Here is a 55531-nt window from a genome sequence, read left to right as displayed (position 1 = left end):
TCGCGGAGGTGAGCCCGACCTTGACCAGGCCCAGTTCGGTCTTGTGGGCGAGCCTGGCGCCCGACGCCTTCATGACGACCGGGTAGCCGACCAGTGCCGCGGCCCGGACGGATGCCGCGGCGCTGGTCACCAACTGTTCGCGCGGCACGCGGATCCCGTACGCCCGCAGCAGCTGCTTCGCCGCGTGCTCGCTCAGCTGCTGGCCCGGACGCATCAGTGCCTGCGCCTTGCGGAACGAGGGCGAGGGCGTGCGCGGCGCCTCGTCGAAGGGGGAGCGGTAGGAAGCGGCGAACCGGTGGTGGTCCAGGTAGGCCTTCACGGCGGTGATGCAGTTGCCGAAGGTGCGGAAGGTGGCGACGCGGGACGAGCCGAGCAGCGTCGTGCGGTACGCCTCCTCCGTGCCGACGGGCGAGCCCCACACCACGCACACCAGTTTGTCCGTGGCCTCCGCCGCGTCCACCAGGTCCTGCGCGAGCTTGTCGCTCATCGGCGGGAAGGGGCCGGTGATCGGACAGATCAGCACCCCGACGTCGGGGTCGGCGAGTATCGCGTCGATGATCTTCCGGCCGCGCCAGTCGCCGACCGGATGCCCGCCGTTGTCGACCGGGTTCGCCACGTTCAGATAGCCGGGGATCCACTCGTGCAGCTCGCGCTGCTTCGCCTCGGACAGGGTGGGCAGGCTCAGCCCCGCGCCGGTCGCCAGGTCCGAGAAGTGCGCGCCCGTGCCGCCCGAGATCGAATACACGACGACCCCCTCGGCCTGCGGCTTCCGGGCCCGCGCGAGCAGCGCCGCGGTGTCCTGGAGTTCGTCGAGCCCGTCCACCCGGATCACGCCGAACTGCCGCATCGCCGCGTCCACCACCTGGTCGGCGCCGGTCAGCTTGCCGGTGTGTGACGCGGCCATCCTGGCCCCCGTCTCGGTACGCCCCACCTTGACCGCCACGACCGGGACCCCGGCCCGCGCGGCCCGGTCCGCGGCGAGCAGGAAGGAGCGACCGTCCTTGAGCCCCTCCACGTAACAGGCGATGGCCCCGACCTCGGGGCGCTGAGAGAAGTACGAGATGAAGTCGGCGGTCTCCAGATCCGCCTCGTTGCCCGTGGGCGCCCAGTGCGAGAGCCGCACGCCCAGCTCCTGAAGGGTGTAGACGGGGCGGCCCTGGTGACCGGACTGGGTGATCAGCGCGATGGCCGGCCCGTCCAGATCGTCCCGGAACTCCTCGAAGGCGTTGAGGTTGGTGTTCGGCCCGAGCAGCCGCAGCCCGGACCGTTCCACCGCGGCGGCCAGCCGGGCCTGGGCGGCGGCGCCCTCCTCGCCGGTCTCGGCGAACCCGGAGGCGAAGGCGACGGCGAACCGCACCTTGGCCTGGGCGAGTTCCTCGATCACCGGGAGCGGGTCGCCGACGAGCAGCACGGCCAGATCGACCTGCTCCGGCAGCTCCGCGACGGAAGGAGAACAGGCCAGCCCGAACACGGACTCCCGGGTGGGGTGCACGGGATACAGCCGCGCCCCGACCCGCTCGGCCCAGCGGATCAGCTGCCGGGTGATGCCGGTGTTGGGCCGTCCCTCGGTGTCGGACGCGCCGACGACGGCCACGGAGCCGGGCCGGAAGAACCGGTCCAGATCCGGTACGGCCGCGTACAACGGCCGGCCGCTGACGTCCAGCACGCCTTCCGTTGCGGCGGCGACCGTCATGCTGTGGACGGCGGCATGCGGCTCTTCGCCGCAGGCCACCACCCTGGCGCGGAAGTCGGTGGTGAGGGTGCCGTGAGTCGATCCAAGCATCGTTCCGCCCACTCCTGCTCGGGGTCCGTCGGGTTGATCGTGCCGGGCCAGCCAAAAGCTGACGCTCTGTCAGGTTACTGAACTGACGGCTCGTCAGGAATGGTTGTGCAGGCAAAGCCTGAGCGAGGGGGAGGCATCGGCCGGATCCGTACAACCTCCGGGTGATCTTGAAGGTCCAATGGTCGGGCCGGACACACCGGCCGTCGTTCGCCATCCATGGCCCACCCCTGGGAGAAACATGAGACCCGTCTCCGTCCGGCGTACCGTGCGCCTCGGCGTCTGTGTCGCCGCAGCCGCCGGACTGCTGACCGCCGGACTCGCGGCTCCCGCGTTCGCCGAGGAGCAGACCGATCAGCTCTGGATACAGGCCCCCAACGAGCAGAAGCTGACGCCCGGCGGCAGCTCGTCGGAGGGCAGCCCGCTGGACATCGGGCTCTACCACGACAACGACAACTTCGCCGTCACCGACGGCCGGCTCTCGGTCGACATCTCCGGTGTCGCCGGGGTGGCCGATGTGACCTGGCCCGACAACTGCGCCCCGACCGGGACCACGGCCGTGTGCACCGTCCCCGAGGTCCCCGTCATCGGCGAGGCCTACAGCCCGCAGGTCCACCTCACGGTCCGCGCCGCCGACGGTGCCGAGCCCGGGGCCCAGGGGCGGATCACCTACGCCGCCGTGGCCACCGGCGGCCCCGACGGCACGCTGGAAGCCCCGCTCGACTCGTTCGACACCACGGTCTCGGTCGGTTCGGCCCCCGACCTGTCCCTCGGGGAGATCGCCCCGGTGAAGAACCTCCAGCCGGGCACCGTCCGGACCGTGCCGTTCGCGGTGACCAACAAGGGCAGCGAGCGGTCCGAGGGCCTCACCGTCACCTTCACCGCTTCGTACGGGCTCGACTTCCTCACCGAGTACACCGAGTGCGCCTACAGCACGACCGGCGGCGACTACGCCCCGATGTCCCAGGCCACCTGCTCCTTCGACCAGGTCATCGAGCCGGGCGACTCCTTCACCCTGCCGACGCCGCTGCGGGTCGCCCTCGCCGCGCACGCGTACACCGAGCGGCTGGACATCAGCGTCGAGCCCGGCAACGGAGCCGCCGACCTCTCGGACGAGGACAACTACACCATCGCCGCCTTCGGCGCGGTGAACACGGCGGACTTCGCGGCACAGGGTGCTCAGGTCACGGGCGGCGTCGGCGAGACCGTCACCGCCGAACTCGGCTTCCGCAACAACGGCCCCGCCTGGATCGGCAACCTCGGTTCCGGCGACCCGGTCGCGGCCGTCGACTTCACCGTCCCCGAGGGCGCCACCGTCACCAACGCCCCCGTCGACTGCGAGCCGCGCACCCTGAGCGGCGGCTACTACCCGCAGCGGACCGGCGCCCCGCGCTACAGCTGCGAGATGCCGTACTGGGCGCTGCCGGACACGACGCGTTCCCTCCCGTTCCAGCTGCGCATCGACCGCGTCGTCCCCGGTGCGACCGGCCGCGTCATGCTCACCACCGGCGGCTCCAGCCCCGCGACCTTCCCCTTCGACCCGCAGCCGGCCAACAACACGACCCAGCTCACGGTGAACGCCACGCCCGCGATCTGACTGACGCCCCCGATCTGACTGAGGAACACGAGCGCGGGGCGGCTGCTGATCCCGGCCGGTGCGAGGACGCGTAGCTCACGGACTCAGCCCCATGCTGCGAACGTGACAGTGGATGGGGGAAGTGTCACGTTCTTCGCATCGCGGGGGTGGACGGTGCCCGGAGTTGTGGGCTGGTACCGGCGCGGAGGCCTTGGACAGGTTCAAGCATGAGATCTCGAACGGGTAGCCCCGTGAGTGGTCCGCGCCCCGGATCACCAGTCGATGTGCGCGTTGATCCACCGGCCCGGGCCGTCTTCGTCGTCCGGATCGGTGGGGGTGCATCTCCCCGACTACCAGGAATCTCCGGGCGCCCAGGTCTCCGAACGGGTGGTGACGGGCAGCGCGACGAGTTCGGCGACGGCCTCGGCGGTCAACGGGCGGTGCGCGAGAGCGTGTACGGGTATCGGCACGGCGATCACTCCGGAAGCCGCGGTCCGTGCGGCCTCAGCCCCGGCGTGCCACCCTCTTCGCGATCTTCCGCGCGTCCAGGGCCAGTTCGCGCAGCATGCCGCTGATCGGGTTGGTGAAGCCGGTGAAGTACAGACCGGGAGCCTGCTTGGGGGTGCGGGCGCCGTGGACCACCGGCCGGCCCCGGGCGTCCAGTACGCCGAGATGGCCGACCAGGCCCTCCAGGGCACGCCGGTAGCCGGTCGCCGCGATCACCGCGTCCGGGGTGATCCGCTCGCCGTCGGCCAGTACCACCGCGTCCCCGTCGAACGACTCGACGGCCGCCACCGGTACCACCCGGCCGCGCTTCACCGCGTCGATCAGTCCCACGTCCTGCACCGGGATCGCGCCGTCCTTGACCCGTGAGTACAGACCGGTGTCCGGGCGGGGGAGGCCCTGCGCGGAGAGGTCGGGCACGGCGGCCCTGGCCATCAGGCGCCCGGCCCGGTCGACCAGACGGACCGGCAGCCTGCGTACCAGGATGCCGGTCAACTGCGCGGGCCAGCCCGCCGTCGAGCGGCGCACGATGTGCGGCACGGTGCGCACGGCGATCCGGACCCGCGACGCCCCGCCCTCGACCAGGTCGACGGCGATCTCCGCGCCCGTGTTGCCGATGCCGACGACCAGGACGTCCTTGCCCGCGTACGGGGCGGGGTTGCGGTAGTCGCAGGCGTGGACCAGATCGCCGGTGAAGGTGTCGAGGCCGGGCCAGTCGGGGACGCGCGGGGTGTGGTTGAAGCCGGTGGCGACGACGACCGCCCGGCCGGTCAGCACCCGGCCGCCGGTCGCGGTCAGCTGCCAGTCCCTGCCGTCCGGGGCGCGGTCGATCCGGGACACCTCGACGCCCGTCACCACCTCCAGCTCATGGTGCTCGGCGTACTTGTCCAGATAGCGCACCACGTCGTCCCGGGACACCCAGCGCCCGAACCGACGCGGCATCGCGAGCCCCGGCAGCGCGGACCGGCTCCGGGTCGTGTGGAGGTGCAGCCGGTCGTAGTGGCGGCGCCAGGACGCGCCCACGTTCCCGGACTTCTCCAGCACGACCGCCCGTACGCCCTGCTCGCGCAGGGCCGCCGCGGCTGCGAGACCGCCCGGACCGCCGCCGACCACGTAGACGGGACGGCCCTCGGTGAGGTCGGTGGGGGCCGATATGGGGATACCGGCGGTAAGTGCGCTGTCGGACATGGTTCGGAGCGTAATCGCGCACCCGGTTGATGGGTCTCGGTCAAGACCGGAATCGATTGCGAATTGATCACGGGTGCACGCCTTCTGTTCGAGCTTCACCCGTCTCTTGTCCACTCCTTGCGCACCTCTTGCGCGAGTTGCCTGCCATCGGGTGAACTGACGTACCGTCAGATTCAGCGAACGGAGGCCCCATGCAGACGATCTGGCTCGGCGGAGCCGAGTGGCTCGCCGTTCTCCGGATAGGCCTCGGCCTGTGGTGGCTGGAGAGCTGGCGGCACAAGGACAAGAAGGGCTGGTTCGAGCGCGGAACGGGCATCGCCTGGGCCGCGGATGTCGCGGGCAAGCACCGCTGGCCGGTCGTACGCACCGGATTCCAGAAGATCGTCGCCCCGCGCCCCAAGGTCATGGCATACGTCGTCGTGTACGCCGAACTCGCCCTGGGACTCGGCCTGGTCGTCGGATTCCTCACCCCGGTCGCGCTGGTCGCGGGGCTCCTGCTCAACCTGCTCTATCTGGTGCTGATGATCCACGACTGGGCCGAGCAGGGACAGAACGCGATGATGGCGCTCATCTCGCTCGTCGCGCTGTTCGCTATGGCCTGGCAGACCTGGTCCCTCGACAACGCGATCGGACTCTTCCTGTGACCGCGGCCGCCGTACGTTTCGACCTTCCCGAGCCCGACGCCTTCACCCGCCCGTACTGGGACGCCGCCGCCCGGGGGCGGTTGCTGCTGCGCCGCTGTCACGACTGCGGGCGCGCGCACCACTACCCGCGCGAGTTCTGCCCGCACTGCTGGAGCGAGGACTGCGCCTGGGAGCGGGCGAGCGGGGACGCCACGCTCTACACCTGGTCCGTCGTCCACCGCAACGACCTGCCGCCGTTCGGCGCCCGCGTCCCGTACGTCGCCGCCGTGGTCGACCTGGCGGAGGGGCCGCGGATGATGACGGAGGTCGTGGGGTGCGAGGAGTCCGCGCTCGCCATCGGCATGGCGCTGCGGGTGACCTTCCGGCAGGAGGAGGGGGAGGAGGCCGTCCCGGTCTTCCACCCCGGGGACCGCTGAGCGCGCTTCGCCGGACGGGCCCGCCCTACTTCTTCCGCTGCGCGGGGCCGAGAGCGGGCGGGCTCTGGTCGTCCCCAGGGAGGCCGGTGTCGCCGCTCTCCCACTCGGGGTCGTAGGCGCAGGGCACGGAGGTACCGCCGGTGAAGTACTCCCGGTCCGGGTACCAGATGAAGGACATCCGCTCGGAGCCGTCGTCCCGCTGGACGTACAGATCCCAGGACTTGCTCTTCCCGCCCTCGCGGTAGGACGTGACCTCCCAGCCGTCGTCCTTGAGCTGCCGGTGCAGTCGGCGGTGGCCGGAGACGGCCTGGTTCGCGGGCACGTGGTCCAGCGCCCAGCTGTGGCTCATCCGGTAGGCGCCGTCGACGGTCTTGTCCTCCAGCCCGAGCAGACCCCCGTCGTAGCAGTAGCCCGAGCTCAGCGTGTTCTCCGTGCTGACGCCGATCTTCTCGACCCCCGGCCGCACGGTGCGCGTGAACCCCATGAGGTCGTACGCCTCCTGGGAGCGCTGGAAGGCGCGGTCCGCCATCTTCTCGGGCGCGGTCCGGGGAAAGTCCGTCGACCCCGAAAGGCCCCCTGAGAGCAGGACGACCAGAACGACAACGGGGACGACGAGGAGCGCGACGCAGCCGCATCCGAGGGCCCCGAGAACGGAAGAGGGGGACCTGGACCCGGCCGGGGCGGGGTCGGGGGTGGCGTCGGTGGGTGCGGTCTCGTCGGGCATACGGGGGACGGTATGCCCTCGGCGGAGGGCGCCGGATGGGCGCGGTCACCCGCAAGGAGTAGGTATGCGTACTCAGTTGATCCGCACCGGGGTGCCGGTGCGGATCGGCGCGACTCAGGGCTCGATGCTGCGCAGCTTGCGCCGTTCGCGGAAGTTCGGGTGGCGTACGACCACACCGCCCATGCCGCAGGAGCCCGTCAGCCGGAGGAGCGGGGCGCCGGGGGTCCGCGCGTCGCTGGTCTTGTCCTTCAGACCGCCGATCCCCAGGTCCAGACTGTCGGTGTGTACGGTCCAGCCCTCCGGGATCACGATCTTCACCCCGGCCATCTCGCCGCGCACTTCCAGCGAGATCTCGCGCAGCCGGCACTCGGCGCGGGTGAAGTCGATCCGGACGCCGCCGATGCCGCCCTGGGCGCGTATCACCGGGGGAACCTTCCAGACACCCGAGCGCGTCGCGCCGTGCATGCCGCCCTTGAGGACCAGCGGTTCACCGGTGGCCACCTCGATGGGGACCAGGTCCTCGGTGAGGGGCGCGAGTTCGGCGTAGGTCTTGGCGGAGAGCGCCGCCCCGAGCCGGGTGTCCAGCTCGTCCATGTCGATGCGGCCCTCGGCCGCCGCCTCGCGCAACTGCTCGACCACCGCCTCGCGATCGGCATCCGAAGCGCGCATACGGGCGGCGGAACGGGCGGGCTCAGCAGTCATGGAAGCGATGATACGGGCGGGTGTCGCGCAGGGCCTCCCCGTCCCTTCCCCGCTCTTTTCCCTCGCTTTCCCACGGTCTTTTCTCTGTCCGCGTCACAGCCCCGGTGCCCCCCACACCGGGAACCACCGGGCCAGGTCCTTCTCCACCCGCAGGTCGTCGCCGAGCACCGCTCTGACCTGCAACTCCAGCTGGTTGTCCCGCCTCTCCACACCGCCGGGCAGGGGTGCGAACGGGTAGAACGTGCCGCGCTTGTAGAGGTAGACCAGGGCCAGCGGACGGTCCCGCGCATCGCGGAAGCCGATCAGGGAGCAGAGCAGGTGCGGGCCGAACCCGCCGTCCTGGAGCAGGGTGTTGACCGCGTGCAGGTCGTTGACCAGGGCGGCGGTGTCATCGGCCGGGCGGCGGGAGAGCAGCCAGGTGTAGCCGTACGCGTCCTGGCTGAACTCCACCGGGATTCCGCCGCGGCCGGTGTCGGCGTCGAGCAGTTCTCGTACGTCCTGCTGGACGCGGGCGAAGGTGCCGCCCTCGACCTCCGCGAAGCAGACCGAGCCGAGACCGGTCGGTGTGAAGCCCGCGCCCGCCTGGAGGGTGAGGGCGGCGGAGGGTACGGCGAAGAGCTGGTCGAGGTCGGGGCGGACCGGCTTGCTGCGGCCGAGGATGGTGTCGAGAAGACCCATGGGGCGTTCCTCCGGGCGTCGCTTCGGGTGCCGTATCGGCTTCGCATCGGGCGTTGCTCACGGACGGGCGAGGTCGGCGGAGATGCGGGCCAGCTGGTCGAGGCGCTGTTCGAGGGTCGGGTGGGAGGAGAGCAGCCGGCTCAGGCTCTCCTTGGAGGAGAACGCGGGGACGAAGTAGAAGGCGTTGTACGGCTCCGCCTTCCGCAGGTCCTCGGTCGGGATACGGGCCATCTGGCCGGTCACCTTGGTGAGGGCGGAGGCGAGTGCGGAGGGGCGGCCGGTGAGCAGGGCGGCGGTGCGGTCGGCGGAGAGCTCGCGGTAGCGGGAGAGCAGCCGGGTCAGCAGGAAGCTCAGGGCGTACACGACCGCGCTGACCAGCGGGATCAGCATGATCGCGATGCCGACTGGGTCATTGCTGCGACTGTTGCGGGAGAGCCCGCCCCACAGGGCGACGCGGGTGATGACGCCGGCGAGCACGCCGAGGAACGAGGCGATCGTCATGACGGCGACATCGCGGTGCGCCACGTGCGACATCTCGTGCGCGAGCACACCCTCCAGCTCCGGGGGATCGAGTCTGCGCAGCAGACCGGTGGTGGCGCAGACGAGGGCGGTCTTCTCGCTGCGGCCCGTCGCGAAGGCGTTCGGTACGTCGCTCCGGGCGATCGCCACGCGTGGTTTCGGCATGTCGGCAAGGGCGCAGATCCGGTCGACGGCACCGTGCAGCTCGGGCGCCTCCTCCGGGGTGACCTCATGGGCGCCCATGCTGAACGCCGCGATGCGGTCGCTGAACCAGAACTGCGCGATGAACATGCCACCGACGAGGATCAGAATGATCGGCCAGGCGCCGCGCAGCACGGCGAGCAGCACGCCCACGAGCACCACGTACAGCAGGCCGATCAGGAACATGGTGCCGACCATGCGCGTGGTCAACCCGCTGTCGGGGGCGTAACGGGAACGGGGACGCGCGCCGGCGCGGGTACGGGAAAGGGTTCGGCTCATTTTCGCCTCCAGTCCGCCTGATGCCTTCCATATTGCTCCTTTCGAAAGGAGCGCGGAGGCGATCGGGTGGCTCGAAATGCCCACCTGGTCAGGCGGGCGGAGAATGGATCTTCCCGAGGACATTTGGCCGAACATCACCTAGACCCATTAGGTGCCCGAGGCATCTAGTGGCGGGAGATCGAGCAGGACTCCCCCCTCTCTTTGCGAGGTCCGCCATGGCAGATGCCGAGACCATCTCCTTTCCGCAGAACCGCACCTGTCCCTACAACCCGCCGACGGGATATCGCGAGCACCGGGGGCAGCGGCCCGTGTCTCCCGCCAAACTCTTCGACGGCCGCATGGTGTGGCTGGTGACCGGGCACGCCGAGGCGCGTTCGCTCCTGGTGGACCAGAGGCTCTCGTCCGACCGGGAGAACCCCGCGTTCCCGTTCTTCGCCGAGCGGCTGGCCGCGAGCACCCTGCGCCGCGTGGAACTGCTCGGGGTCGACGACCCGGAGCACAACGCCCAGCGCCGGATGCTGATCCCGAGCTTCACGGTCAAGCGGACGGCCGCGCTCCGGCCGCAGATCCAGGAGACCGTGGACCGACTGCTCGACGCGATGGCCGAGCAAGGCCCGCCGACCGATCTGGTCGACGCCTTCGCCCTGCCCGTACCGTCCATGGTCATCTGCGCCCTGCTCGGGGTGCCCTACGAGGACCACGAGTTCTTCGAGGCGCAGTCGCGCAAGCTGCTCCGCGGTCCGGCGGCCGCGGATGTCGAGGCGGCGCGGGACGAGCTGGACGACTACTTCCGGGTGCTGATCGAGCAGAAGCGGGCCGCTCCGGGCGAAGGGCTGCTGGACGAGCTCATCGTCAAGCAGCTGGAGACCGGGGGCGTGGACCACGACGAGCTGGTGCGGCTGGCCCAGATCCTGCTCGTCGCCGGGCACGAGACGACCGCGAACATGATCTCGCTCGGTACGTTCACACTGCTCCAGCATCCCGATCAGCTGGCCCGGATGCGTGAGTCCGAGGGGCTGATGGGTTCGGCGGTCGAGGAACTGCTCCGCTTCCTGTCCATCGCCGACGGGATTTCCCGGGTGGCCGTCGAGGACATCGAGATCGGCGGGGTGACCATTCACGCGGGGGACGGTGTCATCCTGACCACGGCGGTGATCAACCGGGACGAGGCCGTTTATCCGTCACCGGACGAGCTGGACCTCGGCCGGAACGCGCGCAATCACGTCGCTTTCGGGTTCGGAATCCATCAGTGCCTGGGCCAGAATCTGGCACGGGCCGAACTGGAGATCGCGCTGCCCGCGCTTTTCGACCGTCTCCCCGGTCTGCGGCTCGCGGTACCCGCGGAAGAAATCCCGTTCAAGCCCGGTGACACCATTCAGGGGCTGTTCGAACTCCCCGTGACCTGGTGATCGAAACGTGCTGATCGGAACATGGTGATCGGAATGCGAGCGGAAGGATCTGCCGGAATGCGGATCAGTATCGACAAGGACCGGTGCATCGGCGCGGGCCAGTGCGCGCTCACCGCGCCGAAGGTGTTCACCCAGGACGACGACGGGTTCAGCGAACTGCTGCCCGGCTACGAGGAGGCCCTCGACGGCGCCACCGTGAAGGAGGCCGTCCGGGTCTGCCCGGTGCAGGCGATCACCCTGGACTGACGGACCGCCGCCCGTGCCCGTGCGGCAGGTACCGCGCGGGCACGGGCGTGCACGGGTACGGGCGGGCACGCGCCGGCGCAGGCGGGTACAGGCCGGCACGGGTGGGGGCGGGGCGCGGGCCTCACGGCCAGAGCAGCTCCCGGGTCCAGGCCGCGTCGTTCCCGGCCGCGTCCTGCCTGCGGTAGCGCAGCCGTACGTGCCGGCGTGCCGCGTCGCCCTGGAAGAACTCGACCTCCCGGGCCTCGGCCACGTACCGGGTCCAGCTCGTCACCTCCGCGTCCGGCTCGGCCCGTGCCCGTTCCCAGGCGGCGTCGGCGGTGCGGGTCAGCTCCTCCAGCGAGCCCAGCACCTCGCTCTGCGACCCGGTCAGCGCGGATGCGAGCGCGCCGGTCGAGCGGGCGTGCAGATCGGCCAGGCTCTCGTCGGGCGCGCAAGCGGTGACCGGCCCCCGCACCCGTACCTGCCGGCCCTGCACCGGCCAGTAGAAGCCGAGCGCCGCATACGGCCGGGCGGCGAGCTGGCGGCCCTTCGCACTGGTGCGATGGGTGGCGAAGTGCCAGCCGCGCTCGTCCGCGTCGTGCAGCATCACCGTCCGCACATCGGGGTGGCCCTCGGCGTCCACGGTGGCCAGCGACATGGTGTGCGGCTCCACCTGTCCGGCGGCCACCGCCTCGGCGAACCAGCTGCGGAAGAGGGGAAGCGGGTCCGGGGGCGCGGCGGCCGGGTCGAAGCCGGGAAGCTCCACGTCCCAGACGCGCTGGGCATGGAGGAGGTCCAGGAAGCTCTGGTGTGCGTCGGTCATCCCCCCATTGCAGCGCACGGCACCGTACGGGGCGGACGAGACGATCGCTGTAGCGCAGCGGGACACGCAGGGCTACCCTGGTGGCATGAAGACCATCACCCAGCGCGAGTTCCGGAACAACTCCGCCGAAGTCATGAACGCCGTGGAGGCGGGCGAGGTCTTTCACATCACCCGCAACGGAATAGAGGTCGCCGAACTGCGGCCGCTGACCCGGAAACGGCAGCTGAGCTCCGAAGAGCTGGTGGCCAGGCACCGCCGGCTGCCCCGTGTGGACGGCGAGCAGATGCGCCGCGAGGCCGATGCGCTCTTCGGAGCCGAGGACCGGGTCGGGGACGAGGACCCGTGGGAGCGCGAGCGTGGCTGAACGACATGCCGCGGGCGTGCTCGACACCTGCACGTACATCGACCTCGATCTGCTTCGTGCCGAGGATCTGCCGGTCCTCCCGGCGCTCACCGCCGTGACGATGGCCGAGCTCCAGCAGGGTGTGGCGATGGCCCGGGATCCCGGCGTGCGGGTGGCCCGGATGGAGAAACTCGGCGCCGCGGTCGCCGACTTCGAGCCGCTTCCCTTCGACGGGGACGCCGCCGCCCGCTACGGGAGCCTGGTGGCGCTGGTGATCGCCGCCCGGCGTGATCCGCGGCCCCGGCGCATGGACCTGATGATCGCGTCCATCGCCTCGGTCAGGGGGCTGCCGCTCTACACGCGCAACGCGGCCGACTTCAAGGGGCTGGAGGGCGCGCTCACCGTCGTCCCGGTGTGACCGGCCCCGGCCGCCCCCTCACCCCCGCCCCAGCACCACCGTTCCCGAGGAGCAGAACCAGCCGCCCGTGCCCGAGGCCACCGCCAGTTCCGGTAGCCGGCCGCCGGCCTTGCGTACCTGGCGTTCGCCCGCCTCGCCGCGGAGCTGGCGTACCGCCTCCACCAGCAGGAACAGCCCGCGCATCCCGGGGTGGCAGGCGGACAGGCCGCCGCCGTCGGTGTTCACCGGGAGCTCGCCGGTCAGCCCGGTCCGGCCCTTCTCCACGAACGCGCCGCCCTCGCCCTTCGCGCAGAAACCCAGGTCCTCCAGCGTCACCAGGGTCATGTAGGTGAACGCGTCGTAGATCTCGGCGAGGTCGATGTCCGAGGGCCGCACCCCGGCCCGCGCGAACGCCAGCCGGCCCGAGACCGCCGCCGGGGAGACCGTGAAGTCGTCCCACTCCGACATGGTGGAGTGCGAGACGTGCTCGCCCGTGCCGAGGATCCACACCGGCGCCTTCGCCGTGTCCGGTACGTACTCCTCGGCGGCCAGCAGCACCGCGCAGCCGCCGTCGCTGCGGATGCAGCAGTGCAGTTTGGTGAACGGGTCCGCGATCATCGGCCCCGACAGCACGTCGTCCACCGTGACCGGGTCCCGGAACATCGCGTCCGGGTTGGCCGCCGCGTTCGCCCGCGCCTGGACCGCGACCTCGGCGAGCTGCTCCAGGGTCGTCCCGTACTCGTGCATGTGGCGGCGGGCGGCCATCGCGTACTTGGCGATCAGCGAATGCCCGTACGGCACTTCGAACTGGAGCGGGCCGCGCGCGCCGAAGGAGAGGTTGGAGGTCCGACGGCCCGCCTTGATGTCCGCGCGCGCCGTCGACCCGTACACCAGCAGTACGGCGTTGGCGCGTCCCGCCGCGATGGCTTCCGCCGCGTGGGCCGCCATCACCTCCCAGGTCGAGCCGCCGACCGAGGTGGAGTCCACCCAGGTGGGCTTCAGTCCCAGGTACTCGGCGACCTCGACCGGTGCGAGCGTGCCGAGTCCGGCGGAGGCGAAACCGTCGACGACGGACCTCTCCAGCCCCGAATCGGCCAGCGCCCGGCGGGCGGCCTGGGCGTGCAGGGCGTACGGCGTGGCCGTGTCGACGCGCCCGCAGTCGGCGAGGGATATGCCGACGACAGCGACCTTGCGGTGGGAAGAAGGCATGAATCTGACGGTACATCAGATCTGCTTGGCGGGAGACCGTCCGGCGGGGTGGGGATCTTCCGGCTCCCTCCCGTGCGCGACTCTGGGCATCTGGTGAATTCGCCCCTAGCATGACGCACCGTCAGATCGGAGGCCGGAGGCCTCCGAGGGGAAGGAGTCCGACGATGGATGCCGCCTTCACCGCGGAACAGGACGAGATCCGCCGCACCTTGCGCGAACTGCTCGCCGAACACTGCGCACCCGACGACGTCAGGAGCGCCGTACGGACCGCCGACGGGTACGACGCGGCCCTGTGGCGAAGGCTCGCCCAGGACCTCGGGCTGCCCGGACTCGCGCTCCCGCAGGAGTACGGGGGCGTCGGCTGCGGCCTCACCGAGCTCGCCGTCGCCTGCGAGGAGACCGGCCGCGCCCTGCTGCCCTCGCCGCTGATCGCCACCGCCGTGCTCGCCGCGCCCCTGATCGCCGCACTCGGCACCGACGCCCAGCGCACCGCCCTGCTGCCCCGCATCGCGGCCGGTGAACTGACCGCGACCCTGGCCGTACCCGGCGGCTCGCTCGCCACCGCACTCGGCCTCACCGGCGACCCCACCGACGGCTCCTGGGCGGGCGGCGGCCGGGCAGGCGGAGTGCAGGCCAGGCCGGGCGCCGGGGACGGGGGCTGGCGGCTGTACGGGGAGGCCGCGCAGGTCCTCGACGGGCACAGCGCCGAACTGCTCCTGGTCGCGGCCCACGCCGGGGGCTTCCCGCGCAGCCGCACGCTCCTCTTCCTGGTCCGTCCGGACGCGGCGGCCGGAGTCGTCCGCGCCCGCCGGACCTCGCTCGACGAGACCCGCCCGCTGGCCCGGATCGAACTCCGCGACACCGAGGCCGAACTCCTCGGCGCCGACGACACCGCCGACGTGACCGGAGCGCTCGCCTCGGCCGGACACCCGGTCGCCGCGCTGCTCGCCGCCCAGGCGGTGGGGGCGGCGGGCAGCGCGCTGGAGCGGACGGTCGAGTACGTCAAGGCGCGCGAGCAGTTCGGCCGGGCGATCGGCTCCTTCCAGGCCGTGAAGCACCGCCTGGCGGATCTCTACGTACAGGTGCAGGCGGCCCGTTCCGCCGCGTACTACGCGGCCTGGGACCCGGCCGACGCCGGGGGGCTCGCCCTGGCCCAGGCCCTGGAGGCGCTCCGGATCACCACCGCCGAGGCCGTCCAGCTGCACGGCGGACTCGGCTTCACCTGGGAGCACGAGGCGCATCTGTACTTCAAACGGGCCGCCGCCGACGAACTGCTCTTCGGCCCCGTCCACCGGCTCCGGGACCACGCGGCGCAGCTGGCCGGACTGTTCGCGGGACCGGCCCCGTCCGCCCCGGCCGGCTCGTCCGCCCCGTCCGAGCGGGTGGCGGTCTGATGGCGCCCGGCACCCGGCTGATCCAGAAGGTCTCCTCCACTCGCGCGTTCGCGAAGGTCGCCCCGCATGTCGTGCCCGCCATGGACCGTGCGGTGCACCGGCTCACGCGCGGCAAGGTGCTGCTCAGCTCCCGGATGCTGCCCGGGCTGATCCTGACGGTGCCGGGGGCGCGGAGCGGGCAGCTCAGAACCACTCCGCTGGCCTGTATGCCCGAGAATCCGCTGGCCTGTATGCCCGAGAAGGGGACGGAGCAGAGCTGGATCCTGGTCGGCAGCAACTTCGGCCGCACGGGGCATCCGGCCTGGACCGCGAATCTGCTGGCCGGTCCCGACAAGGCGGTCGTCAACTGGCAGGGCCGGGACGTTCCGGTGCACGCCACGCTGCTGGAGGGCGAGGAACGGGAAGAGGTGTGGCGGGCGGCGCTGAAGTTCTGGCCGCCGTACGCGACTTACCAGGCGCGGGTGGAGCGGGAGATCCGGCTCTTCAGGCTGCGCGAGAGGGGTGACGCCGCGCCCTGATGCCGGGGGTGCCGGTGGGTACCGGCAGTGGGGGAAGGTCCGGGCGTCGTGAGAGCGGTCCGGGTGCACCGACGGCGGACCACATGCGTGGCCCGCCGTCGGTGAGACAGGACCTGGGGCGCCCGGGACGGCCGCGCGAAACCCGGTGGGGGAGGGGCCGTCGGCGCCTGTGCTACCTCGTGGGCTTCTTTCCGGTGATGCCCAGATGCACCAACAGGGCGAGGTTCGGCTTGAGTTCGGCCTGCTTCACACCCCAGGTCGTGAAGCCCTTCTGGTGCGAGGCGACGGCGGCCAGCATCGCGACCAGTGAGCCCGCCATCGCGGCGGCGCTGACCTCCTTGTCGACCTTGCCCTTGGCCTGGAGCTCCTTCACCGAGTCGGTGAGCGAGTTGGTGACCGAGTTCAGGATCTTCATGCGGATCTTGTAGAACCGCTTGTCGCCCTCGGCCGCACCGAGGTCGACCACGCGCAGGATCGCGTCGTGATGCCGCCAGAAGTCGAGGAATCCCTCGACGAGTTCCTCGGCCGTCTGCCAGCCGGCCTTGCCGACCCAGGAGCGGCCGGCGACCAGTTCGGTCAGCCCGGCGCCCTCCTTGGCCATTTCCTCGGCGATTTCGAGGACGGCGCCCTCGACGTCGGGGAAGTATTGGTAGAAGGTCGCGGGTGAAGTCCCCGCCTTCCGGGCGACGTCGATGACTTTGACGTCCCGGTACGGCGAGGAGCTGAGCATCTCGCTGAGGCAGTCGAGCAGCTTCTGCCGCGTCGCCTGTCCGCGTCGACCGGCCACGCGGCCGTCGACGGTGCGCACTTGTCCTGTCATGCCGTCAGCTTACCGAGGGGTGATCCGAGCGCGATTCGGCCGACTGCAAATGGGGATCACCGCAGACGCGGCGGGGGGAGTGGCCGGATTTCGACGCATGCGCACCACGGAGCGATAAGTCTTATCAACAGCCTGTGGATAACTTCCGTGGATAACTTTCCGTGATGCCGCGGGTATGGAGCGCTTCCGTCGGGATTCTTCGAAAATGAGTTCGATGTGGAGGGGTCGGGGCGCGCTGCGGGCGATGCGTGGTTACGTTTGCTGTGACGAGTGTCACTGTCACGACCCGTGAACGATGCGGGATCACGGAAGGACCCGGGCCCATGGCCGCATTCGCGCGATCCGCGCCGTGCTGGGTGGATGTGCAGCTGCCCGACCTGGAAGCGGGCAAGCGCTTCTACGGCGAGCTGTTCGGCTGGACCTTCCGGGCCGGTGAAGGGCCGCACGGCGAAGGGCCGTACGCGGACGCCTACAGCGGCGGCAAGCTCGTCGCCGCGCTCGCCGCCAAGAAGGACGGCCGGATGCCCACCGCCTGGGGGATCTACTTCTCCACCGACGACATCGCCGCGTCCGTCGCCCGGATCAGGGAGGCGGGCGGCCAGGTGATCACCGAGCCGGTCCGGGCCGGCCGGGCCGGGGTGCTCGCCCAGGCGGCCGACCCCGGCGGGGCGGTCTTCGGACTCTGGCAGGCCGGTGACCGCGAGGGGTTCCAGAAGCGGAACGAACCCGGTTCCTTCTGCTGGACCGAGGTCCACACCCGGCAGAAGGGCCGGGTGGACGCCTTCTACGAAGAGGTCTTCGGCTTCCAGGGCACCGACCTCTCCCAGGGCGCCGACCTCGACGACTCCGACGTGGCACCCGACGACACCGGCGCGGACGAGGCGGAGTCGTCGGGCTTCCGCATGTGGTCCCCGGCGGGCACCGAGCCCGGTCCGGACACCGCGGTCGGCGGACGCAGCGTCATCACCGACGCGTTCCCGGCGGAGATGCCCAGCTACTTCCTCAGCTACTTCGCCGTCGAGGACTGCAACCGCGCCGCCGGGAACGCCGTACGCCTCGGCGGCCGCATCTCCGCACCGCCCTTCGACATCCCGTACGTCGGGCGGATGGCCGTCCTCCAGGACGATCAGGGCGCCGTGTTCGCCGTACTTCAGCCCCCTGTGTCCGAGAACGGGGCAGAGTGAGCTGTGACACCCCGATCCGCCCCCGGGTTCGCAACCAGGGCCTCAGCCAGGAAGAATCGGGGGTGCGCACCGCCGGGTGGTGCCCAGTGGTGAGACGCCGTACAGGGCGGGTTTTCGCGGGCTTCTGTTCCTGAGGCTCGTACGGGGAGGTGGCAGGGCAAGTGGTGGAGCAGCTGACGCAGCACGACCCGAGGCGGATCGGCCCGTTCGAGGTGCTGGGACGGCTCGGTGCCGGCGGCATGGGGCTGGTCTATCTCGCCCGCTCGGCTTCGGGCCGGCGCGTGGCGATCAAGACGGTCCGTACGGAGCTCGCCGAGGACCAGCTGTTCCGGGTCCGGTTCACGCGCGAGGTGGAGGCCGCCCGCGCCGTCAGCGGCTTCTACACGGCGGCGGTGGTGGACGCGGACCCGCGTGCGGCCGTGCCGTGGCTGGCCACCGCCTATGTGCCGGCCCCCTCGCTGGAAGAGATAGTGAGCGAGTGCGGGCCCATGCCCGTCCAGGCGGTGCGCTGGCTGGCCGCCGGTATCGCCGAGGCGCTCCAGTCGATCCACGGCGCGGGACTGGTCCACCGCGACATGAAGCCCTCGAACGTGCTCGTCGTCGAGGACGGCCCCCGGGTGATCGACTTCGGGATCGCGTCCGGGGTCTCCAACACCCGGCTGACCATGACGAACGTCGCCGTCGGCACGCCCGCCTACATGTCGCCGGAGCAGGCCAGGGACTCCCGCAGCGTCACCGGCGCCAGCGACATCTTCTCGCTCGGCTCCACCCTCGTCTTCGCCGCCACCGGCCACGCGCCCTTCCACGGCGCCAACCCCGTCGAGACGGTCTTCATGCTGCTGCGCGAGGGCCCCGACCTGGAGGGCCTGCCCGGCGAGCTGCGGCCGTTGATCGAGTCCTGCATGCAGATGGACGCCGGACTGCGGCCCACCCCCGCCGACCTCCAGGCCCAGCTCGCCCCGCACCTCTTCGCCTCCGGCAGCGACGACAGCGGCACCGCCTCGGCCTGGCTGCCGACCTCCGCCACCGCGATGATCGAGCAGCGCCGCGGCGGACGCAGGCCCGTGGGACCCGGCCCGGCCCAGCCGCCCGGACCGCCGCCGAGCGTCGACCCCGGGTGGCGCGCCCACACCGATCCGCGCTCCCAGGCACCCGATCCGCGCCCGCAGGCCCCCGAACCGGTGCCCGCGCCCGACGCGGGCGGTCCGGTGCGGCTGCCCGGCGCGAAGGTGCCGATCGGCCCCGGCCCGCGGGCCCAGGACGTACGGGCCACCGCCACGGCCACCGCGGACGCGGGCCCCGCGACCGGCTGGGTGCGCCCGCCCGCCGGAGTGAACGGTATTGCCCCGGCCGTGCCCGCTGTGCCCGTGCCCGGCCCCGCGCAGCCGCCGGAGCCGCCGCCGGGCCCGGACCGCTGGCGGCCCTGGCGGTTCCGGATGTCCAACGACGTCTGGGGGACACCCGTCGTCGCCGGGGACCTCCTCTACGTCACGTCGTTCGAGGTGCATGCCCTGGACGTGGGCAACGGGCGACGCCAGTTCAAGACCCGCGACGTGGCCTGGGCGATGGCCGTCGAGGGCGGCCGCATCCACGCCTCCGACGGGCCGTCCCTGTACGCCCTGGACGCGACCACCGGCGCCGAGCAGTGGCGGCTCCAGACGGACGCCTGGGTGTACTCCCTCAAGGCCGAACGCGGCACCGTCGTCACCGGCACCCGGGGCGGCGCCGTCCAGGCGTGGGAGGCGTCCACCGGCGAGAAGCTGTGGGAGAGCGGCGGCGTCCAGACCGACTTCGAGACGGCGGAGGCCGGGCCCGCGATCCACGACGGCACGGTCTACCTCTGGCAGGACGCCCGGCTGCGCGCCGTCGACGCCCGTACCGGCATCGAGCGCTGGTCGTACCCCATCGGCGACGCCGCCTCCTGCGGCGGGGTGCCGGTCCGGGTGACCGCGGCGCCGGACGGCTTCGTCTACGTCAGCGCGGGGGCCCGGGTCCTCGCCGTGGACACCGTGTCCGGTCATGTGCGCTGGCACTTCGAGTCGCCCGCGGTCTTCCTCTCCCCGCCCGCCTTCGCGCCGGGCCCCGCCGTCACCGGCGGCGGGGTGTACCTCGCCGACTACCTCGGCACGGTGTACGCGATCGACGCCTCGACCGGCAAGGACCGCTGGCGCATCGCCACGGAGGCCCGCCAGTCGATCGAACCGGTGCTGGTGACGGCCGGGAACGTCCATGTCGGCAGCGGCAGCGCGCTGTACACGCTCGACGCGGTCACCGGCACCCCGAAGTGGCGGTTCGCGGCGGGCGGCGAGGTGGTGGGCGCCCCGGTGGTCGCCGACGGCCGGGTCCACTTCGGCTCCGCCGACCACGTCCTGTACACCCTGGACGCGGCGGGCGGGCAGCTCCGCTGGAAGCTGGCGACCGGCGGCGAGATCACGGGTTCGCCGGTGGCGCAGGGCGGTGTCGTGTACGCGTGCAGCAAGGACCGCTGCGTGTACGCGCTGGACGCGCTGAAGGGAACGGGCACGGGCAGCCGGGCCAGGGCGTAGCGCGGCGAGATCCAGCCTGTCCGGGATCAGGCCGGGCCGCAGCGAAACCCGGCCCGTCCGGCGTTTGAGGACGGAACCCCGGGCACGGAGGGCCTCAGCCGTTCGGGCGCCCGTCCGCATCCGGGGCCTTGTCCGGGGCCTCGTCCGGCGCGACGGGATACGGGGCCGTGTCCCGGCCGTCCGGGCCCGGACCCGGACTCGGACCCGGACCGTGCCGTTCCGCCGGATCCGGCCCCGTGTACAGCTCCGGCTCGGGCTCCGGCAGGGTGCTCGTCTGCACGGACGGCCCCGGCTCCTGCGTCGGCGGCCAGGTGTCCGGGTGCTCCGAGCCGGGCGCCGTGTACGGCTGGTCGTGCCGCTTGCGGGCGAGCCGGCGTCCGGCACCGTGCCGCCCCGGCATCACCGCCGCGCCCAACAGCAGCAGCACCCCGCCCGCCGCGGCCTCGGCCACGCCCCACCCCAGCCCGGAACCGTCGCCCGCGATCGCCAGACTGCCCGCCGACTCCCCCTGGCGCACCATCCACAGCACGGTGAACCCGAGCACCACCACACCCGCCGCCGCCACCAGCAGCCGCGACCGCAGCACCACACCGGCCACCGTCAGCAGGGCGGCGAAGAGGAACGCGAGCAGGATCGAGTCCAGCGGTCCGGGCCGGCTCGCGGTGATTCCGGAGAACAGCTCCGCGACCCGGTAATCACGCCCAAGACGACCGTCGTACCAGTCACGGAAGGGGCTCAGCACGGCGGCCGCCGCTCCGACGAGAGCGAGCACCGAGCCGAGGACGTTGCGGATCATCATCGGCCTCCTGCGTGCCACGGACCGGCGTCACAGCTCTGCACCGCTCTAGGCCTCGACGCTACGCCCGGCCCCTCACCCTCGCACCTTGCGCTAGCGTGACGCACGGTCGTTCGACAACTGCAGAAACGGACAACAACACAAGGGGGGCTGCATCGATGATGCGGCAGCACATAAAGCTTTCCGCGGTACTGGTCGTGGTGGTGCTCGCACTCACCGGCTTCTCGACCTCCAGCCACGGCGGCCGCAGCGGAAAGAGCAAGAGCAGCGGGTCGAGCAGCGGCGGCGGCTGCTCCAATTCCAAGAAGAGCAACAACGGTTACCACAGCAGCGACTACGACGACGATGACTACGACTCGTCGAGCAGCTCCTCCGGCTCCACCGACTACGGCACCCCGACCCCGACCGCCACGGCGTCCGACGAGCCCGAGGCGTACGTCGTCCGCTGCGCCCAGCCCCGCAAGGGCAAGCGCAAGGCCGTGACCGCCTCCACCGTGAGGCTCACCGCCGACGCCGGTGCCACCGGCTCGCACACGTACGAGGTCGACGTGACCTTCCTCGACGCACGCGGCAACACCGTCGACACCGGTGACGCGACCGTGGACGCCGAGGGCGGCGAGACCAAGACCGTCTCCGTGCGGATGGACAACCCGCGCAAGGTCTCCAAGGTGAAGGACTGCCGGGTGGACGCCGAGCTGAGCTACTGAGCCGCCGGCCGGTTCGTCAACGCGTCCGGAACTCGCCCGCGCCCCGCCCCCGGAACAGTTCGGCCTGCCGCTCCGGCGGCAGATTGCCGAGCGCGACGAGGTGCGGGGCGTGGGCCATGGCCTGCGCCCTGGCCGCCTCCCGCGCGGACCACACCGCCCGTACCGTCCCCTGCACCGCCCCGGTCGGGTACGAGGCGATCACGGCCGCCGCCCGCAGCGCCGCGTCCACCGCGCCGCCGGGCGCCGTCAACTCACTGACCAGGCCGGTCTCGTACGCACGGCGGGCCGAGACCCGTTCCGCCGTCCCCATCAGCGACATCCGGGCCACCTCGCCGAACGGCATCCGCTGCGCCATCGAGATCGCCTCGAACGCGCTGACCATGCCGTACGTCGTGTGCGGGTCGAAGAACGTCGCCTCCTCGGACGCGATCACGAACTCCGACTCGCCCAGCAGATAGAACGCCCCGCCGCAGGCCATCCCCTCCACGGCCGCGATCACCGGCTTCCACAGGTCGTTCGCCTTCGGCCCGATCGCGAGCAGCGGATCGTCGATCGTGTACGGGGACGAGGGCTGCGGCACGTCCACGCCCCGGTCGATCCCGGTGCAGAAGGCCCGGCCGCCCGCACCGGTGAGGACCACCGCCCGCACCCCGTCGTCGAAGCGGAACGCCCGCCAGGCGGCCGCCAGTTCGGCGGCCGTGGCCAGGTCGATCGCGTTGTGCTTCGCGGGCCGGTCGAGGGTGACGAGCGCGACCCCGGTCTCCTTGTCCGTCTCCGTGCGCAGCGCCATCGCCCGTCACCTCTCCAGCAGCCAGCGCACCAGCGTGACCCCGGAACCGGCCGGGCAGAACACCGCCCGCACCGGCGCACCGATCCGCAGCCGCTCCGGATCGACCGAGTCCAGCGGGGCGTCCGGACCGCTCACCACGTTCCCCACCAGCCGGATCTGCGGGGCGTCCGCCAGCTCGACCACCACCGCGTTGTACGGGGCCTGCGCGGCGTACGCGGGCAGCAGCGGCGGATGCGGCCGTACGTAGGACCAGATGCGGCCGCGTCCGCTCATCGGCCGCCACTCGCTCTCGAAGGACTGGCAGTGCGGGCAGCACGGCCGCGGCGGGAAGCGGAGCCGTCCGCACTCGGGGGCGGCGCACGCCTGGACGCGGAGTTCACCGCGGGCCGCGTACTCCCAGAAGGGGGCGCCGTCCTCGTCCACGACGGGCAGCAGCAGTCCGTCCATCCCGGTCAACTCCCTCAGCTCCTCAGCAGTACGGCGGATGTGGGAACGCCCTCCCCGGCGGTGACCAGGCACGTCCCGGCGTCCGGGACCTGGGCGGTGGAGACGCCGCGCAGCTGTTTGACGCCCTCGTTGATCAGGTTGAAGCCGTGCACGTACGCCTCGCTGAGCCCGCCGCCCCCGGTGTTGATGGGCAGCCGCCCGCCGCTCTCCAGCGCCCCGCCCTCGGTGAACGCGGCGCCCTCGCCGCGCCCGCAGAAGCCGTAGCCCTCCAGGGAGAGCGGTATGAGCGGGGTGAACGCGTCGTAGATCTGCGCCACATCGACATCGTCCGGGCCGAAGTCGGCCTGCTTCCACAGCTGCCGGGCGGCCGTCCAGGCGGGTCCGGTGAGCGGGTCGTCGTTCCAGTAGTTGACCATCCCGTGGTGCTGGGCGGGCAGCCCCTGGGCGACGGAGTGGATGTAGACGGGCTTCTGCCGGCAGTCACGGGCCCGCTCGGCGGAGACGATCACGCAGGCCAGCGCACCGTCCGTCTCCAGGCAGTTGTCGAAGAGGCAGAGCGGATCGCTGATCCAGCGCGAGGTCATATACATGTCGCGGGTCAGCGGCCGTTCGTACATCATCGCGTCCGGGTTCTGGTTGGCGCGGTTGCGGCAGGCGAGGGCGACGTTGAAGAGGTGGTCGCGGGTCGCCCCGTACTCGTGCATGTACCGCCGCGCCAGCATCCCGATCTCGTCGGCCGGCCGCAGCAGCCCGTACGGGCGGGTCCACTGGGCGGGGGTGGGCAGTTGCACGGCGGTGTTCTTCCAGGGCCGGGGCCCCGACCCCCGCTTCCGCGACCGCCAGGCGACGCCGACGCTCGCCTGCCCGGTCGCCACGGCGGCGGCGAGATGCGCGATCGTCGCGCAGGAGCCGCCGCCCCCGTACCCCACCTTGCTGAAGAAGGTGACGTCGCCGGCCCCGATGGCCTTGGCGACCTCCACCTCGTCGGTCTCCTCCATCGTGTACGAGGCGAATCCGTCCACCTCCGACGCGGCGATGCCCGCGTCGTCGAGCGCCGCGACGATGGCCCGGCAGGCCAAGGTCTTCTCGGATTCCGGCAGTTGTTTCGCGAAGGCCGTCTGTCCTATGCCGGCTATCGCCGTCGCGTCCTTGAGTGCCGTCACCGCACCTCCCAGGCCGTCATGACTGCTGACAGCGGCTGAGGCTACAGCTAATCTGACGGATAGTCAGCTACTGCGTCAGGAGGGCCAGCGATGCGCGGTGACGAGGAGTGGGGCAGCATCCCGGGACTGATCCGGGCGGCGGCGCGACGGTACGGGGACCGGGAGGCGGTCGTCGAGGGCCGCACCCGGGTCTCGTACGCCGAGCTCGGCGAGCGCGTGGAGCGGGCCGCCGCGGCGTGCATGGCCTCGGGCGTGGAGCCGGGGGACCGGGTCGCGGTCTGGGCCCCGAACACCCTGGACTGGATCGTCTCCGCGCTGGGGGCGGTGACGGCCGGCGCGGTCCTCGTCCCCCTCAACACCCGCTTCAAGGGCAGCGAGGCGGCGTACATCCTGCAGCGCAGCCGGGCGAAGCTCCTCTTCGTCACGGGCACCTTCCTCGGCACGTCGTACGTGGCGTCGCTGCGCCGGGCGGACGTGCGGCTCCCGCACCTGGAGCGGGTGGTGGTGCTCGCCGACTCCGCCCCCGACGACTACGTCACCTGGAAGGACTTCCTCGCGGCGGGGGAGGAGGTGTCCGGGGCCGAGGTGCGCACCCGGGCCGATGCGATCGCCTCCTCGGCCCCCTCCGACATCATCTACACCTCGGGCACCACGGGCCGGCCCAAGGGCGCGGTCATCACCCATGCCCAGACCCTGCGCTGCTACGCGATCTGGAGCGAGCTCGCGGACCTGCGCGAGGGGGACCGCTATCTGATCGTGAACCCCTTCTTCCACACCTTCGGCTACAAGGCGGGCATCATCGCGTGCCTGATGCGGGGCGCGACGATGGTCCCGCAGCCGGTCTTCAACGTGGACACGGCCCTGGCCAACATCGCCGCCGAACGCATCTCGGTGCTGCCCGGCCCGCCCACCCTCCACCAGTCCCTCCTGGACCACCCCGCGCGCTCCACCCACGACCTCTCCGCCCTGCGCCTGGTGGTGACGGGAGCGGCGGTGGTCCCCCTGAAACTGGTGGAACGGCTGCGCACCGAGCTCGGCATCGCCACGGTCCTCACCGCGTACGGCCTCTCCGAGGCGAGCGGCATCGTCACGATGTGCCGTCGCGGCGACCCCGCCGAGACGATCGCCTCGACATCCGGCCGGGCGATCCCGGACACCGAGATCTGCGTCCTGGCCGACCCCGGCAGCCCCGGCGAGGTCCTGGTCCGCGGCTTCAACGTGATGCAGGGCTACTTCGAGGACCCGGAGACCACGGCCGCCGCGATCACCCCCGACGGCTGGCTCCACACCGGCGACGTGGGCGTCCTCGACGAGGCGGGCAACCTCCGGATCACCGACCGGATCAAGGACATGTTCATAGTCGGCGGCTTCAACGCGTACCCGGCCGAGATAGAACAACTCCTCGGCCTGCACCCCGACGTGGCCGACGTGGCGGTCATCGGCGTCCCCGACCCCCGCCTCGGCGAGGTCGGCAGGGCCTACGTGGTGCGTCGTCCGGGCGCGACGGCGACCGCCGACGACCTGATCGCCTGGTCCCGCCGCGAGATGGCGAACTACAAGGTCCCCAGGGCGGTGGAGTTCGTAACCGAACTGCCGCGCAACGCGAGCGGCAAGGTGGTGAAGGGGGAGCTGCGGGGGCGGGGGGCCGTTTGAGGGGGGCAGGCCGCTCCGGGGAGGAAGGATGCCCGAAGCATCGGCATGGTGATGAGTACGGCCACCAAGAAGTACACGGTCACGCTGCCGGAGGAGATCGGCAGCGAGGTGGGCCCAGGGGCGTTCAGTGCGTATGTCACCCGCGTCATGGAGCGCCAACGCGAGCGTGACCGGCTGGGGGAGCTGGTGGCGTGAACGGAGAAGAAGCACGGCAGGTGACGGAGGTGGAACTGGCGGCGGCGGAGGCTGAGCGCCGCGAGATCGAGCGGTGGCTCGACTCCCAGGAGGCAGGCGTGAAGGCGCACAGGGACGCCGCCTGATGGCGGGCGTCAGCTACGTGCTGGACTGCGAGGCGCTTTCGAGGGCCGCACTTGGAGACGCGGTGATGAAGGCCAGGCTCAAGGACGCGCACCGGGCGAACCCCCGGGTCGTGACCAGCTCCATGCCTCTCATCAAGGCGCACCGCAGCAGGATCCGGCGATCGGAGTGGAGCGCTGTGCGGGAGGGCGCGCAGAGGGGCCCGAGCACCGCTCGGGCCCCTCTGCGCGTGCGGCTCAGCCGGCGTGGTTCTCGTCCTGCGGGGTGACCACGGTGTCCTGCGTGGTCACCGGGGTGTCGCCGGCGTGGTTCTCGGCCAGCGCCGGGGTGGCCGCGCCGAGGCCGAGGGCCACGGTGAACGCGGCGGCGACGAGCGTCTTCTTCGTGCGGGTCATTCCAACTCCTGTGATGGGAGCGAGCTTCCTTACGTGAAGTGACGCTAGTGAAAGGGGGGGGCGATGCCGGTACCCCTCTGGCGGGAAGCGGTCGAACGTTGGCGCGATTACGCTGATCGTATGCACGCCGACAGTACGACGGCCGCGACGGCTCCCCCTCCGCGCCGCCGCGGCCGCTCCCCCGTACCCCCGTCGATGTGCGGTATCAGCGCGGATCCGCCCCGGTCATGTGGCTGTCCATGGGCTTGATCTCGGGTTCGCCGGTCATGTGGCTGTCGAGCGGCTTGATCTTGGGCTCGCCGGTCATGTGGCTGTCGAGCGGCTTGATCGCGGGCTCGCCCGTCATGTGGCTGTCCGCGGGCTTGGTGTCACCCGTCGTGCCAGGCGTCGGCGCCTGAATCTTCTTGTCGTCACTCATGTCGTGAACTCCGTTGCTCGGTGCATGAATAGGCGGCGAAACCCGTCCAGCTGCTCCCCCGTGGGCTGCCGGACGGGCTGCTCAGAGCCGTTCACCTTAGTGCTCTGTTCCGACTGCCGACTCGTCTGCCCCCCGACGCGACGCATCGACAGGTACGAGAGTGTCAGTGGGCGATAAACGAATGATGAACGCTCGTCAGCTCCTGCGAGGGGCAGAGGAAGGACCGAGCAGATGCTTGACGGCCTCGGCTTCAGGGGCTTTCAGCTGATCGAAGACCGAAAGGGCCTCCTGCCAGCACACCTTGGCACGATCTGCCTGTCCGATGCCCTGAAGAGCCTTCCCCAGCACGGTCAGCACGTTGGCGCGACGCCACTCACCGCCTACGTGCAGCAACACCGTCAGTGCCTGCTCGGCGAGGCCGGCGGCCTGGGCGGACCGCCCCGCGTCGAGATGGACCTCGGCCAGACGGAAGAGAGTCATGCCTTCCCACAGCCTCTGCCGGCTGTCCCTGAAGACGGAGAGCGCTTCGGACAGCCGGTCCTGGGCTTCGTCCTGCCGACCGGCCCGGGCCAGTGCGAGGCCCAGGGCGTAGCGACCGTTGGCCAGCCGCAGCGTGAGCCCCATGCGGTTGTAGAGGGCGACGCCCTCGCTGGCGAGCTCCACCGCACTCGTCGTGTGCCCTATGGCCAGATGGACCCGGGACAGGTTGCACAGGGCGCTTGCTTCGCCCGGCTGATTGGCGTCGGCCCGGAACGCTGCGATGGTCTGCTGAAGAAGGGCCTCGGCCTCGTCGAGCCGGTTGCGGTATCCGGCGATGATTCCCAGTTCGTTCGGGGCGTTGCAGTGGGTCCACACATCGTCGGTCGACGGAGCGAGCTGCATGGCCCTGCGCGCTTCGTCGTCGGCCTGGTCGAACCGGCCGGCGGTGCTGTGCACCTGTGCGAGCGTCGTCCGTGCCCGGGCCTCGGAGCGGGGGTCCCCCGCAGACGCCGCGGCATCCCTCACTGCCGTGGCCACCGACTCGAACTGGCGGGAGTTGGCCCCCGACTCCGCGAGGTCCTTGGAGGCCAGGAGCAGATCCACGCTGCGGCGGATGGTTCCGGCAGCGGCTGACTGCTGGGCGCATGCCAGGAGGGGATTGGCCTCGGAGTAGAGCCAGTCCAGCGCATGCTCATGCTTGGTGAACGAAAGCCCCTTGTATCCGGTGGGCTCCAGATGACTGACCGTGCGATCCCCCGGCCGCTCCAGCGCGTACACCCCCGCCGCCGTCGCCAGGTAGAAGTCCAGCAGCCGCGACAGCGCCGACTCCCGCTCCTCCAGGGGCTCTTCGCCCCGCTCCGCGCAGGAACGCGCGTAGAGGCGCACCAGGTCGTGGAAGCGGTAGCGGCCGGGGGCCGCGGACTCCAGGAGGCTGGTGTCGACCAGGGCCTCCAGGAGGTCCTCCGCGGCGTGCACGTCCAGGTTCAGCACGGCGGCCGCGGCGGCCAGGGAGATGTCGGGGCCGTCCGCCAGGCCCAGCAGGCGGAAGGCGCGGGCCTGGGCGGGCTCCAGCTGGCCGTAGCCGAGTTCGAAGGTGGCCTTCACCGCGAGGTCGCCGGCCTGGAGCTCGTCCAGGCGGCGGCGTTCGTCGGCGAGTTTGGCGGCCAGGACGGAGACCGTCCAGGTGCGGCGGGCGGCCAGGCGGGAGGCGGCGATGCGGATGGCCAGGGGGAGGAAACCGCAGGCGGCGACCACGTCGAGGGCGGCCTCGCGCTCGGAGTTGATCCGCTCCTCGCCCACGATGCGGGTGAAGAGCTGGAGCGCCTCCTCGGGGGACATCACGTCCAGGTCGACGAGGTGGGCGCCGGCCAGGTCGACCATGCGGACGCGGCTGGTGACCAGGGCCGCGCAGCCAGCGGTGCCGGGGAGGAGGGGGCGGATCTGGGCCGCGTCGTGGGCGTTGTCGAGAAGGACCAGTATGCGGCGGCCGTCCAGCGTGGACCGGTACAGCGCGGCGCGCTCGTCCAGGGAGTCGGGGATCGCCGAGTCCGCCGTGCCCAGGGCGCGCAGGAACGCGCCGAGGACCGTCTCAGGCTCCGCCGCCCGTGCGCCCGCGCCCTGGAGGTCCACGTACAGCTGGCCGTCCGGGAAGTGCTGGCGAGCCTGGTGGGCGACGTGCACGGCGAGGGTGGTCTTGCCGACGCCGCCGATGCCGGCCAGTGCCGAGACGGCCATCACCGAACCCTCGGCGGTCGCCAGCCGGTCGCCCAGTTCGCGTACGAAGGAGGCGCGGCCGGTGAAGTCCGGGACGGTGGCCGGAAGCTGGGCGGGTCGCAACGGGGCCGGGGCGGGAGCCGGTTCGTCCGCGGGGCGGGCGAGTTCCTCGTCGGCCTGCAGGATGCGCTGCTGGAGCTGGGCGAGCGCGGGACGCGGGTCGACGCCCAGTTCGTCGGCGAGCAGCCTGCGGGTGTCGGCGTAGACGGCCAGCGCCTCGGCCTGGCGGCCACTGCGGTACAGGGCGACCATCAGGAGCTCGCGCAGCCGCTCCCGCAGCGGGTGCGCGGCCGTGAGCGCGGTCAGCTCGGAGACCGCCTCCGCGTGGCAGCCGACCTCAAGGTCCAGGTCCAGCCGGGTCTCGGTGAGCTGGAGGCGCCACTCCTCCAGACGGGTGCGCTGGTTCTCGGCGTACGGTCCGGGCACGGAGGCCAGTGCCTCGCCGTCCCACAGCCCGAGCGCCTTCCCGAGCAGGGCTCGGGCCTGGCCGCGGTCGCCGGAGGCACGGGCCTTGTCCGCGTCGGCCGCCAGCCCCTGGGCCACCGTCACGTCGAGGGCGTCGGGGCCGGTCCGGATCGCGTACCCGCCGGCGTCGCTGACCAGCGTCTGCGGGTCGAGGACCTTGCGGAGCCGGGAGGCGTACGTACGTATGGTGGCGAGCGCCTGGGAGGGCGGCTCGTCGCCCCAGATGGCGTCGATGAGCTCCGAGGCGGTGGCCGTGCGGCCGCCGCGCAGCAGGAGTGCCGCCAGCAGGGCGCGCTGCTGCGGCGAACCGGACGAGAGGGCTTCGCCGTCCCGCCAGGCCCGCACCGGGCCGAGCACGGAGAAGCGCAGATCGATGCCGCCCGCCGACCGCTGTTGTGGAGCCCGTTGCTCCGGAACACGCACGTGTGGCCCGCTGTCACGGTCCATTGCTGCCCCCTGCCCTGCTCGCCCCGCCTGCGCTGCCCATCGTGCTTGATGCTGTCCGCCTGGATTGCCCGTCCATGTGCCGGTCCGGGGCGGGTGGATCCGGATTGCTCGGTACCGCTGGTATCGCGCTCAACAGTCTGCCTTGTCTTGGGTGGCACGTCAGCAGTGGGTGACGCTCTGCACAAGGCCTCGACAACGATTACCGAACGGGGTCGGGTCCGGGTAGCTGACGGTTCGTCAGATCAGCGCTACCGTGGTACGCATGGAGACCTTCCCGAAGATCATCTCGGTGGACGACCACACGGTGGAGCCCGCTCATGTCTGGCGGGACCGGCTCCCGTCCAAGTACCTCGACCGCGGCCCGCGGATCGTCCGCGCACCGCTCAAGGAAATGACCTTCATGGGCGGGAAGTTCGCGCCCGTGATGGGCGCGAAGGGCGACGACGGGCCGATCGGCGACTGGTGGGTGTACGAGGATCTGCACCGCCCGCTCACCCGGCTCGACACCGCGGTCGGCTACGACCGGGACGAGATCAAGCTGGAGATCATCACCTACGAGCAGATGCGTCCGGGTTCGTTCTCGGTCCCCGACCGGCTCGCCGACATGGACGTCAACCACGTCCAGTCCGCGCTCTGCTTCCCCACCTTCCCGCGCTTCTGCGGTCAGACCTTCACCGAAGCGAAGGACCGCGAACTGGGGCTGCTCGGAGTGCGCGCGTACAACGACTGGATGGTCGAGGAGTGGTGCGGGCCCGAGGCGCACGGCCGGCTCATCCCGCTCACCCTGATCCCGCTCTGGGACGCGGAGCTGGCCGCGGCCGAGGTCCGGCGCAACGCGGCGCGCGGCGTGCGCGCGGTGGCGTTCTCCGAGATACCCCCGCACCTCGGACTGCCGTCGATTCACACGGACGAGTGGGATCCCTTCCTGCAAGCCTGTGACGAGACCGGGACGGTGATCGCGATGCACATCGGCTCGTCCTCGAAGATGCCGTCCACCTCGGCGGACGCCCCGCCCGCCGTCGGCTCCACCATCACCTTCGCCAACTGCTGCTTCTCGATGGTCGACTGGCTGATGAGCGGAAAGTTCGAAAGGTTCCCGAACCTCAGGATCATGTACGCGGAGGGACAGATCGGCTGGATCCCGTACATCCTGGAACGCGCAGACGTGGTCTGGGAGGAGAACCGGGCCTGGGGCGGCGTCGCCGACAAGGTCCACCGCCCGCCGTCGGAGCTGTTCGCCGACCATGTCTACGGCTGCTTCTTCGACGACGCCTTCGGGCTGAAGAACCTGGACTCGATCGGTGTGGGGAACGTCCTGTACGAGACGGACTACCCGCACTCCGACTCCACCTGGCCCAAGTCGCGCGAGGTCGGCGAGGCGCAGATGGGGCATCTGGACGCCGATGTGGTGGACCGGATCGTGCGCCGCAACGCGATCGACCTGCTGGGACTGACGGACGACGGGCTGTGGGCGGGGCCCGGCGGCGGGCACTAGGGGTGGAGAAGAACGTGACACTTCGGGTGCCGAGTGTCACGTTCTTTTCCTGCTACGGGTGTCCGGAGCGGGTCAGACCTTGATGACCGGCTCCTGAAGCTCCGTCACCCACTGGTCCCGGTCCTCGGGGCACTCCAGGTTGATCTCCCGGGTGTACCCCGCGGACCGGTAGCCGTTGGCGTCGATCCAACGGGCCAGGGTCTGGGACGTCGACAGGACGCCGTCCATCGAACCCCGGTGGACGATGGTCGCCGCCTCGAACGGGGGCAGCTCGACCACCGTGATCCCGGTGCCGCCCAGCGGGCCCACCGGCGCGGAAACCGTGACCCCCGCGTGGACGACGACCGCGCCGCCGCCCTCCGGGGCGTCCTCGTAGTACGCGATCCCGGGACCGCTCGGAGCGACGCCCGCCTCTCCCAGCAGCGGGAACAGCCGCTCGTACAACGGAACGATCACCGGAGTGATGTCCTCCGGCTCGTAGCCGGACGCGGTGCCGGTCAGCTCGGCGACCCGTACCGCGGCAACACTTTTGACGACGACATCGTCCACGGACATGCTTCCCTCGCTCTCGATCGACCGGAGCCTCGCCTCGATCTGCGTCAGCCGTGCGGCCGCCGCCCTCATGGCCTCCTCCAACTCCGCCCGGCGCAGCCGCAGCATCCCGCGCAGCTCCTCCGGCCCCACCTGCTCGTCGAGGATGGCCCGCACCTGCTGGAGCGTGAAGCCGAGATCCTTCAGAGCGATGACGCGGTTGAGGCGGGCGAGCTGGGCGGCGCCGTAGAAGCGGTAGCCGGTGGCGGGGTCGGTGCGGTCGGGGCGCAGCAGCCCGATGGCGTCGTAGTGACGCAGCATCCGGGTCGACACCCGTCCGTACCTGGCGAAGTCTCCGATGGTGAACATGATGTGTCCCAGCCCACCGCTTCACACGGTGTCAAGGTCAAGCGCCGCCGCCCGGGGCCCGGCACCGGAAGGAGAAGAAGGCGAACGGGAAGGTGAAGGAGAAGGGAGAGGGAATGGGGAAGAGAAAGGGATGGGAAAAGGCAGGAGCCCCGTTCCCCGCCGAAGCGGAGGAGCGGGGCTCCTTGGGTACTACTAGCCGGCCGCGATCGGCCGACCCGGGCAACTAGGCCGGGGTGACGTTCTCAGCCTGCGGACCCTTGGGTCCCTGAGTGACGTCGAAGTTCACGACCTGGTTCTCCTCGAGGGAGCGGAACCCGGACGCGTTGATCGCGGAGTAGTGGACGAAGACATCCGGGCCGCCGCCGTCCTGGGCGATGAAGCCGAAGCCCTTTTCAGCGTTGAACCACTTGACGGTTCCGGTAGCCATAAGCCCTCCTTGGGCCAAAGGGTTGCCCTGCTCCAGAACCTGCAAAGAAGTCTGAAAACTACAAAAGCCTGCGGGTTACATGCTCCGCAGGCTCTGTACTGCAAGGGAAACCAAACTGCAACTTGCGTCGAGCCTAGCACGCAGCGTGTATCGAAGGGTAGAGGGAAAGATCACTTCACTCGGATGTTTGATTGCGGTGCTCATGAGCTGACGAAGTGGGGCTGCGGGAGGGGGTCGCGGGGGTGACTTCCGGGGGTACGGAGGGGGTCTCCGGAGCTCCGTAGGGCGCTGTCGGGAGTGAGGTCGGGTGCGCCCCGCGCCCCCGGTGCCGTCCGGATCGCGCCACGGGTCTAGCCTCGCGATGTGGACAATTCAATCGTCTCAACCGTCGCAGGCGACGACCGTCGCAGCAGGCCGCGCGTCGGCCACATCCAGTTCCTGAACTGCCTTCCCCTGTACTGGGGGCTGGCACGTACCGGGACCCTGCTCGACCTGGAGCTCTCGAAGGACACCCCGGAGAAGCTCAGCGAGCAGCTGATCAGGGGCGATCTGGACATCGGCCCCGTCACGCTGGTCGAGTACCTGCGCAACGCCGACGACCTGGTCGCATTCCCCGACATCGCGGTGGGCTGCGACGGGCCCGTCATGTCGTGCGTGATCGTGTCCCAGGTGCCGCTGGACCAGCTCGACCGGGCCCGGGTGGCCCTCGGCTCGACCTCGCGCACCTCCGTCCGCCTCGCCCAACTGCTGCTCGCCGAGCGGTACGGGGTCAGCCCGGACTACTACACCTGCCCGCCGGACCTCGGCCTGATGATGCAGGAGGCGGACGCCGCCGTGCTGATCGGCGACGCCGCGCTGCGCGCCAACCTGCACGACGCGCCCCGGCTCGGCCTCCAGGTCCACGACCTGGGTCAGATGTGGAAGGAATGGACCGGGCTGCCGTTCGTCTTCGCGATCTGGGCGGCCCGCAAGGACTACCTGGCGGCCGAACCCGACCGGGTGGGCAAGGTGCACGAGGCGTTCCTGGCCTCGCGGGACCTCTCCCTGGAAGAGGTCACCAAGGTCGCGGAGCAGGCGGCGCGCTGGGAGGCCTTCGACTCGGAGGTGCTGGAGCGTTACTTCACGACCCTGGACTTCCGCTTCGGCCCGGACCAGTTGGCGGGTGTGCAGGAGTTCGCGCGCCGGGTCGGCCCGACGACCGGCTTCCCGGCGGACGTGAAGGTCGAGCTGCTCGGCGGCTGAGGCGGACCGGAAGCGGGGCGCGGCGCGGGGGCGCGGGTACGGGAGTGCGGAGCGCGGGGCGTGCGCCGCGCGCGGGAATGCCCGGGGTATAGGTGAATCCCGAACCTTTCGGGGTCGCTTATCCCTTCCCGTGGACTCTCCCGCCGCTTCTCCCTATGTCCTTCTGTCGGTACGGACTCGATTCGGGTTAATACGCGTCGAATAGCCGATTCCCGGACGGTGCCCGCCGAGCGTCCCGGCCGGTCCCGGAATCGCTCGGGTGAACGACGCATTCACGCCTTTTGTTGTGTCGAAAGCAGTTGTTCGTTCCCTTAGGGGTGAATTAGGCGGATGGTTTCCTCTGTGACCTGATGACCTTCGCCCCCTAGGCTTCGGTCGGAGGTCAGGCCGGTCCACAGGGGGAGTGTCCATATGCAGCCGCTGGAAGCCGGCGAACCGCTGACCATCGGTGCCTACCGATTGCTCGGCAGGCTCGGTGCGGGCGGTATGGGCCGGGTCTATCTGGGGCGCAGCGCGGGCGGACGCACCGTCGCGGTCAAGGTCGTGCACCCCCATTTCGCGCTGGACGAGCAGTTCCGCGCGCGCTTCCGGCGCGAGGTGGACGCGGCCCGGCGGATCGGTGCGCAGTGGACGGCCCCGGTGCTGGACGCAGACCCGGACGCGCCCATTCCGTGGGTCGCCACCGGCTACGTGGCCGGCCCCCCGCTCTCCGCCGCGGTCGCCGAGCACGGCCCGCTGCCCGAGAACGCGGTGCGGACGCTGGGCGCCGGGCTCGGGGAGGCGTTGGCGGCGGTGCACGGGCAGGGCCTCATCCACCGTGATGTGAAGCCGTCCAACGTACTGCTGGCCCTGGACGGCCCCCGGCTGATCGACTTCGGCATCGCCCACGCCATCGGCGCCACCGCCTCGCTCACCTCCACCGGGGTCTCGGTCGGCTCGCCCGGCTACATGGCGCCGGAGCAGATCCGGGGCGTCGACATCTCGGGCGCCGCCGATGTCTTCTCGCTCGGCGCGGTTCTCGCGTACGCGGCGACCGGCACCGCCCCCTTCCTCGGCGACTCCTCCGCCGTACTCCTCTACAAGGTGGTGCACGAGGAGCCCGAACTGGGGGAGTTGGAGGGGGACCTGCGGGAGGTCATCGCCGGGTGCCTGGAGAAGGAGCCCGAGGACCGGCCCACGCCCGTGGAACTGGCCCGGCGGCTGGCGCCGGGCGGGGCCGCCGCGCTGGTGGCGGCCGGCTGGCTGCCCGGACCGCTCGTGCGCGAGGTCAGCCGGGCGGCGGTCGCGCTGCTGGACCTGGAGCCGCAGGACGCGCCGGTGCAGTCGGGGCCGGTGCCGTTCAGCGGCGCGGCGTGGGGTGAGGGCGGCGCCGACGGCATGAACGGGGCGAACGGGGTCGGGAGTGTGGGCGGCGGGTTCGGTTCGCCGGCCGAGCCCTTCCCCACGCACGACCCGACCCGGCTGTCCCATCCGGGCGTACTGCCCTCGTGGCCCGCGGGCACGGCCGGGTCGGCCGGCGCGGCGGGGGCCCCCGGACCGTCGCCGCGGACCGGTGACCCCGGGCTGCCCGGCCAACGCACGGCCGACCCCCGTTTCTCCGTCACCGTCAGCGCGGACTCCTCCCCGGCCCGGCCGGACGCGAACCGTGGCCGGCGGCTCAGCTGCACCGTCGCCCTCGCGGTGGCGGGTGCGCTCGCCGCCGTGACCGTGGGCAGCGCCTTCCTCTTCGACCTGATGCCGGGCGGCAGCGGCGGGAACAACGCCGAGCACGGCAACGTCGGCAGCACCCCGCCCGCCGCCACCCCGCCCGCCGCCACCCCGTCGCAGCCGACGGACTCGGGCACGGGGAGCCCGGAGCAGATCACCGGACTCCCCAAGGAGTTCATCGGCACCTGGCAGGGCCCGGTCACCGAGAAGACCACCGGGCAGCCGCACGGCACGCTCACCGCCGTCTTCACCGCGGGGAAGAAGGGCACGGACGTGGTCCGGATGAACACCGAGGTCACCAGCCTCGGCGTCACCGTCAGCTGCAACAGCGTCGCCAGCCTCACCTCCGGCACCGCCGAGGAGCTGACGCTCCACGAGCGCGTCGACCCGGACCGCCCCAGCACCCCGGCCCTGTGCACCTCCACCACCACCGACGTCCACTTCACCCTGGCCGCCGACGGCACCCTGCGTTTCCGGTCCGAGGAACGGGACGCGGGCCTGCCGTACGGAACGCTGAGCCGGTCCGGCGGCTGACCCCGCAAGGGGCTGGCGTACGCTGAACCGGTCCGTAGATCCGTTGAAAAACCGCCGAAAGGTGACAGCCCGGTGACCGAGAAGGCCGACCTCCAGCCCATCCTCGACCGAGCCGCCGAGGGCGGTCGGATCTCCCCGGAGGAGGCGCTCGACCTCTACCGCTCGGCGCCGCTGCACGCGCTGGGCGCGGCCGCCGACGCCGTACGCCGCCGCCGTTACGCCGGTACGGAGCACATCGCGACGTACATCATCGAGCGCAACATCAACTACACGAACGTCTGTGTCACGGCCTGCAAGTTCTGCGCCTTCTACGCCGCGCCGAAGGACACCGCCAAGGGCTGGTCCCGCGACCTCGACGACATCCTGCGCCGTTGCGCGGAGACCGTCGAACTCGGCGGCACGCAGATCATGTTCCAGGGCGGCCACCACCCGGACTACGGCGTCGAGTACTACGAGGAGCACTTCTCCGCGATCAAGAAGGCGTTCCCGCAGCTGGTCATCCACTCGCTGGGCGCCTCCGAGGTCGAGCACATGGCCAGGATCTCCAAGGTCTCCGTCGAGGAGGCCATCCAGCGCATCCACGCCGCCGGCCTCGACTCCTTCGCGGGGGCCGGCGCCGAGCTGCTGCCGGCCCGGCCGCGCACCGCGATCGCCCCGCTCAAGGAGTCCGGCGAGCGCTGGCTGGAGATCATGGAGATCGCCCACCGCCTCGGTGTCGAGTCCACCTCCACCATGCTGATGGGCACCGGCGAGACCAACGCCGAGCGCATCGAGCACCTGCGGATGATCCGCGACGTACAGGACCGGACGGGCGGCTTCCGCGCGTTCATCCCGTACACGTACCAGCCGGAGAACAACAAGCTGAAGGGCCAGACGCAGGCCACGCTCTTCGAGTACCTGCGGATGATCGCCATCGCCCGGATCTTCCTCGACAACGTCGCCCACATCCAGGGCTCCTGGCTGACCACCGGCAAGGAGGTCGGCCAGCTCTCGCTGCACTACGGCGCCGACGACCTCGGCTCGATCATGCTGGAGGAGAACGTCGTCTCCTCGGCGGGTGCCAAGCACCGCTCCAACCGCCTGGAGATCATCGACCTGATCCGCAAGGCGGACCGGGTGCCGGCCCAGCGCGCCACCACGTACGAGCACCTCGTCGTCCACGACGACCCGGCGAACGACCCGGTCGACGAGCGCGTCGTCTCGCACATCTCGTCCACGGCGATCGAGGGCGGCACGGCCCACCCGGAGCTGAAGCTCCTCAACGCCAACTGAGCCCGCCTTGCTGACGGTTCACGCCGCCGACGCGGTGCACGGCGCCCCCGACGGGGCGGACTCCGTGGCCGTGGACGGCGGCGTGGTCGTCGCCGTCGGCGCGTACGGGGAGCTGACCGCCGCCCGTCCGCAGGCCCGGGTCCGGCGGTGGTCCGGGCTGATCACCCCCGGGCTGCTGAACGCGGCGGCCCCGGCGCTGCTGGAGGCCGCCTACCACCCGGACCCGCGCGAGGCCGACGAGCTGGGCACCGAACCGCTCACCGGCGACGCGCTCACCGCACTCGGCATGGACGACGCCCGTTGGGGCGCGAGTGCCCGGCGCGGCCTGCAACGGATGCTGCGGCACGGCACGACCGCCGTCCGGGGCCCGTTCACCCGCCCCGCCGTGCGCACCGCGGTCGCCCGCTCGGGCCTTCGCGTCCACGCCCCCGGCCCGGTGCCGGGACGACACGTGTCGCTCGACCCGCTGGCCGCGGTGGCGGAGCCGGGCGAGGCGTTCGCGACGGCGCTGACCGTCGGCGGGCCCGCGGACCTGGCGGTGTTCGGGGTGGCGGACCTGGCGGCGCTGCGGGCCGAGGGCGCGGGGAGCTGCGTGGCGACGGTGCTCGGCGGCCGGCTGGTCTTCCGCCGCAGCTGACACGTACGCGCGGCGGCCGGCTCACGGCACCTGGGGGCCGCCCAGATAGCGGCCCTTCGCGTCGTACGGCCAGGCGTTGGCGACGCACCCCTTCAGCCCGTGGATCTGCTGCATCATCGCGGGGGCGGGGCGGCCCTTGCCCGGACAGGTCTCGTGGCCGTGGCCCAGCCAGTGGCCGACCTCGTGGTTGATGATCAGGGCCCGGTATTCGGCGAGCGGGCCGTGGAACTCGGGCGATCCCCGCTGCCAGCGCTTGAGGTTGACCATGACGTCGGCGCCGACCCGGCAGTTGACCTCGCCGTGGGTGTCGAGGCCGCCCTTCCGGCAGATCGCGTCGGTGGTCGCGGGGGTGGCGATCCGGACGACGAGTCCGGCCGGTCCTTCGGAGACCCGGCGGAAGGTGCGCTCGCCGTGGTGCGACCAGCCCCGTGGCGCGGCGAGGACGCGGGCGATCTCGGCGGCGGCCCGGTCCGGATCGACGCCCGAACCGTCCTCGACCTCGACCCGGTACGCCAGACCTCTGTCCCCGCCACCGCTCCCGCCGGTGTCCTGGGCGCGGGCGACGGTGAACTTCCCGGTGCCCGGCGAACTCCCGGCCGCGGACGGCGCGGACGGCTGCTCCTCGGCGCCGGTGCTCCACCGGGGCCCCAGCACGACGGCGGCGCAGATCAGCGCCGCCGGAACGACCACGGCGGCGGACAGGCGTCCTCGGCGGCCCTCGGGCCCTGCACCTCGTGCGGACATCTGGGCTCCCCGTTATCTTTTTCGCGGTCCTGCAAGAGGGCCGCTGGCCTCCGGGCCCGGCATGACTGTGTCCCCCTGTCGACGGGATGACCTGGGGGGTGGTGTCACCGAGTCCGGGGGTGTTCGTCGGAGACGCTGATCAGAGGTCCGGCCACCGCCCGGTCCGGCGCAACGCCGGACGGTTCGCGGGCGGCAGGTCTGCATAACGTGGATGCGCGAGCACGACACCCGAGCCGAGGCCGGCACCGCCAACACCCCCGAAAGGGCACGATGTTCGAGATCGAAGACGTGGGTGTGTTCCTCGGCCTGGACGTCGGAAAGTCCGCTCACCACGGCCACGGGCTGACCCCAGCCGGGAAGAAGGTCTTCGACAAGCCGCTGCCCAACAGCGAGCCGAAGCTGCGGGCCGTGTTCGAGAAGCTGACCGCGAAGTTCGGCACCGTCCTGGTCATCGTGGACCAGCCCGCCTCCATCGGCGCCCTGCCGTTGACCGTCGCCCGCGACGCCGGCTGCCGCGTCGCCTACCTGCCCGGCCTGGCCATGCGCCGGATCGCCGACCTCTACCCCGGCGAGGCCAAGACCGACGCGAAGGACGCGGCCGTGATCGCGGACGCCGCACGGACGATGCCGCACACCCTGCGCTCGCTGGAACTCACCGACGAGATCACCGCAGAGCTGACCGTGCTGACCGGCTTCGACCAGGACCTCGCCGCCGAGGCCACCCGCACCTCCAACCGGATACGCGGCCTGCTCACCCAGTTCCACCCCAGCCTGGAACGCGTCCTCGGCCCCCGCCTCGACCACCAGGCCGTGACCTGGCTGCTGGAACGCTACGGATCCCCGGCCGCCCTGCGCAAAGCCGGACGCCGCAGACTCGTGGAGCTGATCCGCCCGAAGGCCCCGCGCATGGCCACCCGGCTGATCGACGAGGTCTTCGACGCCCTGGACGAGCAGACCGTCGTCGTCCCCGGGACCGGCACCCTGGACATCGTGATCCCTTCCCTGGCCGGCCAGCTCACCGCCGTCCACACCCAGCGCCGGGCGATGGAAGCCCAGATCAACAGCCTGCTGGAGGCCCACCCTCTTTCCAAGGTCCTGACGTCGATGCCCGGCGTCGGTGTCAGGACCGCCGCAGTCCTGCTGGTCACCGTCGGCGACGGCACCAGCTTCCCGAGCGCCGCCCACCTGGCCTCCTACGCCGGACTCGCCCCGACCACGAAGTCGTCGGGCACCTCGATCCACGGCGAACACGCGCCCCGAGGCGGCAACCGCCAGCTCAAACGCGCCATGTTCCTCTCCGCCTTCGCCTGCATGAACGCCGACCCCGCCTCCCGCACCTACTACGACAAGCAACGCGCCCGCGGCAAAACCCACACCCAGGCCCTCCTCCGCCTCGCCCGCCAACGCATCAGCGTTCTGTTCGCCATGCTCCGCGACGGCACCTTCTACGAGTCACGAGTCCCCGAAACAGCTACCGCATGACCGGCCTCGGACTTGCGTAGCTGAACCAAACGGCCTCACAGGCAGTCGCATCCTGTGGAGTAGAGCAGCAGGAAGAGGGCCGTCATGGCGGTCACGGTGAACCCGACAGCGGTCAGGGCGGCGAGGCCCCGACGGCGCCCCTTCGCGGGGGTGCGGAAGGTCTGCCAGGCGCCGTGGGCGAGGAGGAGACTGAGCAGCCCAGCCCCCGCGATGGTGAAGCGCGGGCTGAGGGACCAGCTCAGGTAGGCGATCAGAGCCAGGCAGCCGAGCAGGGCACAGGCGAGCAGGCTGAGGATCACCTCGGCGACGGCTTCTCCCACCGTCTCGACCAGGAACTCGCCGACGCCTTTCGCTGCCCTGCGGACCCCCATGACGCTCCTCCCCCTTGCGTCGATGGCCCCGAGCGGGGCCTGGTATGGAGGACCCCCGCCGAGCCGGAATGGTTGCCGGGGTGCTCAAGAGTCGCCGACTGCGGCACACGGTCACACCTTGACGAAGGACATAGAGGCACCCCCCTGGATCCCGGCGGCTCGGTGCCCCCACTTGTACTGACCACCGATTGAACCGATTGGTTCAGTCCACTCGGGTAACGACTCGCGACCGGCGCGGAGCGGCGCGGACCGGGCTGCTTGAATGGACGGGTGACCCGAGCATCCCTGGACAAGCAGCCGCACGAAGTCGCCTCGATGTTCGACGGCGTGGCGGCCAACTACGACCTCACCAACGATGTGCTGTCGCTCGGCCAGGCCCGGCTGTGGCGCAAGGAGGTCGCGAAGGCGGTGCACGCCCGGCCCGCGGAGAAGATCCTCGACCTGGCCGCGGGCACGGCGACATCCTCGCTGCCGTTCGCCGCGACCGGCGCGTACGTCGTGCCGTGCGACTTCTCCCTCGGCATGCTCCAGGAGGGCAAGAAGCGCAACTCCTGGCTGCCCTTCACCGCGGGCGACGCCACCCGGCTGCCGTTCCGCGACGAGAGCTTCGACGCGGTGACGATCTCCTTCGGTCTGCGCAACGTCCAGGACACGGACGCGGCGCTGCGCGAGCTGTACCGGGTGACCAAGCCGGGCGGCCGGGTGGTGATCTGCGAGTTCTCGCAGCCGACCTGGGCGCCGTTCCGCACGGTCTACACCGAGTACCTGATGCGGGCGCTGCCGCCGGTCGCGCGTGCGGTGTCGTCCAACCCCGACGCGTACGTCTACCTCGCCGAGTCCATCCGCGCCTGGCCCGACCAGCCCGGACTCGCGGCCGCGCTCCAGCGGGCCGGCTGGTCGAAGGTCGCCTGGCGCAACCTCACCGGCGGCGTGGTGGCGCTGCACCGGGGCGTGCGCCCCTGAGGCAACGGTTCGGCGACTTCCGCCGACGGGAACCGGGCGGTGGGGAAGATGTGTCCGTTGAAACACACATGTCTTCCCCGACATCGTCGTCCCCCTCCCCCTCCCCCTCCCCGTTCCCGTTGCCGGAGTCCGCATGCCGCTGTACTGCCCCTTCTGTGGAACACCGGCCCCGGACGGGGCGCGCTTCTGTATGAAGTGCGGGCGCGAGCGCCCGACAGTTGCCGAAACGGCACCGGCTGCCCCGCCCTCGATGCCGGACGCACCGCCCCGGCCCGAACCGTTCGGACCGCCGTCCCACCAGCCTCCGTCCCACCAGCCGCCGCCCCACCAGCCCCCGCCGCCCGGTCACACGCCGCTGCAGGCCGCTCCGCCGCCGCCGGGTCCGGCGGTCCCCTCGCCCCTCGGCGCGTTCTTCGGCCGGACCTTCCGGGGCGACTGGGCAGCTTCGGTGAAGGCGGCGGCCTGGCCCACCGGACTGATCCTGGCCCTCGCGGTGGCGCTCGCCATCCCCTCGTACGGGCAGGGCGACGATGTCGTCGTCGGCTGGGGCGACCGGCTGCGGATCGCGCTGGCGATGCTGCTCCAGGCGTTCGGCGGCGGCTTCGAGCTGCGGCCCACCGGCCCGGCCGGCGGCGGCAGCGGCAGCGATTTCGAGGCCGGGTGGTACGACCTCGAACACGGCATGTCGCAGGGCGGCGCCTCGCTCTCCGTGGTCCCGCTGACCGTCACCGTGCTGTGGGTGGGCGCGCTGATCCTGGGCGCCCGCAGGGCCCGTGCGCAGGGCGGCGGTCTTGAGGCGGCGGTACGGATCGGCCTGGTGGCCTCCGCCGCCGTTTTGGTCCTCGGGCTGTTCGCCCAGCCCGATGTCGCGGGTGTGTCGATCTCGTCCGCGCCGCTCCTGGCCATGCTCGGGGCGCTGGTCATCTCGCTGCTCGTCACGGGCGGCGTACTCCAGCGCGACGCCGCCGCACAGTGGCTGGCCGTGCGCCCGGTGGCGCTCACCACGGTCCGGGCGGTGGGGACGGCGGTACGGGTACTGGGCGCCGTACTCCTGCTCTGCGGCCTGATCGGGTACATCGCGTACGCCAACATCGACGACGTGGACGGCACGGCCATGCTGATCGCGCTGCCGCTGCTGCCGAACATCGGCCTGGCGGTGCTCGGGCTGAGCTGGGGAGCCTCGTTCGAGTACGACATCCGCGGGCAGATGAGCTTCTTGGGCACGGGCATGGAGCACGGCAGCGTCGGGCTGTCCGAACTGGGCGAGGCAGTGAACGGCTGGGCGGTGACCGGCGCGGTGGCCACCGGCGTCGTCTCCGCGCTGACCATCGGGATCTGGGCCGCGCGCCGCTCGGCGGACCGGCGTGAACAGGCCATCGCGGGCGCGCTGTTCCTGGCGTTGTACCTGGTACTGAGCGGCATCGGCGGGGTGTCCGCGGAGTTCGCGGGCGGCTTCCAGGACATGGGTGGTCAGGGCACGGCGGAGCTGGCGACGAGTGTGTCGGAGGCTCTGCTGTTCGGGCTGCTGTGGGTGGGCGGCGCGGTGCTCGTGGCGCCGCACCTGCTGCGGCTGACGGGGCGGGCCGCGCCGGTCGCGCCGCAGGCGCCGATGCCGACGCCGGTGTCGATGCCGGCGCCGCTGCTGCCCGGCGTGGCTCCGGACAACCCGACCACGGTGGTCCCGGCGATGCCGACCTCGACCCCGACTCCGGCTCCGACTCCGTACGACCCTTCCGCCCCGGCGGACGCGATCGCGGCTCCGGCTCCGACTGCGCACGACCCGCAGACCGTCGGGCTCTCCGCCGCGCCCGCCATGCCGACCGCGCCCACCGCGCCGGATCCGTACGACCCGCAGACCGTCGCGCTCTCCTCCGCACCCGCCGCGCCGACCGCGCCCACCACCCCCACGCCCGTGGTCTCGCCCGCCTCCCCGCCCGCCTCCCGCAAGCGCGCCGCCCTCATCTGGACCGGCACCCTCGTCGCGGCGCTGCTCGTCGGCGGCGGCGCGACGGCGGGAGTGCTGGCCCTGACGGACGGCGGGGGCGGGGGCGGGGCCGGAACCGTCGAGGACGACAGGCCCACCACCCAGGCCCGGAGCAGTCAGTCACCCTCGGCCGAGCCGTCGCAGCAGCAGACCCCCTCCGACGGCCCGACCCCCACCGTCTCCGCCGTCTCCGCGACCCCCGACGCGACCCCCTCCGCCCCCACGATCCCCGAAGGCTTCCGGCTCGTCTCCGACACCGCCGGGTTCTCCTTCGCCGTCCCCACGGTCTGGGACCGGCGGAGCGAGAAGAACAACCAGATCACCTACGCGGGTTCCACCGGACGGGCCGAGCTCAAGGTCGGCGTCATCCACAACGCCCCGTACACCTCGTACGACAACTTCATGACGCTGGAGCGGACCGCCGACGCCAACCAGAAGAACTACCGCCGCATCGGGCTGACGGCCAACACCTTCCAGGGGCGCCCCGGCGCGATCTGGGAGTACACCTACGAGGACCGGGAGAGCGGCGAGACGATCCACGCGATCGACCAGAGCTACATCGCGGACGACGGCACCGAGTACGCCATCTACACCACCGAACGCGACACCGAATGGCCCGACGCCCGGCGGATCTTCGACACCGCCCTGTCCACCTGGATGCTCAACGACATCGACTGACGCCCGAGTTCCGGCGCCGGGGTCACAGGGCCAGCCGGAAGCAGACCACTTCCCGGCCCGTCCCCGGCGTCGTGAAGCTCTCCGCCCGCTCCATCCCCAGCCGCCGGGCCACGGCTATGGACCGTTCGTTCCCCGCGTCGATCGTCGCCACCACCCGCTCCACCCCGGCCGCGCGAAGCCGCTCCAGCGTGAGGCGCGCGGCGGCGGTGGCGTAACCCCGGCCCCACGTCGACCGGGCCAGCCGCCAGCCGATCTCGGTCTCGCCGACCGGCCCGTAATCGGTGCGCGGCCACGGCTGGGCGCCCGTGAAGCCGGCCACCTCGCCGTCCTCGCCCAGCACCGTCCACAGGCAGTAGCCGAGTTCGGCGTCGAGCCGGCGCTGCCGGGCGGTCCACTCCTCGTACATCGAGAGCTCCTCCGACGCACCGCCGAAGAACTCCATCACCTCCGGATCGTCGAACGCGCGATGCCAGGAGAGCGTGTCCTCGTCGGTCGGGACGCGCAGCCGTACGGAGGGAGCACCGGGAAGCACGGTCGACATCTGGGAGCCCTTCGGAAAGTTGATCAGCGGACCCCCATAGACTGCATGGGACAGGTGCCGCGCGGCACGTGATTTCGAGTCTTCGGGAGATCCGACCGTGACCGAGCAGCCCCTCTCCGAACACAGCGCGGATGTGATCGTCGTCGGGGCAGGCCCGGCCGGCTCCACGACGGCGTACTACCTGGCCAAGGCCGGACTGGACGTCCTGCTCCTGGAGAAGACGGCGTTCCCCCGCGAGAAGGTCTGCGGCGACGGCCTCACCCCGCGCGCCACCAAGCAGCTCGTCTCCATGGGCATCGACATCTCCGAAGAGGCCGGTTGGCTGCGCAACAAGGGCCTGCGCATCATCGGCGGCGGCGTCCGCCTCCAGCTGGACTGGCCCGACCTCGCCTCGTACCCGGACTACGGACTGGTCCGCAAGCGCGACGACTTCGACGAGCAGCTGGCCCGCCAGGCGCAGAAGGCGGGCGCGCGGCTGTACGAGCGCTGCAATGTCGGTGCCCCGATCGTCGACGACCGCACCGGCCGCATCACCGGCGTCAACGCGAAGCTCGGCGAGGAGAAGACCCCGGTCACCTTCCACGCCCCGCTCGTCGTCGCCGCCGACGGCAACTCCACCCGGCTGTCGCTCGCCATGGGCCTGCACCGCCGCGAGGACCGCCCGATGGGCGTGGCCGTCCGTACGTACTTCACCTCGCCCCGCCACGACGACGACTACCTGGAGTCCTGGCTGGAGCTGTGGGACCGGCGCGGCCCCCAGGACCGCCTGCTGCCCGGCTACGGCTGGATCTTCGGCATGGGCGACGGCACGTCCAACGTCGGCCTCGGCATCCTCAACTCCTCCTCCGCGTTCAAGGAGCTGGACTGGCGCGAGGTCCTCAAGGCGTGGTGCGCCTCGATGCCGGAGGACTGGGGCTACACCCCCGAGAACATGACGACGCCGATCCGCGGCGCCGCCCTCCCGATGGCCTTCAACCGCCAGCCGCACTACACCAAGGGCCTGCTGCTCGTCGGTGACGCGGGCGGCATGGTCAACCCGTTCAACGGCGAAGGCATCGCGTACGCCATGGAGTCGGGCCAGATCGCCGCGGACGTCATCGTCCAGGCCCACGCCCGCGCGACCCCCGCCCAGCGCGAACTGGCCCTGAACAACTACCCGAAGGTGCTCAAGGAGACCTACGGCGGCTACTACACGATGGGCCGCGCCTTCGTGAAGCTGATCGGCAACCCGAAGGTCATGAAGGTTGCCACCCAGCGCGGCCTGACGCACCCGCTGCTGATGAAGTTCACCCTGAAGATGCTCGCCAACCTCACCGACCCCACGGGCGGCGACGCGATGGACCGCATCATCAACGGGCTCTCGAAGGTGGCCCCGAAGGCCTGATCCTCCGCGACGGCCACCCGGGCCCGCGGTCGCCTTCCTGCTCCCGATCGACGTCACCGGCGCGGTGCCGGCCTGTGGTCCTGGTTCACTGAGTGGTGTTCGACCAGGACATGGAAAGGCCCGGGGCTGCAGCGATGGTGTATCGGCATACGGAACGTACGAGGCGGAACGCCCAGGAGAAGGAGGAGGCATTCCTGCGCGCGGCGCACGACCTGGTGGCCCGCCACGGCTTCGCCGGGGCGAAAGTGACCGCGGTGGCCGGTGCGTGCGGAGCGAGTGCCGGCTCCCTCTACTCGTACTTCGGCAGCCGGGACGAACTGCTCGCCCGGGTCTTCCGGCGTGCTGCCGACCGTGAACTGGCCGCTGTACGCGCCGCGGTGTCCGAAGCCCCTGCCACTGCGCCGGCGCGTCTGGACGCGCTCGTCAGTACCTTCACGCGGCGGGCCCTGCTGGGGCGCCGACTGGCGTGGTCATTGCTCTTCGAGCCGGTCTCCCCGTTGGTCGAGGAGGAGCGGCTCCGCTACCGGCGGGAGTATGTCGCGCTGGGGGAGAGCGTCATCGGCGAGGGCGTCGCGGCGAAGCTGTTCGCACAGCAGAACGCCTACGTCGCGGCCTCGGCGGCGATCGGTGCCATCGCCGAAGCCCTGATCGGGCGGCTCTCGCCGGTCGTCTCCGGCGGGACGGGGACGGATCTTCCGGATGGTCAGCTGGTGGCAGAAATCCGCAACTTCTGCTTCCGGGCGCTGGGTTCCGCGCCGAGCGGACCGTCCACACCTGCTTCGGAGGATCATTGCTCCGCTCCTGCATCTTCCGTAACATGAATTGAACGATGCTTCATGGCTTGATCTGGACGTGGCGGGCAGATGCAACACGGGGAACAGGTAGACATGCTCAAGCGCCTTCTCGCGCTGCGCGAGACGCGCCGCGACGAGAAGATGCTCGATGAGGTCGTCAGACTTCCGGTCAGCAAGTACACGGACGAGGGGCTCCTGGAGCAGGAGATCGCCTTGGCCTTCTCCCAGTACCCGCTGATCGCGGGTCACGCGTCGACGCTGGCCGAACCCGGGGCCTACCTGACCAGTGACTGGGACCAGTTCCCGTACTTCGTCGTCAGGGGCGAGGACGGCCGGGTCCGCGCCTTCTACAACCAGTGCCGCCACCGCGGCGCCCGGCTGGCCGAGGCGCCCGCCGGCACGGTGAAGAACTTCGTCTGCCCCTTCCACGGCTGGGTCTACGGACTCGACGGCGCCCTGAAGGGCATCACCCGGGCACACGACTTCCCGGGCGTGAACCCGTGCGACTACGGGCTGGTGGAACTGCCGGCCACGGAGGCCGGTGGCCTGATCTGGGTCGGCCGGACGCCCGGGGCGGAGCTCGACATCCCCGGCTTCCTGGGGACGTTCTTCGAGGACCTCGTGAACTTCGACGTGGCCTCACTGATCCAGTACAAGAAGACGAAGGTCGTCAAGGAAGCCAACTGGAAGCTGCTGATCAAGACGTACCTGGAGGGCTACCACGTCCCCTACCTCCACCGGGAGACGCTCGCGGCCGCCTTCAAGAGGGGCGTGATCGCCCACGACAGCGACGGGCCGCACATCCGGCTGTCCGCGGCGCGCACCAACATTGGTGAGACCGCCCTCAAGCCGGAGGAGGAGTGGCGCATCCTCGACTACGCCTCCGTGTACTACACGCTCTTCCCCAACACCTTCTTCATCCTGCATCCCGACTACGTGTCCATCAACACGTTCTGGCCGCTGAGCCCCGACCGGACGATCTGGACCCACGAGATGCTCTACCGGGCCGAGGACTTCGCCGGTTCCGCCGGGCAGAGTTCCCTGGAGAAGCGGTTCCGGTTCACCAACGACACCGTGTTCGACCAGGAGGACTTCGCCATCGCCGAGGACGTGCAACGCCACCTCCTCCACGGCGGCAGCGATCACCACGTCCTGGGACTCGCGGAGGGCCTGCTCGCGATATTCCAGAACAACATAGATGAGCGGCTCAGCGGTCCGGGCGAGACCGCCGACACTTCGGCCACCACCCGCGCGACGACAGGACAGCACTCATGACCACGGACCTCAGCGATTTCGCGCACGGCATCTTCAAGGCCCAGCCCTTCAGCATGTTCCTGGGCGCCGAACTCACCTCGGTAGGGCCCGGCTCGGCCGAGATCCGCATCTCCAACCGGCCCGAGATCCAGCAGCAGCACGGCTTCGTGCACGGAGGAGTCCTCAGCTATCTGGCGGACAACGCGCTGACGTTCGCGGGAGGACTCGCCCTGGGAGGCGATGCGCTCACCGCCGAATACAAGATCAACTACATCAAGCCGGCGGTCGGCGACGTCGTCATCGCCCGCGCGCAGGCAACGGCCACCACCCGGCGGCAGGCCGTGTGCCAGTGCTCCATCTACGTTGCGTCCCCGGAGGGGGACGAGCGCCTGGTCGCCGTGGCGCAAGGGACGATCGTGACGGCGGGCGAGCGCCCGGCGCAGGAGGACTGACGGCGGACGGCCGCCCATCGCCGTCTCCCCGGCCCCTGGCGAGAAGACATCCGTCCCCGCGTCAGGGGCCGCCCTGTTCACCCGTGTGGGTGCGGCGCGGTGCGGTCAGTGCTCACCCGGCAGCGCCTGCTCGCGCAGGACGTGTTTCATCACCTTGCCGGAGGGAGTGCGAGGAAGGGACGGCAGGACCACCAGTTCCCGGGGGATCTTGTACTTGGCCAGCGTCGTGGCGAGGAACCCGCGCAACTCATCGAGTGTCACGGCCGCGTTCGCCTCCACGACGGCCACGACGGTCTCTCCCCACTCCTCGTGCGGCCGGCCGATGACGGCGCAGTCCTGGACCGCCGGATGCTGGCGCAGCGCCTCCTCCACCTCGGGGGAGAAGACGTTCTCGCCGCCGGTGATGACCACATCCTTGAGCCGGTCGACGATGAACAGGTAACCGTCCTCGTCGACGCGTGCCAGATCCCCGGACCTGTACCAGTCGCCGTCGAACGCGCGCTCCGTCGCCACCGGGTCGTCGAGGTAGCCGATCATCCGCGTGCCCGAGCGCAGCCACAGCTCCCCGGTCTGGCCGGCGCGGGCATCGGAGCCGTCGGGCCCGACCACACGGATGTCCACGCCGGGCATTCCCCCCGCACCGATCGACCCGGCCTTGGTGACCTGCTCCTCGGGGTAGAGAGCGGAGCCGACCGGGCCCATTTCGGTCATCCCGTACACCTGGTAGAAGCGGTCTGATCCGTAGGCTTCCTGGAGCATCCGTACGGTCCGCGCTCCCAGGGGCGCACCGCCGTAGGCCCACAGCCGCATGCTCGACAGATCGAAGCCGGACAGGTCACGCCCCGCCGCTTCCAGTGTCTTCAGCGGGGCGAGGTAGGCGATGGGGGCGCCGAAGAACGCCGTGGCCCGGTGCTTCTGGACGGCTTCGAGGAAGGCGAGGGGCTGGTACTCCTTGAGCAGGACCACGGTGCCGCCCAGGTAGATCATGGACAGGAACCAGTTGTTCAGGGGCGCCGCGTGCCAGATCGGCATCGCGATGAGGAACCGGTCGTCGCGGCGCAGACCCGTGGCCGCGGTGGTGTACGCGGGCACACTGGACAGGCCGCGGTGCGAGTGGAGACATCCCTTGGGCGCACTGGTCGTTCCGGAGGTGTAGAGCACCTGCGCGACGGCGTCGGGCCCGACCTTCACGCCGTGCCACTCCTGTGCCTGCGCGACGCACAGGTCGAACTCGCCACTGCCGGTGTCGCTCGTGGTGAGAGCGACGACATCGGGGGCCCCTTCGCACACGCGCCCGGCCAGTTCCTCCGCCACGATCGCCAAGCGCACCTTCGCGTGCCCGACGACGTACGCCACCTCGTGTGCGGTGAGCTTGTGGTTGATGGGCACCAGTGCCGCACCGGCCCGCCAGATGCCGAACGCCGCCACGGCGAAGGCAGGAGTGTTGTACATCATCACGCCCACGCGGTCGCCCGGCCGCACACCGCGGTCACGCAGTACGGCAGCCGCGCGCTTCGAAGCCGAGAGCAGCTCGGCGTAGGTCATCGAGCCCAGGTCGGAAACCACGGCGGGCTTCGCGGCGCAGGTGCGAGCCGACCTTTCCAGCATCCACGTCAGGTTCACTGCAGGATTCTCCACATACGGTCGCGGCCGTGGCTCGACGAAGCGCGGCCCTGCCGCGACTCCTGGGTGGCGCTCCAACCGGCTCAGCAAGGATTGAATCATTGTTCAATATCCTGCGGAAGTCCCAACAGTCCCTGGTGTAACAGTGAATGGGCGCGATGACCCCGTCGGCAGGGTGTCATTCCCACCGACGCCAGTCAGTGGCGACCCGCCCGCCCGTAGCACCGGGCCAGCGCGTGGAAGGCCTGCTTCGGTTCCCAGTGCCAGTCGGACTCCGGGTCGTCGAACCGGTCCTTGATCGGCTTCACGACCGCGTAGCTCGCCATGTCCAGGTCGTAGCGCGGGACGGGGGAGTGCGGGGCGTCGGCGGTGATGAACTCGAAGGCCATCGCGACGTACAGGCCCATTTCCTCGAAGACGCCGAGGAGTTCGGTGAGATAGGCGGCCTGGGTGCGCTCACTGCGTACCAAGTCGCCTTTGATCTCCGGCGGTTGCTTGGTGTAGTCGATGGTGTCCCATCCCATGCCGCCCTGCTGGGGCGCCCCCGCGTACGTGCACGTGCCGAACTCCGTGATCGCCACCGGCTTGCCCCAGCGCAGGTACGAGCGCAGCTCGCGCACGTAGTCCGCGCGGTCGGGGAAGTACGAGTAGTAGTCGATGCCCACGATGTCGAAGAGGTTCCAGTCGACCTCGTCGTCCTGCGCGGCCGCGTACGAGAGCTTGCCGCCGAAGACCGACCGTCCGACCGCCGCGGCCCGTGCCGTGAACTCGGACAGGCGGCGCATCATCTGCTCCGGGTCGAAGTTCCCGGCCATCAGATTGCGGATCCGTTCCTGTGCGTCGTCGCCGGGCACGATGCCCGGCACGAACAGCCAGAACTCGCACCCCACGCTCAGATCGGCCCGCGCGCCCTGGCGGCGCAGCCGCTCCAGGTGCCGGCCGGTCTCCGCGAGGTGGTCGAGGATCTCCGGCGCGGGGCGGTCACCCAGGGTCGGCTGGAGCCAGATGTGCAGGCCGAGCTCGGCGGCCTCGGTCGCGGTGGCGTTGTGGCGGTCGACGCCGTCGCCCGCCACCTCGATCGAGGTGGCGGGCATGTCGTTCCTGATGGCACGGAGGTCCTTGCGCATACGGGCGGTGCTCCACCCGGTGCCGGGGGTTTCGCCCGCGCCGATCGTGTAGCAGATCCCTCGATGCGTCAGCCCCTTGCCGTTCCCGTTCCCGTTCCCGATGCGGTGCCCGTCCCGTGGGTCGGTCGTGGCCGCTGAGGCGGGGGCGCCGGCGAGGAGCGGTCCGGTGGCCGCCGCGGCCCCGATCGCTCCCGCCCCGGCCAGGAACTTCGCCCGACTGATTCCCCTGCTGCATTCGTCGCGATGCACTCTGACTCCCCGAATGGTCGGCGGTTCGCGTAGTGCCGCAAGTCTGCTGAGCGGGTGCGGGGACGGGCGTCCGCCAAAAGTCTGCGGGTGCGCGACCAAGGGATGAACCCGGCGTGGGGATCAGCTACTTAGTGATCGTTTTCCGGGATGGGTGTGGCCTGGTGGTAGTACATCTGCCACGTTGCGGCCCCACCCTGCTTGCGCCAGAGTGAACTCCGCCGTGCCCGGTCTCCGTCCATCGTGGTCTCGTAGGTGAGGTGCACCAGCCCGGGTGCCAGTTGGACACCGGTGATCTCCGAGGGCTCGTAGCACGGACCACTCTCTGTCGCACCGTCCAGCTCGGGCAGCGCGGCAAGCATCTCGTCATACGCCCACCGCCGCCCCGAAGCGCCGACCTCTACGAAGTCCGGATCCAGTAGCTGTCGGGCAACCGCACGTGACATGCGCACCCTGGGGTCCATAAGGCGCAGCTCGCCTACGATCGCTTCGCGTACGTCATCCGTCTCTCGGCTCATGTAGGCATCTTGGCCCAGGCGGCCAAGCCCATCGCAACCGAGTTACCACGCGCAGAGCGCAGTTCGGCTTCCGGGATGGCTGGTCGGCACCTGTCGAGCCGGCCCCGGGTTTGTGTACCACTCGTCGCTGCTTGCCTCTCGCTCCTGCCCGCGCGTCCGCGCAGCGGAGGCGATCTCGTCAACTGTTCCTACTGCCGAGGCTGCTAACCCGCCCCCGAAGGTGGCGAAATGGCCGGAATGTCGACGCGCGTTCTGGATACGAGCTGCTGTTCCATGTCGATGAGTACTACGACGGGCTCAAGGGGAAGCTGTCGGGCCCGCCGTTCATCGATCAAGTGCCCGTGCGCTACACGGTGTTCGACGCGACGCAGCACTTCCCCGTGCCGGTGATCTGTACGCCGTGGAACTGCACGACGTACCGCGGCAGCTGAGCCGTGTGCCGCTTACGCGGGAGCGCGGACCGGCCGGGATCCCCGGCCCGGTCCGCGCCCTTGCGACGTCCGGCGGTCGGAGCGCCACGGTCACCTGGACGACACCCGGCGCTCCTCGTCGGCGTGGGCATCAGCGTCGGAGTCGGCGCGTCGTCCGCCGGTGGCGACCACGCGGCCCCCGGGCCTGCGCGGCAGCAGGCGCCGGGTGAGGCCGGACTCGTAGCGGGGCTGGAGCAGCAGGAACAGGCCCACCGCGCAGACGAACGCGACCCCGAAGAGCATCCAGGACTTGGCGCCCCGTGCCGAGTAGGCCACGATCCCGAACGAGAACAGTGCCGACCAGAAGTACATGAGCAGCACGGCCCGGCGGTGCGAGTGGCCGAGCTGGAGCAGGCGGTGGTGGAGGTGGCCCTTGTCGGCGGCGAAGGGGGACATTCCGTTCCACGTACGCCTTATGACGGCGAGCACGAGGTCCGCGACGGGCAGTGCGATGACGGACAGCGGCAGCATCAGCGGAATGTAGACCGGCACCATCGCGGCCGAACCGGACCTGCCGTCCATCGACTGGTTGAGGAGGCTCGGGTCGACCTCGCCGGTCACGGAGACCGCGCACCCGGCGATGAGCAGGCCGAGCAGCATCGAGCCCGAGTCACCCATGAAGATCCGGGCCGGATGCGAGTTGTGGACCAGGAACCCCAGGCACATGCCCGCCAGGATCGCGGAGAGCAGCGTGGTGGACGCGGCGGCCTCGATGCCGTAGCCGTACCAGAGCCGGTACGCGTACAGGAAGAACGCCGACGCCGCGATGCCCACTGTGCCCGCGGCCAGCCCGTCCAGCCCGTCGACGAAGTTCACCGCGTTGATGGACACGACGATCAGCCCCACGGTCAGCAGTGTGCCCTGCCAGTCGGAGAGGTAGATCCCGTCGGTGCCCGGCACCGGGAGCCAGAGGATCGTCAGCCCCTGGAACACCATCACCCCGGCGGCGAGTACCTGACCGCCGAGCTTGACCAGCGCGTCGACGCCCCATTTGTCGTCGAGTACGCCGAGCAGACAGATCAGTGCCGCGCCGGACAGCAACGCCCGTGGCGTCGAGCTCTCGGTGAAGATCTCTTCCAGGTGCGGCAGGTGGGAGGCGACCAGCATTCCGGCCAGCAGCCCACCGAACATGGCCATGCCGCCCAGACGCGGAGTGGGCTCGCGGTGGACGTCGCGCGCCCGGACCTCGGGGACCACCCCGATCGTGATGGCGAACTTCCGAACGGGGCCGGTCAGGAGATGTGTCACGGCCGCCGTGATGAACAGCATGAGCAAGTAGTCCCGCACGGGCGGCCTCACATTCCGGCCCAGCGGGCCGATACCTGAGCCCGATCGATGCCCTCGCTGCGCCCCGGCGAGCCTAACTCATGCGGATTTCTGTGCGACGGGGCGTGGGGCGGGGCGGTGGTGGGTGCGGGCGTCGAGCGATACGTACGTCAGTGGGCGGACGTGCCACTCGATGTGCCGACCACCCCGCAGCAGGAGCGTGAACCCGCAGGGTTCGCCGCGATGGAGTGCCCCCAGCGCCTGCACCCAGCCGCCCCGGTCCGCCCAGTGGTGGGCGCGGATCAGTTCGCGGGGTGTGAGACCGAAGAGGTGGTTCGCCCGGAGCTGGACGCGGATGGCGCGGACGGCCTCCTGGGGCGTGGCCATGATGCGCAGGACGACCGGCTCGGGGACGAAGCCGGTGGCGGGGCCGTAGCGGAGGGCCTCGAACCGGTAGCCGCGCTCGACGGCTGGTTGTAAGAGGGTGAAGGGCGTACGCATCGTCGACCGTCCGATCACGGCGGGCACGCCAAATGGCGTGCGGGCAGGGGGAGTTGTGGCGCGGCGCGGCAGGCGGGGGCGGATGGCCTCCGCGGCGCGGCGACGCAGAGCGACGGTAGCGTTACGGGTGGCTGCGGTGCAACAGTGTGACGTCCCTATGTTGCGCCGGATATGCAGAACGCCCCCCGGTGTTCGAACCGGAGGGCGCTTGCGGGCCGTGCTCAGATCAGGTGGTCGAACTCCCCGGCCTTCACGCCGAGCACGAATGCGCGCAGCTTGGCGACGCTCGTGGTGACGACGATGTCGGGGTCATCGCTCTCGCGCATCTTGATCGAGCCGTCGACAGGTGCCAGCTCGATGCAGCTCTGATTGTTGTCCGCTCCGGAGAACGAGGACTTCTGCCAGTTGATTGCGTCGGTCATGCGGGTGGACTCACATTTCCTGTGCGATGTGTTGAATGAATTGTGCGGACTCCTCCGTGTCGAGAGAGATGGACTCGATGGAGTCGAGGAGGGCTCGATATCGCGCCAGCTGGGCCTCGGCGTCTAGGAAGCCCGCGTCGAAGGCGCTGTCAAGCTGAACGGTGTCGAGTGCCGGAATTTCGGCCCCGGCGTACAGCGTCGAGTGCACTGAACCGGTGATCTGCCTGGTGAACGGGATGATGCGGATCGTCACGGACGGCCAGGTGGAAACCTCGTGCAGGAAGGCGAGTTGCGCCCGCATTGTTTCGGGGTCGCAGTACCGCATCCGCAACGCGGCCTCATGGATGAACGCCTCGAACGGGGTCGGCCTGGGGCGGTCGAAGATGTCGCGCCGTCTGGTGCGGTGCTCGACGCGGGCGTTCAGTTCGTTGGCGGGAAGGTCGGTGATCCCGCTCCGGATGATGGCCCGTGCATACGACTCCGTCTGGAACACGCCAGGGATGATGAGCATCTGGATGGCTCGGATGTAGGACGCCTTGTGCTCAAGCTCGGCCAGGTCCAGGAAT

56 protein-coding genes and 1 pseudogene (2 of these 57 only partly in view) are annotated in these 55531 nt (G+C 70.9%); 29 read left to right on the top strand and 28 right to left on the bottom strand.

What is annotated here, in order from left to right; all coding sequences use genetic code 11:
• Window positions 1-1783, bottom strand: partial view of an acetate--CoA ligase family protein gene (locus tag OG842_RS16970; RefSeq protein ID WP_266730585.1) — the 5' portion only. It extends 449 nt beyond the left edge of the window; 1783 of the gene's 2232 nt are visible here — the first part of the coding sequence; it begins with the start codon at window positions 1781-1783; the stop codon falls past the left edge of the window.
• A gap of 238 nt (window positions 1784-2021) precedes the next feature.
• Between OG842_RS16970 and OG842_RS16965 the strand changes: the two genes are divergently transcribed.
• Window positions 2022-3377 (top strand): hypothetical protein, encoded by a 1356-nt coding sequence (locus OG842_RS16965; protein ID WP_266730584.1) that lies wholly within the window; start codon window positions 2022-2024, stop codon window positions 3375-3377.
• Between the two features lie 483 nt (window positions 3378-3860).
• Here the strand turns inward: OG842_RS16965 and OG842_RS16960 are convergent, their stop codons facing one another.
• Entirely contained in the window at window positions 3861-5048 is a 1188-nt protein-coding gene (locus OG842_RS16960) for a flavin-containing monooxygenase (protein WP_266730582.1), read from the bottom strand.
• A 191-nt stretch (window positions 5049-5239) separates the two neighbouring features.
• Here OG842_RS16960 and OG842_RS16955 point away from each other — a divergent pair, with 191 nt between their 5' ends.
• Together OG842_RS16955 and OG842_RS16950 are read left to right on the top strand one after the other, a co-directional pair.
• A complete protein-coding gene (locus OG842_RS16955; protein WP_266730580.1) occupies window positions 5240-5692 on the top strand; it encodes a DoxX family membrane protein in 453 nt (150 codons plus the stop codon).
• Window positions 5689-6108 carry a Zn-ribbon domain-containing OB-fold protein gene (locus OG842_RS16950; protein WP_266730578.1) on the top strand — a complete coding sequence of 140 codons (420 nt, stop codon included), beginning with the start codon at window positions 5689-5691 and terminating at the stop codon, window positions 6106-6108. Before OG842_RS16955 ends, OG842_RS16950 begins: the two co-directional genes overlap by 4 nt.
• A 25-nt stretch (window positions 6109-6133) precedes the next feature.
• On the opposite strand, the gene OG842_RS16945 is transcribed toward OG842_RS16950, so the two are convergent.
• The 4 genes from OG842_RS16945 to htpX all read right to left on the bottom strand — a co-directional run bounded on the left by OG842_RS16945 (window position 6134) and on the right by htpX (window position 9211).
• Window positions 6134-6832, bottom strand: coding sequence for a hypothetical protein (locus tag OG842_RS16945; RefSeq protein ID WP_266730576.1), 699 nt, complete (start codon window positions 6830-6832; stop codon window positions 6134-6136).
• Between the two features lie 114 nt (window positions 6833-6946).
• Window positions 6947-7534, bottom strand: a complete 588-nt coding sequence (locus tag OG842_RS16940) for a DUF1707 SHOCT-like domain-containing protein (RefSeq protein ID WP_266730574.1) — start codon at window positions 7532-7534, stop codon at window positions 6947-6949.
• 93 nt (window positions 7535-7627) lie between these two features.
• A complete protein-coding gene (gene pspAB / locus OG842_RS16935; RefSeq protein WP_266730572.1) occupies window positions 7628-8212 on the bottom strand; it encodes a PspA-associated protein PspAB in 585 nt (194 codons plus the stop codon).
• A gap of 57 nt (window positions 8213-8269) precedes the next feature.
• Window positions 8270-9211 (bottom strand): zinc metalloprotease HtpX, encoded by a 942-nt coding sequence (gene htpX / locus OG842_RS16930; protein ID WP_266730571.1) that lies wholly within the window; start codon window positions 9209-9211, stop codon window positions 8270-8272.
• A 215-nt stretch (window positions 9212-9426) separates the two neighbouring features.
• On the opposite strand from htpX, the gene OG842_RS16925 reads away from it, so the two are divergent.
• Window positions 9427-10620, top strand: coding sequence for a cytochrome P450 (locus tag OG842_RS16925; protein WP_266730569.1), 1194 nt, complete (start codon window positions 9427-9429; stop codon window positions 10618-10620).
• 57 nt (window positions 10621-10677) lie between these two features.
• Window positions 10678-10866, top strand: a complete 189-nt coding sequence (locus OG842_RS16920; protein WP_266730567.1) for a ferredoxin — start codon at window positions 10678-10680, stop codon at window positions 10864-10866.
• Window positions 10867-10987: 121 nt separating this feature from the next.
• On the opposite strand, the gene OG842_RS16915 is transcribed toward OG842_RS16920, so the two are convergent.
• Window positions 10988-11668, bottom strand: a complete 681-nt coding sequence (locus OG842_RS16915; RefSeq protein WP_266730566.1) for a pyridoxine/pyridoxamine 5'-phosphate oxidase — start codon at window positions 11666-11668, stop codon at window positions 10988-10990.
• Between the two features lie 85 nt (window positions 11669-11753).
• Here OG842_RS16915 and OG842_RS16910 point away from each other — a divergent pair, with 85 nt between their 5' ends.
• Both OG842_RS16910 and OG842_RS16905 read left to right on the top strand, forming a co-directional pair.
• Window positions 11754-12032, top strand: coding sequence for a type II toxin-antitoxin system Phd/YefM family antitoxin (locus OG842_RS16910; RefSeq protein WP_266730565.1), 279 nt, complete (start codon window positions 11754-11756; stop codon window positions 12030-12032).
• Window positions 12025-12429 (top strand): type II toxin-antitoxin system VapC family toxin, encoded by a 405-nt coding sequence (locus tag OG842_RS16905; protein WP_266730563.1) that lies wholly within the window; start codon window positions 12025-12027, stop codon window positions 12427-12429. Before OG842_RS16910 ends, OG842_RS16905 begins: the two co-directional genes overlap by 8 nt.
• An 18-nt stretch (window positions 12430-12447) precedes the next feature.
• Here OG842_RS16905 and OG842_RS16900 read toward each other — a convergent pair whose 3' ends face one another.
• Complete coding sequence (locus tag OG842_RS16900; RefSeq protein ID WP_266730561.1) at window positions 12448-13617, bottom strand: thiolase C-terminal domain-containing protein; 1170 nt, start codon at window positions 13615-13617, stop codon at window positions 12448-12450.
• Between the two features lie 164 nt (window positions 13618-13781).
• On the opposite strand from OG842_RS16900, the gene OG842_RS16895 reads away from it, so the two are divergent.
• Both OG842_RS16895 and OG842_RS16890 read left to right on the top strand, forming a co-directional pair.
• Entirely contained in the window at window positions 13782-15011 is a 1230-nt protein-coding gene (locus OG842_RS16895) for an acyl-CoA dehydrogenase family protein (protein ID WP_266730560.1), read from the top strand.
• Window positions 15011-15529, top strand: a complete 519-nt coding sequence (locus tag OG842_RS16890; RefSeq protein WP_266730558.1) for a nitroreductase family deazaflavin-dependent oxidoreductase — start codon at window positions 15011-15013, stop codon at window positions 15527-15529. The genes OG842_RS16895 and OG842_RS16890 overlap by 1 nt, the downstream gene beginning before the upstream one ends.
• Before the next feature lie 172 nt (window positions 15530-15701).
• On the opposite strand, the gene OG842_RS16885 is transcribed toward OG842_RS16890, so the two are convergent.
• Entirely contained in the window at window positions 15702-16349 is a 648-nt protein-coding gene (locus OG842_RS16885) for a TetR family transcriptional regulator (protein WP_124717053.1), read from the bottom strand.
• A 323-nt stretch (window positions 16350-16672) separates the two neighbouring features.
• Between OG842_RS16885 and OG842_RS16880 the strand changes: the two genes are divergently transcribed.
• Complete coding sequence (locus OG842_RS16880) at window positions 16673-17533, top strand: VOC family protein (protein ID WP_266730556.1); 861 nt, start codon at window positions 16673-16675, stop codon at window positions 17531-17533.
• A 161-nt stretch (window positions 17534-17694) separates the two neighbouring features.
• On the top strand, window positions 17695-20079 hold the full coding sequence (locus OG842_RS16875; protein ID WP_328512307.1) for an outer membrane protein assembly factor BamB family protein: 2385 nt from the start codon (window positions 17695-17697) through the stop codon (window positions 20077-20079).
• A gap of 94 nt (window positions 20080-20173) precedes the next feature.
• On the opposite strand, the gene OG842_RS16870 is transcribed toward OG842_RS16875, so the two are convergent.
• Window positions 20174-20875, bottom strand: coding sequence for a hypothetical protein (locus tag OG842_RS16870; protein ID WP_328512664.1), 702 nt, complete (start codon window positions 20873-20875; stop codon window positions 20174-20176).
• Window positions 20876-21033: 158 nt separating this feature from the next.
• Between OG842_RS16870 and OG842_RS16865 the strand changes: the two genes are divergently transcribed.
• Window positions 21034-21582, top strand: coding sequence for a hypothetical protein (locus OG842_RS16865; RefSeq protein ID WP_266730554.1), 549 nt, complete (start codon window positions 21034-21036; stop codon window positions 21580-21582).
• Window positions 21583-21598: 16 nt separating this feature from the next.
• Here OG842_RS16865 and OG842_RS16860 read toward each other — a convergent pair whose 3' ends face one another.
• The 3 genes from OG842_RS16860 to OG842_RS16850 are packed head-to-tail and all read right to left on the bottom strand — an operon-like array spanning window position 21599 to window position 23982.
• Window positions 21599-22372, bottom strand: a complete 774-nt coding sequence (locus tag OG842_RS16860) for an enoyl-CoA hydratase/isomerase family protein (RefSeq protein WP_266730553.1) — start codon at window positions 22370-22372, stop codon at window positions 21599-21601.
• Between the two features lie 6 nt (window positions 22373-22378).
• A complete protein-coding gene (locus OG842_RS16855; RefSeq protein ID WP_266730551.1) occupies window positions 22379-22819 on the bottom strand; it encodes a Zn-ribbon domain-containing OB-fold protein in 441 nt (146 codons plus the stop codon).
• A 14-nt stretch (window positions 22820-22833) separates the two neighbouring features.
• On the bottom strand, window positions 22834-23982 hold the full coding sequence (locus tag OG842_RS16850) for a lipid-transfer protein (protein WP_266730549.1): 1149 nt from the start codon (window positions 23980-23982) through the stop codon (window positions 22834-22836).
• Window positions 23983-24072: 90 nt separating this feature from the next.
• Between OG842_RS16850 and OG842_RS16845 the strand changes: the two genes are divergently transcribed.
• Genes OG842_RS16845 through OG842_RS45215 form a run of 3 tightly spaced genes read left to right on the top strand, consistent with a single transcriptional unit; the run spans window position 24073 to window position 25955 of the window.
• Window positions 24073-25635 (top strand): FadD3 family acyl-CoA ligase, encoded by a 1563-nt coding sequence (locus tag OG842_RS16845; RefSeq protein ID WP_328512306.1) that lies wholly within the window; start codon window positions 24073-24075, stop codon window positions 25633-25635.
• A gap of 51 nt (window positions 25636-25686) precedes the next feature.
• The gene (locus OG842_RS45220; protein ID WP_443063986.1) at window positions 25687-25830 is read left to right on the top strand and encodes a hypothetical protein; all 144 of its coding nucleotides are present in this window, start codon (window positions 25687-25689) and stop codon (window positions 25828-25830) included.
• On the top strand, window positions 25827-25955 hold the full coding sequence (locus tag OG842_RS45215; protein WP_443063985.1) for a hypothetical protein: 129 nt from the start codon (window positions 25827-25829) through the stop codon (window positions 25953-25955). The genes OG842_RS45220 and OG842_RS45215 overlap by 4 nt, the downstream gene beginning before the upstream one ends.
• 234 nt (window positions 25956-26189) lie before the next feature.
• On the opposite strand, the gene OG842_RS16835 is transcribed toward OG842_RS45215, so the two are convergent.
• The 3 genes from OG842_RS16835 to OG842_RS16825 all read right to left on the bottom strand — a co-directional run bounded on the left by OG842_RS16835 (window position 26190) and on the right by OG842_RS16825 (window position 29931).
• On the bottom strand, window positions 26190-26348 hold the full coding sequence (locus OG842_RS16835) for a hypothetical protein (RefSeq protein ID WP_266730546.1): 159 nt from the start codon (window positions 26346-26348) through the stop codon (window positions 26190-26192).
• Window positions 26349-26553: 205 nt separating this feature from the next.
• A complete protein-coding gene (locus OG842_RS16830) occupies window positions 26554-26766 on the bottom strand; it encodes a hypothetical protein (RefSeq protein ID WP_266730544.1) in 213 nt (70 codons plus the stop codon).
• Window positions 26767-26961: 195 nt separating this feature from the next.
• Window positions 26962-29931 (bottom strand): AfsR/SARP family transcriptional regulator, encoded by a 2970-nt coding sequence (locus tag OG842_RS16825; protein ID WP_328512305.1) that lies wholly within the window; start codon window positions 29929-29931, stop codon window positions 26962-26964.
• A 262-nt stretch (window positions 29932-30193) separates the two neighbouring features.
• Between OG842_RS16825 and OG842_RS16820 the strand changes: the two genes are divergently transcribed.
• On the top strand, window positions 30194-31426 hold the full coding sequence (locus tag OG842_RS16820) for an amidohydrolase family protein (protein WP_328512304.1): 1233 nt from the start codon (window positions 30194-30196) through the stop codon (window positions 31424-31426).
• Between the two features lie 72 nt (window positions 31427-31498).
• Here the strand turns inward: OG842_RS16820 and OG842_RS16815 are convergent, their stop codons facing one another.
• Window positions 31499-32326, bottom strand: a complete 828-nt coding sequence (locus OG842_RS16815) for a MerR family transcriptional regulator (RefSeq protein ID WP_328512303.1) — start codon at window positions 32324-32326, stop codon at window positions 31499-31501.
• 223 nt (window positions 32327-32549) lie between these two features.
• Complete coding sequence (locus OG842_RS16810) at window positions 32550-32753, bottom strand: cold-shock protein (RefSeq protein ID WP_003967102.1); 204 nt, start codon at window positions 32751-32753, stop codon at window positions 32550-32552.
• A gap of 363 nt (window positions 32754-33116) precedes the next feature.
• On the opposite strand from OG842_RS16810, the gene OG842_RS16805 reads away from it, so the two are divergent.
• The 4 genes from OG842_RS16805 (at window position 33117) to OG842_RS16790 (ending at window position 38145) form a co-directional block, all read left to right on the top strand.
• Window positions 33117-33995 (top strand): menaquinone biosynthetic enzyme MqnA/MqnD family protein, encoded by an 879-nt coding sequence (locus OG842_RS16805; protein WP_266730537.1) that lies wholly within the window; start codon window positions 33117-33119, stop codon window positions 33993-33995.
• A gap of 411 nt (window positions 33996-34406) precedes the next feature.
• Window positions 34407-36236: a serine/threonine-protein kinase gene (locus OG842_RS16800; RefSeq protein ID WP_328512302.1), complete on the top strand. Its 1830-nt coding sequence runs from the start codon at window positions 34407-34409 to the stop codon at window positions 36234-36236.
• 72 nt (window positions 36237-36308) lie between these two features.
• Entirely contained in the window at window positions 36309-37508 is a 1200-nt protein-coding gene (mqnC, locus tag OG842_RS16795; RefSeq protein WP_266730534.1) for a cyclic dehypoxanthinyl futalosine synthase, read from the top strand.
• A gap of 7 nt (window positions 37509-37515) precedes the next feature.
• Entirely contained in the window at window positions 37516-38145 is a 630-nt protein-coding gene (locus tag OG842_RS16790; protein WP_266730532.1) for a hypothetical protein, read from the top strand.
• A gap of 21 nt (window positions 38146-38166) precedes the next feature.
• On the opposite strand, the gene OG842_RS16785 is transcribed toward OG842_RS16790, so the two are convergent.
• On the bottom strand, window positions 38167-38889 hold the full coding sequence (locus tag OG842_RS16785) for a DUF3152 domain-containing protein (protein WP_328512301.1): 723 nt from the start codon (window positions 38887-38889) through the stop codon (window positions 38167-38169).
• A 270-nt stretch (window positions 38890-39159) separates the two neighbouring features.
• Here OG842_RS16785 and OG842_RS16780 point away from each other — a divergent pair, with 270 nt between their 5' ends.
• The gene (locus tag OG842_RS16780) at window positions 39160-40371 is read left to right on the top strand and encodes an IS110 family transposase (RefSeq protein ID WP_266731358.1); all 1212 of its coding nucleotides are present in this window, start codon (window positions 39160-39162) and stop codon (window positions 40369-40371) included.
• A gap of 35 nt (window positions 40372-40406) precedes the next feature.
• Here the strand turns inward: OG842_RS16780 and OG842_RS16775 are convergent, their stop codons facing one another.
• Complete coding sequence (locus tag OG842_RS16775; protein ID WP_053639247.1) at window positions 40407-40742, bottom strand: hypothetical protein; 336 nt, start codon at window positions 40740-40742, stop codon at window positions 40407-40409.
• 270 nt (window positions 40743-41012) lie between these two features.
• Here OG842_RS16775 and OG842_RS16770 point away from each other — a divergent pair, with 270 nt between their 5' ends.
• The 3 genes and pseudogenes from OG842_RS16770 (at window position 41013) to OG842_RS16765 (ending at window position 44367) form a co-directional block, all read left to right on the top strand.
• Window positions 41013-41705, top strand: coding sequence for a demethylmenaquinone methyltransferase (locus OG842_RS16770; RefSeq protein ID WP_266730529.1), 693 nt, complete (start codon window positions 41013-41015; stop codon window positions 41703-41705).
• Between the two features lie 133 nt (window positions 41706-41838).
• Window positions 41839-41907, top strand: a pseudogene (locus tag OG842_RS45210) (zinc-ribbon domain-containing protein); the annotation flags it as partial.
• Between the two features lie 48 nt (window positions 41908-41955).
• The gene (locus OG842_RS16765; RefSeq protein ID WP_328512300.1) at window positions 41956-44367 is read left to right on the top strand and encodes a hypothetical protein; all 2412 of its coding nucleotides are present in this window, start codon (window positions 41956-41958) and stop codon (window positions 44365-44367) included.
• Between the two features lie 22 nt (window positions 44368-44389).
• Here the strand turns inward: OG842_RS16765 and OG842_RS16760 are convergent, their stop codons facing one another.
• Window positions 44390-44908, bottom strand: coding sequence for a GNAT family N-acetyltransferase (locus OG842_RS16760; protein WP_328512299.1), 519 nt, complete (start codon window positions 44906-44908; stop codon window positions 44390-44392).
• Window positions 44909-45005: 97 nt separating this feature from the next.
• Here OG842_RS16760 and OG842_RS16755 point away from each other — a divergent pair, with 97 nt between their 5' ends.
• The 4 genes from OG842_RS16755 (at window position 45006) to OG842_RS16740 (ending at window position 48792) form a co-directional block, all read left to right on the top strand.
• Window positions 45006-46292 carry a geranylgeranyl reductase family protein gene (locus tag OG842_RS16755; protein WP_072485638.1) on the top strand — a complete coding sequence of 429 codons (1287 nt, stop codon included), beginning with the start codon at window positions 45006-45008 and terminating at the stop codon, window positions 46290-46292.
• A gap of 134 nt (window positions 46293-46426) precedes the next feature.
• Entirely contained in the window at window positions 46427-47113 is a 687-nt protein-coding gene (locus OG842_RS16750; RefSeq protein WP_328512298.1) for a TetR/AcrR family transcriptional regulator, read from the top strand.
• Between the two features lie 66 nt (window positions 47114-47179).
• Entirely contained in the window at window positions 47180-48361 is a 1182-nt protein-coding gene (locus tag OG842_RS16745) for an aromatic ring-hydroxylating oxygenase subunit alpha (RefSeq protein WP_328512297.1), read from the top strand.
• Window positions 48358-48792 carry a PaaI family thioesterase gene (locus OG842_RS16740; protein ID WP_124717032.1) on the top strand — a complete coding sequence of 145 codons (435 nt, stop codon included), beginning with the start codon at window positions 48358-48360 and terminating at the stop codon, window positions 48790-48792. The genes OG842_RS16745 and OG842_RS16740 overlap by 4 nt, the downstream gene beginning before the upstream one ends.
• A 105-nt stretch (window positions 48793-48897) precedes the next feature.
• On the opposite strand, the gene OG842_RS16735 is transcribed toward OG842_RS16740, so the two are convergent.
• From OG842_RS16735 to OG842_RS16725, 3 genes are all read right to left on the bottom strand, one after another.
• Window positions 48898-50415 carry a class I adenylate-forming enzyme family protein gene (locus tag OG842_RS16735; RefSeq protein ID WP_266730518.1) on the bottom strand — a complete coding sequence of 506 codons (1518 nt, stop codon included), beginning with the start codon at window positions 50413-50415 and terminating at the stop codon, window positions 48898-48900.
• Between the two features lie 197 nt (window positions 50416-50612).
• A complete protein-coding gene (locus OG842_RS16730; RefSeq protein WP_328512296.1) occupies window positions 50613-51791 on the bottom strand; it encodes an abortive phage infection protein in 1179 nt (392 codons plus the stop codon).
• 128 nt (window positions 51792-51919) lie between these two features.
• A complete protein-coding gene (locus OG842_RS16725; protein WP_328512295.1) occupies window positions 51920-52306 on the bottom strand; it encodes a nuclear transport factor 2 family protein in 387 nt (128 codons plus the stop codon).
• A 110-nt stretch (window positions 52307-52416) separates the two neighbouring features.
• Between OG842_RS16725 and OG842_RS45205 the strand changes: the two genes are divergently transcribed.
• On the top strand, window positions 52417-52737 hold the full coding sequence (locus tag OG842_RS45205) for a hydroxyisourate hydrolase (RefSeq protein WP_443063984.1): 321 nt from the start codon (window positions 52417-52419) through the stop codon (window positions 52735-52737).
• Window positions 52738-52827: 90 nt separating this feature from the next.
• Here OG842_RS45205 and OG842_RS16720 read toward each other — a convergent pair whose 3' ends face one another.
• The 4 genes from OG842_RS16720 to OG842_RS16705 form a co-directional block, all read right to left on the bottom strand.
• Window positions 52828-54063 carry an MraY family glycosyltransferase gene (locus tag OG842_RS16720; protein WP_328512294.1) on the bottom strand — a complete coding sequence of 412 codons (1236 nt, stop codon included), beginning with the start codon at window positions 54061-54063 and terminating at the stop codon, window positions 52828-52830.
• Window positions 54064-54141: 78 nt separating this feature from the next.
• Window positions 54142-54570, bottom strand: coding sequence for a hypothetical protein (locus tag OG842_RS16715; protein ID WP_266730510.1), 429 nt, complete (start codon window positions 54568-54570; stop codon window positions 54142-54144).
• A 194-nt stretch (window positions 54571-54764) separates the two neighbouring features.
• Window positions 54765-54965 (bottom strand): DUF397 domain-containing protein, encoded by a 201-nt coding sequence (locus tag OG842_RS16710; protein ID WP_124717024.1) that lies wholly within the window; start codon window positions 54963-54965, stop codon window positions 54765-54767.
• A gap of 10 nt (window positions 54966-54975) precedes the next feature.
• Window positions 54976-55531 carry the 3' portion of a helix-turn-helix domain-containing protein gene (locus OG842_RS16705; RefSeq protein ID WP_266730508.1) on the bottom strand. 293 nt of this gene lie beyond the right edge of the window, so the window shows 556 of its 849 coding nt (coding positions 294-849); its start codon lies beyond the right edge, outside the window; it ends in the stop codon at window positions 54976-54978.

Source organism: Streptomyces sp. NBC_00376, assembly GCF_036077095.1.
In the GTDB taxonomy this organism is placed as follows: Bacteria; Actinomycetota; Actinomycetes; order Streptomycetales; family Streptomycetaceae; genus Streptomyces.
The sequence above is the reverse complement of the archived record's forward strand: the minus strand, read 5'-3'. Positions and strand labels throughout refer to the sequence as shown.

Excerpts from the sequence above, each read along its gene's own strand:
- OG842_RS16965 (WP_266730584.1), top strand. The coding sequence starts at position 2,022 with ATGAGACCCGTCTCCGTCCGGCGTACCGTGCGCCTCGGCGTCTGTGTC.
- OG842_RS16960 (WP_266730582.1), bottom strand. The coding sequence starts at position 5,048 with ATGTCCGACAGCGCACTTACCGCCGGTATCCCCATATCGGCCCCCACC.
- OG842_RS16955 (WP_266730580.1), top strand. The coding sequence starts at position 5,240 with ATGCAGACGATCTGGCTCGGCGGAGCCGAGTGGCTCGCCGTTCTCCGG.
- OG842_RS16945 (WP_266730576.1), bottom strand. The coding sequence starts at position 6,832 with ATGCCCGACGAGACCGCACCCACCGACGCCACCCCCGACCCCGCCCCG.
- OG842_RS16940 (WP_266730574.1), bottom strand. The coding sequence starts at position 7,534 with ATGACTGCTGAGCCCGCCCGTTCCGCCGCCCGTATGCGCGCTTCGGAT.
- pspAB (WP_266730572.1), bottom strand. The coding sequence starts at position 8,212 with ATGGGTCTTCTCGACACCATCCTCGGCCGCAGCAAGCCGGTCCGCCCC.
- htpX (WP_266730571.1), bottom strand. The coding sequence starts at position 9,211 with ATGAGCCGAACCCTTTCCCGTACCCGCGCCGGCGCGCGTCCCCGTTCC.
- OG842_RS16925 (WP_266730569.1), top strand. The coding sequence starts at position 9,427 with ATGGCAGATGCCGAGACCATCTCCTTTCCGCAGAACCGCACCTGTCCC.
- OG842_RS16920 (WP_266730567.1), top strand. The coding sequence starts at position 10,678 with ATGCGGATCAGTATCGACAAGGACCGGTGCATCGGCGCGGGCCAGTGC.
- OG842_RS16915 (WP_266730566.1), bottom strand. The coding sequence starts at position 11,668 with ATGACCGACGCACACCAGAGCTTCCTGGACCTCCTCCATGCCCAGCGC.
- OG842_RS16910 (WP_266730565.1), top strand. The coding sequence starts at position 11,754 with ATGAAGACCATCACCCAGCGCGAGTTCCGGAACAACTCCGCCGAAGTC.
- OG842_RS16900 (WP_266730561.1), bottom strand. The coding sequence starts at position 13,617 with ATGCCTTCTTCCCACCGCAAGGTCGCTGTCGTCGGCATATCCCTCGCC.
- OG842_RS16895 (WP_266730560.1), top strand. The coding sequence starts at position 13,782 with ATGGATGCCGCCTTCACCGCGGAACAGGACGAGATCCGCCGCACCTTG.
- OG842_RS16890 (WP_266730558.1), top strand. The coding sequence starts at position 15,011 with ATGGCGCCCGGCACCCGGCTGATCCAGAAGGTCTCCTCCACTCGCGCG.
- OG842_RS16885 (WP_124717053.1), bottom strand. The coding sequence starts at position 16,349 with ATGACAGGACAAGTGCGCACCGTCGACGGCCGCGTGGCCGGTCGACGC.
- OG842_RS16880 (WP_266730556.1), top strand. The coding sequence starts at position 16,673 with ATGGCCGCATTCGCGCGATCCGCGCCGTGCTGGGTGGATGTGCAGCTG.
- OG842_RS16870 (WP_328512664.1), bottom strand. The coding sequence starts at position 20,875 with ATGATCCGCAACGTCCTCGGCTCGGTGCTCGCTCTCGTCGGAGCGGCG.
- OG842_RS16865 (WP_266730554.1), top strand. The coding sequence starts at position 21,034 with ATGATGCGGCAGCACATAAAGCTTTCCGCGGTACTGGTCGTGGTGGTG.
- OG842_RS16860 (WP_266730553.1), bottom strand. The coding sequence starts at position 22,372 with ATGGCGCTGCGCACGGAGACGGACAAGGAGACCGGGGTCGCGCTCGTC.
- OG842_RS16855 (WP_266730551.1), bottom strand. The coding sequence starts at position 22,819 with ATGGACGGACTGCTGCTGCCCGTCGTGGACGAGGACGGCGCCCCCTTC.
- OG842_RS16845 (WP_328512306.1), top strand. The coding sequence starts at position 24,073 with ATGCGCGGTGACGAGGAGTGGGGCAGCATCCCGGGACTGATCCGGGCG.
- OG842_RS45220 (WP_443063986.1), top strand. The coding sequence starts at position 25,687 with ATGAGTACGGCCACCAAGAAGTACACGGTCACGCTGCCGGAGGAGATC.
- OG842_RS16835 (WP_266730546.1), bottom strand. The coding sequence starts at position 26,348 with ATGACCCGCACGAAGAAGACGCTCGTCGCCGCCGCGTTCACCGTGGCC.
- OG842_RS16830 (WP_266730544.1), bottom strand. The coding sequence starts at position 26,766 with ATGAGTGACGACAAGAAGATTCAGGCGCCGACGCCTGGCACGACGGGT.
- OG842_RS16825 (WP_328512305.1), bottom strand. The coding sequence starts at position 29,931 with ATGGACCGTGACAGCGGGCCACACGTGCGTGTTCCGGAGCAACGGGCT.
- OG842_RS16820 (WP_328512304.1), top strand. The coding sequence starts at position 30,194 with ATGGAGACCTTCCCGAAGATCATCTCGGTGGACGACCACACGGTGGAG.
- OG842_RS16815 (WP_328512303.1), bottom strand. The coding sequence starts at position 32,326 with ATGTTCACCATCGGAGACTTCGCCAGGTACGGACGGGTGTCGACCCGG.
- OG842_RS16810 (WP_003967102.1), bottom strand. The coding sequence starts at position 32,753 with ATGGCTACCGGAACCGTCAAGTGGTTCAACGCTGAAAAGGGCTTCGGC.
- OG842_RS16800 (WP_328512302.1), top strand. The coding sequence starts at position 34,407 with ATGCAGCCGCTGGAAGCCGGCGAACCGCTGACCATCGGTGCCTACCGA.
- OG842_RS16785 (WP_328512301.1), bottom strand. The coding sequence starts at position 38,889 with ATGTCCGCACGAGGTGCAGGGCCCGAGGGCCGCCGAGGACGCCTGTCC.
- OG842_RS16780 (WP_266731358.1), top strand. The coding sequence starts at position 39,160 with ATGTTCGAGATCGAAGACGTGGGTGTGTTCCTCGGCCTGGACGTCGGA.
- OG842_RS16775 (WP_053639247.1), bottom strand. The coding sequence starts at position 40,742 with ATGGGGGTCCGCAGGGCAGCGAAAGGCGTCGGCGAGTTCCTGGTCGAG.
- OG842_RS16765 (WP_328512300.1), top strand. The coding sequence starts at position 41,956 with ATGCCGGACGCACCGCCCCGGCCCGAACCGTTCGGACCGCCGTCCCAC.
- OG842_RS16760 (WP_328512299.1), bottom strand. The coding sequence starts at position 44,908 with ATGTCGACCGTGCTTCCCGGTGCTCCCTCCGTACGGCTGCGCGTCCCG.
- OG842_RS16750 (WP_328512298.1), top strand. The coding sequence starts at position 46,427 with ATGGTGTATCGGCATACGGAACGTACGAGGCGGAACGCCCAGGAGAAG.
- OG842_RS16745 (WP_328512297.1), top strand. The coding sequence starts at position 47,180 with ATGCTCAAGCGCCTTCTCGCGCTGCGCGAGACGCGCCGCGACGAGAAG.
- OG842_RS16740 (WP_124717032.1), top strand. The coding sequence starts at position 48,358 with ATGACCACGGACCTCAGCGATTTCGCGCACGGCATCTTCAAGGCCCAG.
- OG842_RS16725 (WP_328512295.1), bottom strand. The coding sequence starts at position 52,306 with ATGAGCCGAGAGACGGATGACGTACGCGAAGCGATCGTAGGCGAGCTG.
- OG842_RS16710 (WP_124717024.1), bottom strand. The coding sequence starts at position 54,965 with ATGACCGACGCAATCAACTGGCAGAAGTCCTCGTTCTCCGGAGCGGAC.